At 61.8% G+C, this 42,240-nt stretch carries 37 protein-coding genes and 1 pseudogene; 16 read left to right on the plus strand and 22 right to left on the minus strand.

Annotated features, from left to right (window positions below):
- Nucleotides 1–520: 520 nt before the first annotated feature.
- Nucleotides 521–2,311, plus strand: a complete 1,791-nt coding sequence (locus AB0280_RS16430) for a hypothetical protein (RefSeq protein ID WP_366367844.1) — start codon at nucleotides 521–523, stop codon at nucleotides 2,309–2,311.
- A 522-nt stretch (nucleotides 2,312–2,833) separates the two neighbouring features.
- Nucleotides 2,834–3,118: a PspA/IM30 family protein gene (locus tag AB0280_RS16435; protein ID WP_425328620.1), complete on the plus strand. Its 285-nt coding sequence runs from the start codon at nucleotides 2,834–2,836 to the stop codon at nucleotides 3,116–3,118.
- Between the two features lie 963 nt (nucleotides 3,119–4,081).
- Here the strand turns inward: AB0280_RS16435 and AB0280_RS16440 are convergent.
- Nucleotides 4,082–4,501, minus strand: coding sequence for a hypothetical protein (locus tag AB0280_RS16440; RefSeq protein ID WP_366367845.1), 420 nt, complete (start codon nucleotides 4,499–4,501; stop codon nucleotides 4,082–4,084).
- Nucleotides 4,502–4,776: 275 nt separating this feature from the next.
- Nucleotides 4,777–5,268: a DUF4145 domain-containing protein gene (locus AB0280_RS16445; protein WP_366367846.1), complete on the minus strand. Its 492-nt coding sequence runs from the start codon at nucleotides 5,266–5,268 to the stop codon at nucleotides 4,777–4,779.
- A 786-nt stretch (nucleotides 5,269–6,054) separates the two neighbouring features.
- Here AB0280_RS16445 and AB0280_RS16450 point away from each other — a divergent pair.
- A pseudogene (locus AB0280_RS16450) lies at nucleotides 6,055–6,286 on the plus strand (PspA/IM30 family protein); the annotation flags it as partial.
- 505 nt (nucleotides 6,287–6,791) lie between these two features.
- Entirely contained in the window at nucleotides 6,792–7,109 is a 318-nt protein-coding gene (locus AB0280_RS16455; RefSeq protein WP_366367847.1) for a hypothetical protein, read from the plus strand.
- 728 nt (nucleotides 7,110–7,837) lie between these two features.
- On the opposite strand, the gene AB0280_RS16460 is transcribed toward AB0280_RS16455, so the two are convergent.
- Nucleotides 7,838–8,632, minus strand: a complete 795-nt coding sequence (locus tag AB0280_RS16460; protein WP_366367848.1) for a metallophosphoesterase family protein — start codon at nucleotides 8,630–8,632, stop codon at nucleotides 7,838–7,840.
- Between the two features lie 397 nt (nucleotides 8,633–9,029).
- Between AB0280_RS16460 and AB0280_RS16465 the strand changes: the two genes are divergently transcribed.
- The 4 genes from AB0280_RS16465 to AB0280_RS16480 all read left to right on the plus strand — a co-directional run bounded on the left by AB0280_RS16465 (nucleotide 9,030) and on the right by AB0280_RS16480 (nucleotide 14,905).
- Nucleotides 9,030–9,803 (plus strand): hypothetical protein, encoded by a 774-nt coding sequence (locus AB0280_RS16465; RefSeq protein ID WP_366367849.1) that lies wholly within the window; start codon nucleotides 9,030–9,032, stop codon nucleotides 9,801–9,803.
- Nucleotides 9,800–11,896, plus strand: coding sequence for a Mu transposase C-terminal domain-containing protein (locus tag AB0280_RS16470; protein WP_366367850.1), 2,097 nt, complete (start codon nucleotides 9,800–9,802; stop codon nucleotides 11,894–11,896). The genes AB0280_RS16465 and AB0280_RS16470 overlap by 4 nt, the downstream gene beginning before the upstream one ends.
- Nucleotides 11,893–12,942, plus strand: a complete 1,050-nt coding sequence (locus AB0280_RS16475) for a TniB family NTP-binding protein (protein ID WP_366367883.1) — start codon at nucleotides 11,893–11,895, stop codon at nucleotides 12,940–12,942. The genes AB0280_RS16470 and AB0280_RS16475 overlap by 4 nt, the downstream gene beginning before the upstream one ends.
- A gap of 1,093 nt (nucleotides 12,943–14,035) precedes the next feature.
- A complete protein-coding gene (locus AB0280_RS16480; RefSeq protein WP_366367885.1) occupies nucleotides 14,036–14,905 on the plus strand; it encodes a zinc-ribbon domain-containing protein in 870 nt (289 codons plus the stop codon).
- 108 nt (nucleotides 14,906–15,013) lie between these two features.
- Here the strand turns inward: AB0280_RS16480 and AB0280_RS16485 are convergent, their stop codons facing one another.
- From AB0280_RS16485 to AB0280_RS16510, 6 genes are all read right to left on the minus strand, one after another.
- Entirely contained in the window at nucleotides 15,014–15,616 is a 603-nt protein-coding gene (locus AB0280_RS16485) for a DUF4230 domain-containing protein (protein ID WP_366367851.1), read from the minus strand.
- Entirely contained in the window at nucleotides 15,613–16,056 is a 444-nt protein-coding gene (locus AB0280_RS16490; RefSeq protein ID WP_366367852.1) for a hypothetical protein, read from the minus strand. Before AB0280_RS16490 ends, AB0280_RS16485 begins: the two co-directional genes overlap by 4 nt.
- Nucleotides 16,057–16,184: 128 nt before the next feature.
- Nucleotides 16,185–19,373, minus strand: a complete 3,189-nt coding sequence (locus AB0280_RS16495) for a type I restriction endonuclease subunit R (protein ID WP_366367853.1) — start codon at nucleotides 19,371–19,373, stop codon at nucleotides 16,185–16,187.
- An 87-nt stretch (nucleotides 19,374–19,460) separates the two neighbouring features.
- Nucleotides 19,461–20,690, minus strand: a complete 1,230-nt coding sequence (locus tag AB0280_RS16500; RefSeq protein WP_366367855.1) for a restriction endonuclease subunit S — start codon at nucleotides 20,688–20,690, stop codon at nucleotides 19,461–19,463.
- A complete protein-coding gene (locus AB0280_RS16505; RefSeq protein WP_366367856.1) occupies nucleotides 20,687–22,315 on the minus strand; it encodes a type I restriction-modification system subunit M in 1,629 nt (542 codons plus the stop codon). The genes AB0280_RS16500 and AB0280_RS16505 overlap by 4 nt, the downstream gene beginning before the upstream one ends.
- Complete coding sequence (locus AB0280_RS16510) at nucleotides 22,315–24,372, minus strand: hypothetical protein (RefSeq protein ID WP_366367857.1); 2,058 nt, start codon at nucleotides 24,370–24,372, stop codon at nucleotides 22,315–22,317. The genes AB0280_RS16505 and AB0280_RS16510 overlap by 1 nt, the downstream gene beginning before the upstream one ends.
- Nucleotides 24,373–24,607: 235 nt before the next feature.
- On the opposite strand from AB0280_RS16510, the gene AB0280_RS16515 reads away from it, so the two are divergent.
- From AB0280_RS16515 to AB0280_RS16530, 4 genes are all read left to right on the plus strand, one after another.
- Nucleotides 24,608–25,270, plus strand: coding sequence for a hypothetical protein (locus AB0280_RS16515; RefSeq protein WP_366367859.1), 663 nt, complete (start codon nucleotides 24,608–24,610; stop codon nucleotides 25,268–25,270).
- Nucleotides 25,271–25,321: 51 nt separating this feature from the next.
- Complete coding sequence (locus tag AB0280_RS16520; protein WP_366367860.1) at nucleotides 25,322–25,981, plus strand: DUF4352 domain-containing protein; 660 nt, start codon at nucleotides 25,322–25,324, stop codon at nucleotides 25,979–25,981.
- 187 nt (nucleotides 25,982–26,168) lie between these two features.
- Entirely contained in the window at nucleotides 26,169–27,443 is a 1,275-nt protein-coding gene (locus AB0280_RS16525) for a hypothetical protein (protein WP_366367861.1), read from the plus strand.
- 132 nt (nucleotides 27,444–27,575) lie between these two features.
- Nucleotides 27,576–28,532, plus strand: a complete 957-nt coding sequence (locus tag AB0280_RS16530; protein ID WP_366367863.1) for a DUF6414 family protein — start codon at nucleotides 27,576–27,578, stop codon at nucleotides 28,530–28,532.
- Nucleotides 28,533–29,063: 531 nt separating this feature from the next.
- Here AB0280_RS16530 and AB0280_RS16535 read toward each other — a convergent pair.
- On the minus strand, nucleotides 29,064–30,593 hold the full coding sequence (locus AB0280_RS16535) for an HNH endonuclease signature motif containing protein (protein WP_224026216.1): 1,530 nt from the start codon (nucleotides 30,591–30,593) through the stop codon (nucleotides 29,064–29,066).
- A 217-nt stretch (nucleotides 30,594–30,810) separates the two neighbouring features.
- On the opposite strand from AB0280_RS16535, the gene AB0280_RS16540 reads away from it, so the two are divergent.
- The 3 genes from AB0280_RS16540 (at nucleotide 30,811) to AB0280_RS16550 (ending at nucleotide 32,840) form a co-directional block, all read left to right on the plus strand.
- Nucleotides 30,811–31,209, plus strand: coding sequence for an STAS/SEC14 domain-containing protein (locus AB0280_RS16540; protein ID WP_159631832.1), 399 nt, complete (start codon nucleotides 30,811–30,813; stop codon nucleotides 31,207–31,209).
- A gap of 301 nt (nucleotides 31,210–31,510) precedes the next feature.
- A complete protein-coding gene (locus AB0280_RS16545) occupies nucleotides 31,511–32,248 on the plus strand; it encodes a PspA/IM30 family protein (protein ID WP_366367865.1) in 738 nt (245 codons plus the stop codon).
- Between the two features lie 46 nt (nucleotides 32,249–32,294).
- Nucleotides 32,295–32,840 carry a hypothetical protein gene (locus AB0280_RS16550; RefSeq protein ID WP_366367867.1) on the plus strand — a complete coding sequence of 182 codons (546 nt, stop codon included), beginning with the start codon at nucleotides 32,295–32,297 and terminating at the stop codon, nucleotides 32,838–32,840.
- A gap of 24 nt (nucleotides 32,841–32,864) precedes the next feature.
- Here AB0280_RS16550 and AB0280_RS16555 read toward each other — a convergent pair whose 3' ends face one another.
- The 8 genes from AB0280_RS16555 to AB0280_RS16590 all read right to left on the minus strand — a co-directional run bounded on the left by AB0280_RS16555 (nucleotide 32,865) and on the right by AB0280_RS16590 (nucleotide 38,229).
- Complete coding sequence (locus AB0280_RS16555; protein WP_159631835.1) at nucleotides 32,865–33,419, minus strand: DUF3090 domain-containing protein; 555 nt, start codon at nucleotides 33,417–33,419, stop codon at nucleotides 32,865–32,867.
- A gap of 56 nt (nucleotides 33,420–33,475) precedes the next feature.
- Nucleotides 33,476–33,961 (minus strand): hypothetical protein, encoded by a 486-nt coding sequence (locus tag AB0280_RS16560; protein WP_224026214.1) that lies wholly within the window; start codon nucleotides 33,959–33,961, stop codon nucleotides 33,476–33,478.
- A gap of 42 nt (nucleotides 33,962–34,003) precedes the next feature.
- Nucleotides 34,004–34,522 (minus strand): DUF2087 domain-containing protein, encoded by a 519-nt coding sequence (locus AB0280_RS16565; protein WP_275180224.1) that lies wholly within the window; start codon nucleotides 34,520–34,522, stop codon nucleotides 34,004–34,006.
- A 179-nt stretch (nucleotides 34,523–34,701) separates the two neighbouring features.
- The gene (locus tag AB0280_RS16570) at nucleotides 34,702–35,649 is read right to left on the minus strand and encodes an alpha/beta fold hydrolase (protein ID WP_159631837.1); all 948 of its coding nucleotides are present in this window, start codon (nucleotides 35,647–35,649) and stop codon (nucleotides 34,702–34,704) included.
- Between the two features lie 23 nt (nucleotides 35,650–35,672).
- On the minus strand, nucleotides 35,673–36,542 hold the full coding sequence (locus AB0280_RS16575; protein WP_224026213.1) for an HNH endonuclease: 870 nt from the start codon (nucleotides 36,540–36,542) through the stop codon (nucleotides 35,673–35,675).
- Between the two features lie 51 nt (nucleotides 36,543–36,593).
- Complete coding sequence (locus AB0280_RS16580; RefSeq protein ID WP_159631839.1) at nucleotides 36,594–36,788, minus strand: hypothetical protein; 195 nt, start codon at nucleotides 36,786–36,788, stop codon at nucleotides 36,594–36,596.
- A complete protein-coding gene (locus AB0280_RS16585; RefSeq protein WP_224026212.1) occupies nucleotides 36,785–37,321 on the minus strand; it encodes a hypothetical protein in 537 nt (178 codons plus the stop codon). Before AB0280_RS16585 ends, AB0280_RS16580 begins: the two co-directional genes overlap by 4 nt.
- A gap of 59 nt (nucleotides 37,322–37,380) precedes the next feature.
- On the minus strand, nucleotides 37,381–38,229 hold the full coding sequence (locus AB0280_RS16590) for a universal stress protein (protein ID WP_275180221.1): 849 nt from the start codon (nucleotides 38,227–38,229) through the stop codon (nucleotides 37,381–37,383).
- Nucleotides 38,230–38,332: 103 nt separating this feature from the next.
- On the opposite strand from AB0280_RS16590, the gene AB0280_RS16595 reads away from it, so the two are divergent.
- Complete coding sequence (locus AB0280_RS16595) at nucleotides 38,333–39,790, plus strand: DUF5129 domain-containing protein (RefSeq protein ID WP_366367870.1); 1,458 nt, start codon at nucleotides 38,333–38,335, stop codon at nucleotides 39,788–39,790.
- A gap of 121 nt (nucleotides 39,791–39,911) precedes the next feature.
- Here AB0280_RS16595 and AB0280_RS16600 read toward each other — a convergent pair whose 3' ends face one another.
- From AB0280_RS16600 to AB0280_RS16615, 4 genes are all read right to left on the minus strand, one after another.
- Complete coding sequence (locus tag AB0280_RS16600; RefSeq protein WP_159631842.1) at nucleotides 39,912–40,184, minus strand: YegP family protein; 273 nt, start codon at nucleotides 40,182–40,184, stop codon at nucleotides 39,912–39,914.
- A 184-nt stretch (nucleotides 40,185–40,368) separates the two neighbouring features.
- The gene (locus AB0280_RS16605; protein WP_159631843.1) at nucleotides 40,369–41,094 is read right to left on the minus strand and encodes a DUF4386 family protein; all 726 of its coding nucleotides are present in this window, start codon (nucleotides 41,092–41,094) and stop codon (nucleotides 40,369–40,371) included.
- 46 nt (nucleotides 41,095–41,140) lie between these two features.
- Entirely contained in the window at nucleotides 41,141–41,611 is a 471-nt protein-coding gene (locus AB0280_RS16610; protein ID WP_275180218.1) for a GyrI-like domain-containing protein, read from the minus strand.
- A 58-nt stretch (nucleotides 41,612–41,669) separates the two neighbouring features.
- A partial coding sequence (locus AB0280_RS16615; protein WP_366367872.1) for an IS481 family transposase occupies nucleotides 41,670–42,240 on the minus strand: 571 nt, incomplete at its 5' end.

A 42,240-nucleotide genomic window follows, 5' to 3' on the forward strand; every position in this document is an offset into this window, starting at 1 on the left:
CATTACCGCCTTTCCGCCATGCGGCCAGAACCTGAGGCCGAGGCAAAGAATGGCAGCCCTGTCTCGGACGGCAGGGCCGCCATTCGTTGTTGGTAAGCACAGTGCGGGGGTGACTTCAGCATCTCGGCGGTCTTGTTGTAATGAAAATTTTTCAGGGCGGCCGTCCCACTGCTTCTGCAGGTTTCCATTCTTAAGGGCAGAATTCGTATTTTGATCGGATCTTCGAGTCGGAAGGTCAACCCCAAACAAATTTCCCTATAACTGCTGGGGATTGCACAAAGCATGTAGCTGGAATGGACATAGCACGTAGACGGGTTGTGCCGATAAGGGCCAGTTGTGCTCCGCGATAGTCATGTTTGAATCGGCTCGGCAACTCCCAGTGCTGCGAGCCTCTAGACCGATGACGCGACGCGTCCTACTCTGGTGATTTCGGCGCACTACCAGTATTGGGGGCACCATGGATCACCTGGCTTCAGAGCGGCTATCGGGACTCAGGATGCGTGTTTCATCAGGTCCCCATATGGGGAGCGGCGAGCTCAGCAAGCTTCTGTTCAGGCCCGAGATGCTCCAGAAGTGGATCGGTCCTGGCGTCGAGATGCATCTTCGCAAAGGGGCGCTAGCCACAGTGCCCGCGCCGGACGGCTCGCTGGCCAATGGCCTTGTTACCAGGATGACAAAGACGGATGACGGAGTGTCCATAACCGTCAAAGGCGCAAGAACATGTTTGACGATAACCCTCGCGCCCGGTCGCAGCGCAGCTTCCAGTGTCGTTCGCGTAACGGTGGCTCAAATCGAAACCGTTATGGATGTCAGGAGTAGCCTGGTGTTCTGGCAGGGGGCTCTCAATCGGCTCGGGAGGATTATCGAAGAAATCCGGCATCGACGGAATTCCCCCAAGCAAGCCCTAATAGTGATTCACGGCATAGGCGAACAGCAACCGGGACAGACTCTCATGGCCTTCGTGGATGCGGTGTTTGGTGGTGCAAAGAAGGGCAGCCGGTGGGTGAAGCAGGACACCTTGTCGGGTTCCTTTGAGATGAGAAAGGTCACGATCCCGGCTGTGGCTGGGAACCGAGGCCAGGAAGGAATGCCCACAACTCACGTCTACGAGTTGTACTGGGCGCATCTCATAGTAGACAGCACCGTAGGACAGGTGTTGGGATGGATGAGGAGTCTGGTGATGCGCCGTGATGTACCGCCATTGTTGAGCAAGTATGTGTGGATTGCGCGGATTCTCGCCTCCATTTTAGTGCTAGTCGTCCTTGGCTTGGCATTGTGGGCTGCGGTTCGAGACCCAAAGGCAGCAGCCGTTAGTGGTGGTGTGGCAGCAGCAGTAGCGGCAGTCGGTGGCGTTATATGGAAGCTTCTCAGGCCAGCCGGGATGAGGTTGTTTACGGGTTTCCTGGGTGACGCGGCACGCTACTTCCAGCCCAGGCCGGAAAATGTCGCCCATCGCCAGGAAATCCGTGAAGCCGGCGTCCGCCTTCTAGAGCGGCTGCACGAATCAGGTGAGTACCAGAGGATTGTCATCGCGGCTCACAGTCTTGGCAGCGCCATCGCATACGACATACTTACTTTCGCTTGGAACAATATTCGTTTACAGGATGCAAGGCCTGATGGCCGTTGCTATCACGCGCTCACAGCGGTCGAAGACGCGCTCCAAAAGCCAGCCAAGGACTTGCAGACCGATGACGCTCAACAGCTTCAGGTTGCCGCATGGCAGGAACTTCGGATAAACACCAAGCCATGGCTGGTAACGGATTTGGTCACCATGGGCTCACCTCTAACGCACGGACCGTACCTCATGGCGAACAGCAGGAAAGACTTCTCCGCGCTGATAGACAGCCGGTTGTTTCCGACGTGTCCGCCACAGTCCCAAGGAAATAGGGGGCGGCCCCTCAGCTACACCTTGGCAAATTCATCAACAGATGGCACCACGCGGGGCAGTTCTATTGTCCCGGATCACGGCGCTCTATTTGCCTTTACTCGCTGGACCAACCTGTATTTCCCTACACACGGTTTCATAGGAGGAGATCCGGTCGGAGGGCCGTTGCAGCCGTTCTTCGGGCGCTGGATTTCGGACCGTCCAGTACAGGCAAGGAAAGCCGGCTTTATGGGCTTTGCCCACACCTACTATTGGACGGTGGACGGCCCGTCGGGAGAGTACGTCGGCCGCCCTGGGCAGGATCACATTGACTGTCTTCGGGATTCCTTGGACCTGTACGCAGACCGCAGGCTACGTGCCCTCGCCAATGAAATACCAGCCCACACATACCTGCGAGTCGCCACGCCGGGGCCATGCGGGGAATAAGTGGAACGGGGCTGCGTCCTTAATCCCCCTTTATGGGTTAGAGACATGCTCAGACTACACACCCCGTCCACAACTGCAATGATAGCCCCGCAGCTTCACAATTCGTTAGCAAGAAGCGGGGCCAGGGTCTGACCAAGGGCATCCGTCTCTGCCGCCGTAAGCTGGCATCGCATGCATGCCTGAGGGAGCTACGGCGGTGGACTTGTCATGCCCGAAGGGAGCCATCACAAAAGCAAAAGTCCCGGTGCCACGCGGGCGGGGATACTTTCAGGCAGGTGCTATAGGGCAAGGCGGCTCTACGAATGGAGAACAATGACAACAGCATGCGTGGTATGGCAAACCACGGCTGACTGGAACAGAAGTGATGTTACGGCAGCCCGGCCGGGCACCCCGCCCAGCGGGTGTCGCCCAGACCATCGGCCACGTCAGCAAGGCCGACGAGTTCCGCGCGCCGGGAATCCCGTGGGCGCTTATAGTTGGATGGCCTGCTAAGGTCGCCCTCGGTCAGCAACTACCCGTCGAATGTACCGGGAAGGCCCAGGAACCGAACCTCGCCGCCCAGAACGAATCGTCGACAAGCTCAAGCAGGGCCTGGAGCAGATGCCGGGCAAGCTCGGTGAGTTGACGGCCAAGCGCAACCAGCTCGTCAACCGGGCCCGCGTCGCCGCCACTCAGTCCAAGGTGGACCATGCCCTCAAGGCACTGGACGCGGGAGACCCAACCTCGGCGATCGGCCGGTTCGAGGACAGGATCCGCCGCGAAGAGGCCACCGTCCGGGCCAGCAGGAACTTGCCGTTTCATCTCTAGAGGCCCAGTTCGCCTCCCTGGAAGACCTCGGAGAGCAGATGGAAGTGGAAGCCCGCCTCGCGGCCTCAAGTCCATGGACCGGAAGGCGATCGACTACTCGGACCAACCATTCTCGTATCCCTAGCGTTTCGGCACACCAAGGTTATGAGACACCTGGCTCCAGTCCGGAGATAGGTTCAAATGCACGTAAGGGGATCCCTCACTGCAACACGAGCGCAGTCGGTTCGTCTCCGGTCGGTTCCGGTCAAAGATGGCGGCGAGGGAAGAGATTTCTCGAGTCTCGTCAGAACCAATGCCCGTCTCTCATGAGCCAGACAAGGAACGCCGTAAAAGCAAAGGGCGGCAGCAGGTACAGCATCCGACGCCTGGCTCTTGCAGTCTGGCCACGGCTTCTCCGTTCCCTTCAAAATCCCTTGGTGGTAACTGAATAGGGTGGCTGGGCTTAGGACCCTGAATTGTGCCGCGTTGTCGCGGCCCAAGCATTTGTGCGGCTCGCTGTTTATTGCCTCTTTCGGGTCTTTTGAGTCAGCACCACCACGATCACCACACTTGTCGTGGAGGCAGCCAGAGCGGGCCAGAACATACTGCTGGTGGTTCCTAGGGTTAGGGCGAGAATGCCCGCGCAAACAACGGCCCCGATCAGGAGGCTGCCGAAGATAGCCAGAACCTGCGTTTTTCTCACCACGTCCTCCGGGTTTGATTGCTACGACTGTAGACCGGGCGGCTTAGGGTGGACAGCCCTAGGATTCCTTTCCAACCCAATTTGCCGTCTTGAACTTCTTGCCCTGGGCCGCTGGCCCTCAACGACATCGGCCTCCGGCACAGGGGCCGATACAGGATCCCCTTTCGTGCTGCCCTTCCTCCAAGAACTGTCCCATTGAGGGTTTAGCTAATGGGCACTGGCCAGCCGCCCGCCGGCGCCGTGCGCGTCGGGTGGTTCCAGGCATGGTCAACAGCATGCATTTACCAGTAGCGTCCGAAGATGGTCTGGATGTAGATCAGCATCAGGATGTAGCCGGCGCTGCATAGCCATACGTAGGGCCAGGGGGTGCGCGCCTGTTCCGCCTTTGGCTTGCCTCGCTTGCCCTGCGGGCGAAGCACGATCACGTAGAGGCTTAGGGGACGCCAGCGGTAGATTGCCAGTGACAGCGCCACGAAAAGCGCGGAGAGATACGACAGGATTACTATGCCTTGGAAATCCGTTAGAGGCGGCAAAGTGAGTGCTATCGCTATGGCGCATCCGTGGAGGACAAGGTTCACGGTTCCGAGGAATCCGTGGATGGGGGTGCCCGGACGAACAATCGTCGGAAGTCTGAATTGCCCTGAATAGCCAACGGCGTAAGTCACAACGAGGATGTAGGAAACGATCAGCACTCTGGTCAACGATGGCATTTTTCACGATTGGCAGAAATCGAGCCCTGCCGGAGGGTGACGGTGTCAGTCATGCGGAAAAGTCGACAACGCTTCACATCTGCCCCCACCCGAAGTCCGACGGTTTTGCCAGCATAGGCCAGGAATCGCTGTTGACGGTGGATCTCCGAAGTTCTGGTGTCCGTTCCAGGATCCTCTACCGGACACTGCCGTCATCGATCGAGGCACGATGCTTGAGGGACGCTGAGCTCTGTTGTTTGCCGCCGTCTAGGAAGCGCGGCAGCTTGCTACTCCTGGAGGAGCCCCTGATCGCGTAGCAATTGTGCCGGCATTTCATATTCGTGCCGGATGAGGTGCCGGACGAACTTGCCTAGACCCGTCGCTTCCGATTCGGTGACGTCGTCATAATCCTCCGGATGCGCTCCTTCGTTGCCCAACTGGTTGAGGTGGTCAGCCCAATCCCAGAGCGAACGGTGAAGATCCCCCTCGTTCTTCATGTGTTTGAGGGCAGACTTCAAGTGCCTCTCGGTTTTGGCTTTATCGCTGCCTTTGTCTTTGACGAACAGCGCTAGAGCAGCGCGAAACATGACGGCTGCCGCACGATATGCTCCCACGGCTAGGGAGCGCATTCCTTCGTCATATGCCGAGGCCACGCCCTCGTTGACTTGGGGGTCCAGGATGCCTGCCCCAGGCACTGGCCACCACATGAGGCCCTGTCCGAGGTTGTCTGCAACAACGGCAGTGCCTTTATTGCATCCTTGACAGGTCAGAGCAGTCACTGAGCGATCGGGAAAGCTTGCTCCCCAGGAGAGGACAACTTGTTGGCCCGCGCTAAAGCTGGAGACCCGCCCACACCATGGGCAGGGCCCCGTGGGATCGCTGGGCGTTGGAAGGGTGTCTGGATTTCTCTCGGTCATCCCCCAATGTTCGCAGTATGGCTTGGGACGCTTCGCTCTCGACACTCCAATGTCCGGGCGGATGCAGGTCAAATTTACGGCCGTTTCCGTCGCAGCGGCCACCGCTGCCAGAACGACTTCCGACACCTCGGCAAAGGAGTGACTTTTACGCGAGAAACCCGAAGTTGGACGTCGATATGTAGCACAATCCTGAGCTTAGATGCGACGTCGCATTGTCAGGAGTGAATGGCCTTGAGCACCATATCCCAATACCTCATCGGAACTACGTACGAGGCCTCGCGCCTCGTACGTGAGATCGAGCCCTGCTGATGCGCCCGTAAGCCGGTCCATCACCGCTCTACACCTGCGAACCGCTGCAGCCGGATTCCCATCAACACGGCAATGTACGTTTACCCCGTACGGTGAGCATGCACGCTGAACGGGGGCCAACTGCAACTGCCTGTCTTTGTCTCATATCCCTTGAGTATCGAGATGTCTCAAGGAGTGACTACTCTCCTCGCCTGCACAGGCACAGATTCGGTTGAATCTCGGACGCGCAATGGTAAGTGCAATTCTCGTAACTATGTCTCGTAACCTTTTGCAGGAATCGGGGTGTTCATCGATAGTTACGCGACAGGCGACGCGGCATGTGAAGGATCTCCTCGGTGCGCCCAGGTCTCCGGCGCCCTCAAGGCCCACGATGCCGGAGACCCAGACTTCCGCCACCGGCTGGTACGAGGACAGGATCCGCCGCGAGGAAGCCATCGTCCGTTGCCAGCAGGAACTCGCAGGCTCATCCCTGGAAGCCCAGCTCGCCTCCCTCGAAGACCTCGGGGAGCAGACCGAAGTGGAGGCACGGCTCACCGCCCTGAAGTCCGACCGGAAAGCCATCGACTACTAGGAGATAGGTGCCCAAGGCCCGGACCTTCATCGGACCGGGCCTGGCGGAGTGACATGCTCGTCGAGCAACCGACAGAGAACGGTGTTGTGGAGTTAGGTGCCCTATACGAGTCTCCCTACAGTGACGCTGCTCCTGCCGGAATCCACTTTGACGCTGTCGAGTTCGAAGGGCTCATCGTCCTTATCCAGCACGGCTGTCCGTGAACGAATGTTTCCGTTCTGCAGGGAGCCGTGACCGAAGTCCCCGATGCTTAGCTGGCTTCGAGCTTAGCCAGGCGTTCAGCGATGCGGCTGCCTGCCCTCTGTTCTTTCGGACAGCGGGCAAGCCATCGCTTTGCAAGGGCCTGGATGCGGGGCTGACGCACAAGGAGTCCACCTTTGAAAGGTGGAGTCAGGGGCTCGGCTGCCGCTGCCGCAAAGAAGTGTGGCAGCTCATGACGAGGCAGGGCATTCTTCAATCCCGCCGGCCCCGGAACCATGTCTCAGGCCGCGGCTACACTCTCACCATGGTGCAAGAGCTACGCAATGACGATGCGGGCCGCTATCTTATGACCACTGCGACGGGCAGCCAGTATCTGCTGGATCTGACAGCCCGGACAGTGCAGCGGGTTATGGCCGCCACCGCTCCACTCGTCGAATACTTGGATGTGGGGTTTTCGCAGCTTCGCCGCGACGGGGAGTCACTGGAGTTGCTCATGCTTGAGTCTTGCACCGTAGGTTCGCCCGCCCGATACTGGCTCCAGATCCGCGCCGACCACGTTGTTACGCTCAGAACCACCTCCCCCGTGGTGGACATCGTCGTCCTAGACCCATTGGAAGCGTGACCATTTGAGCCACGCTGATACGCCAGCTCGATGCCTCCACGCCCCACGCCAAAACCCTGTGATCTGACGTAAAATCCGGCAGCAGCTGCGGCGTATTCGTGGCGTTATCGCTACCAATGTGCAAGGGCCCTCCGGAGCGGGACATGCACGCGCAAGGTTGAATCGAGATCTCCTTTGTTACTGCCCGACCTCGACGTTCGGCTGCGCCCATTTCCGGAGTATGCCTGAAGTTATGTTGCCTGAGAATGCGTAGTGCCGAGGACAAGTGGGCTGAGTTTACTTCGAGACTGCTCCCACGCTAGTTCTGCACTACCCACTCGGCGCGGCTGAGAAAGCCTAATCCGGGATGTCTCCGCAAGCCCTTGATTCCGGCAGGAGACCCGACGATGAGGAGACCGACTGGCAAGCCCCGACCGATATGAAGTTGGTGAGCACCAATTAGAACCGGCACGGCTGGGGCTAACGGTTGGCGAACGTCCCGAAGGATTAGGAAGCCGCTTTCGCGCAGAAGTGACGGATCAGGGGCCACCTCGGGAGCGACGAGCTCATAGATCGGCCATCCGGCCTCCCCGACGACTCGTTTGGCCGTTTCTATAACTTCCCTGCTAGCAGCGGGCCCGGCACACGTCGCGATTGTCAGTAAGGAAGGTGTTCCTGGGCCAACGCGCAAGGAGTAGGCCAGTTCGTGCGCCCATTCGGCCGCGTCCATGCAGCTTACTTTAGGTCAGTTATCGCGAAGAAGCAGCTATGTGCAGGTCTCTGATTTCGAGCGTTTCCATCCGAAGCGGAGGCTTGCCAGGCCAAACGAGAACTCCGTTACCGTGACGTGAGTTTTCCATATTGAGTACGTCGACCCTTGTGACCATTCCATTGGGATGGCGCAGTTCGTGAATGCGCCGCTGATGCCAGTGACCGCAAAACAGATGAGGCACGGCCAGCGCATCGACTACTTCTCTCAGGAGCCCGCGGGTTCTGTTAGCCTTCTCAGTTAGTTCTGCGCTGAGTTGAAAGTCTCCCTTCAGCGGAACGCCCGCAGGTGCATCGTGGGTTATCAGGATGTCGACGGGGCCACCGGCGATGAGGTCTTCAGCTTCCTGACGGGTGGGTTCCTCGTTAGGCCACCAATCCTTCCCCTCGACTCTGTACTCGTAGTCGACGCTGAACGCGCCGCCCAAGCCGCCGATGACAAGGCCCTCGATGATGGTTCTGCCGCCGCGGGGTAGTACCCGGATGTTTGATCGAATAGTTGCCAAGCCGTCATCTTCGACGACGAGCTTCTCAAGCGTGTCCCAGTTGTCGTGGTTCCCACCGGAGACGACGAGCGTGATCCCCAAGTCCATCAGGTACTTGTTGAGTTTTGCCTCGTAACGCCCCCGCTTTGCGCCCGGCCAGTCGAGCCCGAAGTCTCCTACGTGCACAGCCGTGCGAACGCCTTCGCGTGCTGCTGAACGAATGGCTGTCAGAGCCCAACCGGAAGCCCCGTGCCAGTCCCCGAAGAGCGCTAGGGGATGAGTATCAGGCATATAGCCAGCATACTCAGCTGACAGGTTTCCATGCTCGGAATCTTAATACTTCTATTTCTTCTAATACTTCTATTTCCTTTACGCATAGACATCTGATTCCCAGGCAAAAATATTTCTAATGCTCTTGCAAATTGGTGCGGAAGGCGTAGCTTTATTGAAGAACCTGATTTTTGCGCTGCCTGGACCGTCAAGAGTCCTCGCTTAGTGGTTTGCAGCTATGGCCCTATTTCACGCGGGATTAGCCTAACTTCCCTTGGCCTTCGCCAAGTGTCAGCTCAATTCACATATGCCAGACGAAGCTCGTGGTCTACGACTTTGTGAAACGGCTAAATCTAAACACTGCGTCTTCCGTCCTCCGCTTAGGACAAGAAGACGGATCAAGAGAACGATCAAAAAAGTGCCGATCCTTCACAACAATCCGTACGCTGATGTCGTCAACGACACGCCCCATCCTTTGTTAATCACTAAGGGAATGGGCGGGAGGCGCAAGTGGTGGTTTCTGAATGAACCCGCCCGCGACTTGGATCCGGTCACCTTTGAACCGTGCCGAAGGAGTAGCGAGTTTCCCCACAGGCGCAACTATCCTGGGCTATATCCTTTCGGCGAAGATCGCAACATGGTCATGTTCGAGTCACTGACCGAACTCGCCTGCTTGATGGAGCTGGATCACGGGGGAGAGGTCGTGCGCGTCGCTGCGCAACCCTTCGGCCTTGTGTTCGGCGACCGGACGATTCATTACCCTGATTTCGCCGCACGGCTGCGCGATGGAACGACCTTGATTGTAGACGTCAAGCCTCTGGAATTTGCCACTCACGACAGATTCGTCCATGCCGCCGTCCTTACTGAAAAAGCCTGCGCTAGTCAGAATTGGCGATACTGCGTTATGCACGGCTGCCAAGGGTGGCAGAGGGACAACCTCGAATGGATGTGCGCTTTCCGATACGAGGAGTACATTCCGGACCCAGCTCTGGCGATTGAGCTTGCTGATTTCTTGGCGGTACCGCGGACGATGGAGGAAGCGGCGTTTCGTCTGGACCCCCGTGAGGGGCTGGGCATTGGCTACGCGCTGCTATCGAACATGATGTTCCACCGACGAGTTGTGCCGCTCGAGCAAGGCCCCTTATACCCCGGTCTCATGGTTATTGCAGGAGATGGAGAAGGTAAGAAATGAACATTTTTCGTATCGGCGATGTGGTGACGTACCTGAAACGACAGTGGGAAATCACTGACATCGCCGGAAGTGTCCTAGGCCTTTACGACGCTGACGCGGACGAAAGATTGATCGCGTCCATCGGCAGAGTGGCCCTGGAAAACCCGCCCAGCGACCGCCTAAGCCAAGGGATAACAAAGCTGAATACAGCCGCATTGGGACTTAGTCGCAACGGAAGCGAGATTCTTAAGGACATCGGCCGCAGCCTTGCCGACATCGAGGAAGTTGCTCTAGGTAAACCGGCAGGGGCAGAAGGCTACCGCGAAGGCTACGGCTTAGGTTCTTCGATTTGGTCCAGAGCTGGTGTCAAAGCGGCCGAGTTAAAAGCACTGGGCGAGCAATTGAAGTCACGCGATCCCCGGCTGGCCAAGATGGTGGCTGTTTCTCGTTCAACGCTATTCCGCCGCGCGACAGCATATTTGCAGGATGGTCCGGCTGGCCTTATTGACGGACGCAAAACAGGTAATCACAGAGTGACTGATGGAATCGCCCCGGAATTGCTGGAAGTCTGTGCACGTGTCAATAAGGAACTTGTGCACCGGCCAAGGGTGAGTAAGAAGCAGCGCGTCGATATGGTCCGGGCGCGCATCGAGAAACTGGATGAGAGAGACTTCAGCATTCCGGGGGACCGGCGATTGAAGCAGATCTTGGACGAACTCTCCCATGGGATGTATTTGGATGGCGATGCCGCAAACCGCCGCTCAGCAGCCAACGCCCCGAACTGGATGTATCGGGCCCATCCGGCGCTAATGCCAGGATCCCGCATGCAGGTCGATTCCACACGCCCTGACATAATGCTCATCTTTCCGGACGGCTCGGTTCAAAGACCCGATCTGTCCATGATGAGTGACCAGGCAACCCGAACAGTAAGCGCCTTCGCGCTGGCAAAGGATATATGCGGTGCGGATCTTGCCTTCATGATCGCCCAGGCGATGACGCCGCGTCCACGCTACGACTTGCCAGAGGAGTTAAAGAACCGGTGGGAAACGGAGCGCCGGGACCTGCCCTGGGTCCAGATGTTCGACGCCGAAGAGCGCGACCGGTTTGACGGAATGCTCCCGCTGATCCGGCCGCGGCTCATTATGACCGATAACGGACGCGACTATCGTTCCAATGTCGTAGACGCGACGTGCCGGCAGTTAGGCATCACCCTCGTCCGGGCAGCACCGTATTCCCCCACGGATAAGGGAATTGCCGAGCGCTTGTTCGGGACTCTGAAAACCATGTTCCTGGCGCATTTGCCAGGGTTCACTGGCGGTTCCATCTCAAGTGGGGGTGACAAGAAACCGAACAGGAAAGACTTGTTGACGCTAGGGGAATTTGCCTGGTTACTGGACAGGTGGCTTGTCCATTACTGGCAGAACACACCCACAGATGGGCTACGCGACCCGCGTCTGGGCGGTGGTGCTCTCTTGAGTCCCAACGCCGAATACAGGGCCATGTTTCCCTATGTCGGATTTGTACCCAAACCGCTGAGCCGGAAAGACTACGTCGGGCTCCTGCCTGTTGTTACCCGAACAATCCAAAAAGACGGCGTCCAGATTGAATACCGGATGTACGACGCTCCGGGCCTCGGCCACCTCCGGCAACGCACCTCAGGTACTGAGCTGAACGGAAAGTGGGAAGTTCACTACATGCCAGCAGATCCACGCGTTGTCTGGGTCTACGACCCAGCCGCACAGGACTACATCGCCTGCGAATGGAAAGAGGACCGGCTCGACAAGCCGTTTTCAAAAGAGGTCCGTGATCTCGCACTTCAAATTCTCGATGATGGAGGCGTGGATCCAGCACTCACTGAGGCTTCTACCACGAGGAACTTCCTTGAAGATGCGCTACAGGAGCTCAGACGGCAGCGGAAGAAGCAAACAGCCAGAGACCTCGAACGTGGAATCCAAGACGCACAGCGGGGGAGCTTGCCCAACATGGCCAGCCTACGCGGTCAGGAGGATTATGAATCCCCGGTCAATGAACACCTTCAGCAAGAGGATGACGAATCCGACGACGATGACGACGATCTCGACGGCTTCGAAGGTGTAAACGGGTGGGGCGCATGATGCAGTACCCGCTCCGAGAACGCACTGGACGGGACCTTAAGCATCACAGGGGGTTCATCGAAGAGCTTCAGGACCACGGTACGCCGACTCCTCCTATTGCCGTCAAAGAATATTTGTCCCTGCCTCTTGTTGAAAGGAGGGCTTTTGACGAGACCCGCCGGAGAATTATCACCCGTGGGGTGGTAGTTAAGAACGATTCTTACCTAAATGTGAGGGCCGTGCTATTCCGGGTCATGCGTGAACATCAATATGCCAGCGGCGGCGGCCATGGTGTCCTTATTTCGGCGGAATCATATCTGGGCAAGACGACGGTAGCCCGAATCTTGATGCTCGACCTACTCACGCAACGCTTAGACAATGACCCTGACTGCATTGGGCGAGGTGAAGTACCGGTGGCGTACGTGAACCTTCCGTCGACGGGAACGCCTTTAGGGCTGTACCGCATGATTGCCCAGTTCTACGGGTTGCCGATCGGCCGACGTGAGACTGAAGCACGGTTAGAGGGCATGGTTCAACAGGCGATCAATACATGCAGAACCGAGCTGCTCGTGATAGACGATGTGCATAATCTCAAGTACGGCGGCGCCCACTCCCGCAAGGTCAGCGCGGCGATCCGAAGACTCGGCGACGACATCGACTGCCCCATACTTCTAGCCGGAATCGAGTTGCAGAAAACCAATCTCCTCGACGGGCCGGAAGGAGCCCAAATAGCAGCGCGATACCGAGCTGCCGATATGGTCTCCTACCAGGACAAGACTTCGACGGGATGGCAAATGCTTGTCACGCGACTTGTCCGGTCAATGCCCCTGTTCGGAAACAACCAGTGCCGGCTGAAGAGCCTAAGTGCTAGTTTGCACGAGCTCACACATGGTCGAATAGGAGTCCTCAATTCCCTCATCAGCCGGGTAGCGCTGGACCTTATCGATGCCGGTAACCCGGAGGGCGAAGTGCTCACCCGCGGGATGGCGGAAGCTAAAGCGGCAGAGATCGCTGAGGAAAGCCTCTTCAAATCGACTATCCGACGTGGAGCGGTCCATGAACTTTGACATGCCAGGCAGCTTGCCGCTGGCGATGACACCGCTTCCTTTTACCGGGGAAATTGTCGCCAGCTATGCAGCCCGGATCGACGCTGCCACGGGGGCGTACCCGGGCCACCTGTGGCGTCTCGCGGTTTCAGCCTATCGGCAACGCGGAAGCCTGCCGGTCCATTGCCGTATCGACCAGGTCATTGCAGAGCGCGAAGCCTTGGCGCTCTGCAAGGAGGTGGCCGGAAGCAGAGCCGATCGCTTGCTACTACTAGGGCAGACCTCAAGAACGGTATGGTATGCCTGCCTGTCGTGCAGCCATGGCGCCATCGTGGCACTGCACCCAGACCATTCTCGACTTGTCTGTCCCATCCACCAAACGTGGACTGGACCTACTCTAATTAAGAGTCGCGAACCATTGCCGGCATGGTCCATCCCGCCGCCGGCCGAGCCGCACTCCCGAGCGGTGGACAAGCATACCGCTGAAGCAGCCGCGCGAATACATAACAGCAGCGAATCGGCTTCAATCGTCAAAGACGTACTGCGACGAGCCGCGTCGGCAGTTCGGAGGGAAGGGGGCGTTGCTCCGCAGCCGGAAGACCTTCCCACTGCCGCCGCGTTACTGGAGACAGTCATGGATGGAGAGGTTATTCGTGCAATCAGTGATCAAAAACAGCCGTACAGTGACCTCTACTTAACAGTGGCGCGCAGGATGGAGGAGGCCAAAAATCGTGCCGGAGATGCCGGAACAGACCAAGCGTGGCTCATGCTTAGATGGACAGCGGCGGGCGCAAGGCTTCGCTTCGAAGATGAATGGAACACGGAAGACCCGGGACCCCTCATCGACCCCGTGAAACCGAAATCCAGCTCCAATGGCCATCTTCAACCTTTCCACACCTTCTTGGACTGCCTCCGGACACATGACAGAAACGACCAGCAATGGTGGGACGATCGTTACCGGCATTCAGCAGCCATTACGCGTTACCTCTGCCCGGAAGGACACGTAAGTCGAAAGCACCCTCCCAAAAATGCCCTGCACGGTCCATACGAGTCAGCCTGCTCGGCCTGCTCCGGCCGCAAAGTCTTTCCAGGGTACAACTCGCTTGCGGACAAGATGCCGTGGCTCCTCGACGAATGGGACCAGCAATCACAATCTGGGCCAACGCCGTGGACAGTGTCGACGGGCAGCAATAAAGTTGGGCACTGGATTTGCCCGGAGGGGCACCGCTATGATGCAAGATTCGCTGATCGCGCCCTGCGGGGGACAGGCTGTCCCCACTGTGGATATGGCAGAGTGCTCGCGGGCACAAGCGATCTGGCCACCACACACCCCCAGCTAGCAAGTTTGTGGGATCCCGAGAGCAGCAATATAAAGACACCTCGTGAAATTACTGCGGGCAATGCGAAAGACCGTATCTCCTGGCGGTGCCCTGTAGGGCACTCCTTCGTGAGGACGCCCATTCGCCTTGTTGCCTCCGGTGGACGTTGCAACGTTTGCGAAGGCCGCGTCCTGCTGGCCGGTTTCAACGACTTGGCTACAAAGCGGCCGGATCTCGCGGCGCAATGGAACCAAGCCCGTAATGGGACACTCACCCCCGATCAGGTCCTGGCCGGGTCGGAGACGAAGGTGTGGTGGGTTTGCCCCAGTGGCCATGAATTCGAACGGCGAATTTCAAACCGCTGCAGGTACCCGAAACTGACGTGCCCTGTGGAGACGGGGAAGATCCTGCAGCATGGGGTGTCCGACCTCGCCACACGCGAGCCGGTACTAGTACGCGACTGGGATTACGATCGCAATGGCTTTGCTCCTGCGGGAGTGGTGCCAGGAACACGGAGATATAGTTGGACTTGCCCTGCTGGCCACACCCAATATGTCTCAGTCGTCAACCGGCGCAGGGCAGGCGGATGCACGAGCTGCCCGCCTGCCAGTCGGGCTATACCAAACAAGGTGCGGCAGCGCCGCTCCGACGGGTCCAGATCCTAGGCGGGGCGGGGCCATACGCCCCTCTTGGACGCATGGCGCCGCGTGCGGGCCCCGTTGCTGCCGCCTATTGAATGACCCCGCACGCCAAGACAAGCGGGGTCATTCTTTTCAGAGGAATGTAGCTTGAATTTCCAGGGAGCTGAACACCCCGGTCAACATAGACTTGGTGTTCTCCCCTGCCTGTTGGCGCAGTTTCGACTCCTCCGCGGCGGAGGCCAGCTTGGTTTCGGCAAGTTTGAAGAACTGTGCTTGTTGGGGCGCCTCCATAGCGTCGGTGATCCGGTCCAGGACGCCGCGGTCCTGGCTGAACACGTAGGATCGGTCGTGGTCCAAGTTGGGCTTGTCCAGCTGTGGCTCGGGCAACCGAACAGTCACCGACTTCCCGTCGGCTGACAGTGTCAGGTCGCTGTCCGCGAAACCGGAGAGATCGACATAGGCGTCGACCGTGCCGGCGGCAACGAACAGGGTTCGTCGTCCGGTAATGAGGGTAGGGATCCCAGCGATGTTGTCCTCGATGTCCAGCACCGTTTCAAAGTTACCTACAGCGGCGTGGTACCGGCTGATGTCTTTGATCGACTTCAGCAGCGCAGGCTGGCTCCGGTCCGTCCGTTGAGGCTGAAATAGGTTGAGGCCTGCCATATTCCATACGCCCACTCCGGCTAATCCTAAGATGATGGTGCCGACCAGCGCCATCATGATGCGCTTGATCACTGGATGTGCGTCCCTTGCGGCGTCCCGGCGTTCGCCGCCGAAAGTCGTGCACGATCCAGGCCTCGAAGGATCAGCTCGCCGGCAACTCCGAGGCCGAGCAGCGTCAGGAGGGTGCCGTTCCGGGCGGAGCTGGCGGCGATATAGGTGTTTTGCGTGGCCGTGATGGCAGCAATGTCGTTGGCGTACCAACCGTTGACCACCGATTGTTGCGGCGCTCCCTTTGTTTCCCCGTTATTGACATCGTTTTTGACGCTTGCAGCGGCGAGGTCGGACTTCCATGTGGAAGGGCTGCCGGCGTCGACGGCAGCAGGCCCGGTGCCGACCCAGGTCAAGATGAACAACAATCCGAGGACTGCGCCCAAGATGACACGGGCCAACTGGATTGGCCCTGCGGACGCTGCAAATTTCCGGATCCGGCCTTTACCTTTGCCGGTGTTCACTTGCGGAACGCTCTGTGGGGCCGGCGGAACGGCGGGGTTGCTGTAGTTTGGAGACGAATCGTAAGACGACATAGTTTTCCCATTTTCGTGATGTGTTGCTTGCTGCCCATTGGCAGAAGATGTAGGTGCTAGATGCGGGCGTCAGCGAAACGCGGGGCCATAGACTCCATCTGCTCCATGACCAGCTTGATTGCCTCCGGCTGCTTATCCGGCGGGTACCCAAATCGCACAAGAAGCCGTTTGATCGAGGAGCGGAGCTTTGCCCGCACATCGTCGCGCACGGTCCAGTCAGTACGAACATCCCGCCGCATCACCGAGACTAGTTCCCGCGCGATGTCGGCCAGGACGCCCTCGCCCTGGACCTCCACGGCTGACTCGTTCTGCGCCACCGCGTCATAGAAGGCCAGTTCGTCTGAGTTGAGCGGGGGCGTGAACTGTTCACCGCGCTTACCCTCCGCAGCAACCTCACGAGCCAGCTCGACGAGCTCGGCGATGACCTCGGCTGACGTCAGTTGCTGGTTCGTGTACTTCTTCATCAGCTCGGTGATCCGTTCCGAGAAGGCCCGTTGCCGGATCACGTTGTTCCGCGTGGAAGAGGCAGATTCATCGGCAATCAGTTTCCTCAGTGCCTCAATGGCCAGCTGTGGGTTCCGTGCCTTTTGCGTTTTGGCAATGAACTCGGGTGTCAGGTCATCCAGCGACGGCTTGGGCATACCGGCGGCCTCGTAAATGTCGAGCACTTCACCGGAGGAGGTGGCGGACGCAATCAGGTTCCCCAAGAGCCGTTGGATCTCCTCCGGCACTGGTTCGCCGCTGGCCTGCCTGTCCGCGGCGTCGTACTTCGCCATCCAGACCCGGATTTCCTCGTACACCTGTATCTCGGGGCGCAGCTCGGCCAAAGTGTCCGAGCCGGAGCACAGCGCCCATGCACGGGACAGCTGGCCGGAGAACTTCCGGTACTTGGCGGCGAGTGGCTCTTCACCATTGGAGGGCTGATTTCCGGGCGTAGCAGGATTTCGAAGGTAACTAACAGCTCCGGTTACGGCATTCAGGAAGGCCTTGGGCCCGCCCTTCATCAGGACGGACTTCCAGTCGTGGCCGGCCAGCAGAGAACGCAAAGTCTCCACCAGGGACACCGTGAGGCCCACAGCTTCCTCGATGTTCTTGCCCACCGGCTTGTTCGCCTGGTCAGACTGCGTATACTCACTCAGCGCTTTGGACAGGTTCTCCGCCAGGGGCGCGTATGCCACGAGCAGCCCGTCCTCCTTGCCGCGGAACGTGCGGTTGACCCGGGCCAGAGTCTGCATCAGCAGAGCGCCCTTGAGCGGCCGGTCCAGGTACAGAGTATGCAGCGGCGGAGAGTCATAGCCGGTGAGCATCATGTCCTTGACGATCACCAGCTCCAGCTCGTCGTCGACGTTTTTCAGCCGCTCCTTTACCTGCGCATTCAGCGAATCCCGGCGCACATGGTCCGACACCGGCGGCACATCGGTCGCGTCGCCGGAATACACCACTTTGATCTTGCCCTCGGACAGATCGTCCGAATGCCACTCCGGGCGCAGCGCCACGATGGCCGCATAGAGGTTCGCGCAAATCTCCCGTGTACCGCCAACGATCATCGCCTTGCCTGGCGCCTCAATAAACTTGAGCATCCGTCCGCGCCGGTTCTCCCAATGCGCCACCAGGTCCTCGGCCAGTGCCGCGATACGCTGTGGGGCACCATATACTGCGTTGACGACGGCGACACTCGCCTCAATGCGCGCGCGTTCAGTATCGTCGAGCCCCAGGGTTAGCTCATCCGCTGACTTGTCGAGGTCCTCTTCCGTGAATCCTTCGGACAGTCCCACTTTGATCAGCCGCGGTTCAAAGTACACGGGCACCGTGGCGCCGTCTTCCACCGCGCGCGAAAGGTCGTAGATGTCGATGTAATCGCCAAAGACTTCCTGCGTGTTCCGGTCATCAAAGGAGATCGGCGTACCCGTGAAAGCGATCAGCGTTGCGTGGGGGAGCGCATCGCGCAGGTGCCGGGCGTAGCCGTCGAGATCGTCGTAGTGCGAGCGGTGTGCCTCGTCCACCACCACGATGATGTTGCGCCGGTCCGACAGCAAGGGGTGGTCGGCGCCGGCGTCTTTCTCGGACTTGCTGCGGCCGAACTTCTGCAGAGTGGTGAAATAGATGCCGCCAGTTGTCCGGTTGCTCAGCTCATCCCGCAGCTCGGAGCGCTTCTTGATCTGCTTCGGTGACTCGGCAAGGAGCAAGCTGCGGTCGAAGCCCTCGAACAACTGCCCGTCCAGTTCGTTCCGGTCGGTAATAACCACAACGGTCGGGTTCTTAAGCTTTGGCTGCCGGGCCACCATGTTGGCATACAGTTCCATCTCCATGGACTTGCCCGACCCCTGGGTATGCCAGACGACGCCCGCCTTGCCGTTACTTTCCACCGCCTGGATGGTGCTGGCCACTGCCTTGGTAACGGCATAGTACTGGTGCGGCTTGGCGATTCGCTTGGCGAGGCCGCTTGACCCCTGGTCGAAGGCAGTGAAGTTACGGACCAGCTGCAAAAAGCGCTCTTGGTTGTAGAGCCCGTCCAACGCGGTCTCGAGGGCGGTGACGGCGTCGCCATCCACCATGAAGCCCTGCGGGACCGGCACACCGTCGTCATCCACATTCCATGGTGAGAAGTGGTTGAAGGGGGTGAACGGCGTCCCGTACTTGGCCTGTATCCCGTCGCTGGCGAGGGTGAAGACGCAGAAGCGGAACGCCATGGGGAATTCGCGAATGTAGGTCTGGAGCTGGGCGTGAGCGCCGGGGAGGTCGGCGTGCGCGCTGCCGGCCTTCTTGAGCTCGATGATGCTGACGGGCATGCCGTTGCAGTAGAGCACGACGTCCAAGCGCCGTTTGTAGTCGCCCTGCACCAAGGTGACCTGGTTGACGGCAAGCCAGTCATTCTGGTCCGGCGCCTGGCTGAGCAGCCGGATGGTCGGGTTGGCTTCGTTACCGTCGGAGTCGATGTAGGTCAGACGGTAGCCGTCGACGAGGCAGTTGTGGATCCGATGGTTCTCGGCCATCGCGTCGTTTGACGTGGGTGATGCAACTTCCGCCACGGCCTGCTGCAGATACTGCGCGGGGACGGCCGGGTTGAGGCGCTGGAGCGCGGCAAGCAGACGGGGCCGGATCAGAAGCTCGGACCAGGATTCGCGTTCCCCGTTGCCCGGTGCAATGGCCTGGCCTTCCAGGGGCTTCCAGTCCAGCTCGCCGAGCCGCTCCTTCGCCGCGCCCTCCCAATCGGCCTCTGAAAAGGCTACTGCTGGTGCTGTCACGTTGATTCCCCCAAAATCGATTTGTTGTTCAAATTATTCAGCCTCCGGACATTCAGCCCCTAGGCCTACTCCGAAATTGATGTGGACTTACACGCCTGCGTCTTCCAACACCTTTTCCGCGTATTTGACCCGAAGCTGGCCAGACATGAGTTGGGGGAGGAGCGTGTCGCGAGTGGCCGCAAGCGAGTCCATCTCATACTCGAGTGAATCGCGAAGCTGAAGCATGGGACGAGCTACCGAAGCATAAATATCCTGTATCTCCCGCGAAACCAAGGGTGCTTGGAACGACGGAATTGCGTCGGAGGCTAGATGCAGGACTGTGGTGCCGCTTGTTCTGGTCCTGCAGTGGGCCCTAAAGCGCCCCTGCAGCATAACGCCGAGCAAGAATTCGACTGGCGCGTCCTGCCTTGGACGAATGATGGCTAAGTCTAGGCTTGCGACGAGTTTCTCGTAGTCTGGAGCCCTTGGGACTCGCACTGCCCTTCCGACGACTTCCGCCGCCTGCGTCAAGTCTGTTTGGGCCACGACCAATTCACCAGGCGCGATCTGCTGAGCGGGCTTGAATGGGCCGGAATACTCCTTAAGTCCTTTGCAGGAGTAGCCCCCGTTTCTGCCGAATGACTTTAGCGTTACGAGGGCAGTCAATGAATCAGAAAGGTCTGCGCTCCGATACGAGACGCCTTTTGTGATGGTCGCTAGTTGGCCGAAGGGGATCATCTGCTCAGGATGTCCGCAGATCGAAGTAAAAGTAGCATTCAAGGTTTCACCGATTACAGAAATGAATCTGGTGTTGGCGGCGATTTTGTCGTCGAGGGCGCCCAGCACCTGCGCAATAGAGCGTTGCTCGGAGACGTCCGGCACGGTCAACTTCAGCGAACGGATGTCGGCGAGGTTGATGTAGGCGGCCATGTCGGTGTTGTTCATGCGGTCCGCAGCTTGACGCCCGAACTCCGCGCTACTGAACCAATAGCGCAAGAACGCCGGGTCGACCACGTCCGCATCCAGCACTCGAAAAAAACAGAGCTGTGGGCTGTAGACAACTTGCTCGTTCGTGTCCGGCAAGACTGCAACGCGGCCAACTGTGCCTTTCGTCGTCACGAGGATGTCGCCTGGTTTTCCTGCCTTCGTTCCGATGGCCTTGGTGTACTTCTCCGAAACAAAATCTGGACCGGTGAAGCTGACAGCGCCGTCCATGACATCGGCGACCCGAATGATCCGGTAGCCCTGCTGTGCGTGCTCACTTCGCTTGGTGCGATAGCCGTCGCCAATTTGAAGGACGCCGGCAGCGACGAGTTCTCCCATGCTGACGGAACTCACAACACCCTCCCCAACTGCTCGCGCACAACAGCCGCCAGCCGCTCGGACTCCTCAAACTGCTCAAACAGGTCCTTCGACAACCTGGCCATCTTCTCTTCGATCGGCTCGCCGTCGTCCTCCACATCCGCTGCACCGACGTACCGTCCGGGCGTCAGGGCGTAGTCCGCAGCCTTGATCTCGGCAAGAGAAGCCGAATAACAGAAGCCAGCCTCGTCGTCATACGCCAGCCCGGCCTCATTGGCTGAAGCCGTGGCGCGCCACGCGTGGTAGGTGTTGGCGATCTTGGCGATGTCGTGATCGGACAGCGCGCGTTCGGCGCGGTCAACCATGTAGCCCAGGTTCCGGGCATCGATAAAGAGCACTTGCCCGGTCCGGTCCACGGAACCGCGCGGGCCTGCGGTCTTGTCCTTCGCGAAGAACCAGGTGCACACCGGGATGCCGGTGCTGCGGAACAGCTGAGTGGGCAGCGCCACCATGCAGGATACGAGGTCGGCCTCCACGAGCTGGGCGCGGATCTCGCCCTCGCCGCCGGAGTTGGAGGACATGGAGCCGTTGGCCATGACCACGCCGGCGCTGCCGCCGGGTGCCAGCTTGGAGATGATGTGCTGGATCCAGGCGTAGTTGGCGTTGCCGGCTGGCGGGACGCCGTACTTCCAGCGCGGGTCGGACTCGGAGCGGGCCCAGTCCTTGATGTTGAATGGCGGGTTGGCCATGATGAAGTCTGCGCCGTTGCTCCCGGTGAGCTCCGGGTGCTGGTCGCGGGCGAAGGTGTCGCCCCAGCGTGAGGCGAGGTTGGCGTTAAGGCCGTGGATGGCGAGGTTCATCTTGGCCATTCGCCAGGTGCGCTCGTTGAGCTCCTGCCCGTAGACAGAGATGTCCGAGCCCTCCAGGTGGTGCGCGGCCAGGAACTTTTCCGCCTGCACGAACATGCCGCCCGAGCCGCAGCACGGGTCGTACACACGTCCGCGGTGCGGTTCGAGCACTTCCACCAGCACCCGGACTACACCGGCCGGGGTGTAGAACTCGCCGCCGCGCTTGCCCTCGGCCTTGGCGAACTTTTCCAGGAAGTATTCGTACACCTCGCCGAGCAGGTCGCGGGCTTTGCTGGCGCCCTGGCCGGTGAAGCGGGCGGAGTTGAACAGGTCCAGCAGTTCACCCAGGCGGCGCTGGTCTACGTTGTCGCGGTTGTAGATTTTGGGGAGCGTGGCGGCCAGGGACTTGTTGTCGGTCATGATGAGCTCCATTGCCTCATCAATGAGCAGCCCGATGGACTTCGGCGCTGCGCCGTCCACCGCGTCCAGGCCCTTGGCGTTCTCCGCCAGGTAGGTCCAGCGTGCCCGGGGCGATACCCAGAACACGCCGCGGCCGGTGTACTCGTCCACGTCGTCGATCAGCTGGGCGATCTGCTCCTCGTTGAGCCCGTCGGCTTCCAGCTCGTCCTGGATCTGCTCCCGCCGCTCCTCGAACGCGTCCGACACGTACTTCAGGAACACCAGCCCCAGGATCACGTCCTTGTACTGTGAGGCGTCCATCGAGCCGCGGAGCTTGTCCGCCGCCTTCCAGAGTGTGTCCTTGAGTTCCTTCATGGTGGACGGGGCGAGGTCCACCTTCACTTTCGGGGGCATTATGCAGTTCCTTCTTCTGGTCCGGCGTGGGTACTAGGGTCTGTCAGGGTGAGGCTTCCGCCCGCTACGCCGTCCGTAATCAGGGTAGCGAGTTCTTCCAGCTGTTTAAGTCGTTCCCGGGCTTGGGACTGCTCGTGTTGCAGCAGGTGCAGGGCGTCGGTGAGCGGCTGGCGTTGAGCTTCGCCTGTGCGGCGAAGCTCCCAACCCCGCCAGGTCTTGTCTGCCGGGTTGAGGTTGTTGATGTCGCGGGCGACGACGTCGGGCACCAGGCCGCCCGGGTCACCCTGGTCAATCCTCAGGATTCGTGCAGGGAAGACGACGACGGCGCCGCCCTCGGCGTCAACTATCGCGGCGGGCCGCGGGCTGGTACAGAAGACGACGTCGGCGGGCTCGGTGAGCCGTCCGGCGGGGTAGTTGGCGGCGAACTCCAGCAGGGTGATGAAGCGGGGTGGGGCATTGTCCGGGTCCAGCAGTTCCTCCCGGCCAAGGATCCTGCTTCCCGCCGACCTGTTGGTGTGTTGCTCTTTGACCCGGATGCCCTTCACATACTTCAGGTGCCCAGAGCCCATGAGTTCCCGGACCGAGGCTGGAGCGGGGGATGAGTAGGCAGGCGCGGGCTGCACGCCGACAAGCCTGTTGTCACTACCTGCCCCTATGGCCAGGGCCCGGACGAGTTCGTCGACGCGGAGCGCGGCCTCTGCGCCCGGCGCCGCCGTCGGGCTCCTCTTGGCCGGCCCGCTGACCAGGGCGCCGGCTCCCGCGAGCAGAATCCTGGTCTGTACCAGCCGGGCGAACCGGAAGGAGTGAGCGCGGATTGTGGCGCTGTTTCCCATCGACGCGACGATGTCGCTGATCAGGTCCTGGATTACGTCGACGGTCAGCGGGGAAGTGCTGAGATCTGCCACCATGGTCCAGCGGTCTGCGATGGGTACGTTGGCAAAGGACGGCCCCAGCACCCACAGCGCCTGCGGCTCGCGTGGTTTTGCCCGAAGGAGCCCGGGGGTGAGCCGGATGATGGCCCGCACGCGGCCGGACCGCAGCAGGTCGGCGCGGATGTTGTCCGCTTCACCGGCAAGTGCATCGGTCAGGACCCGGGCTGGAGCCATTACAACCGCCCGTTGGAAGTCGTCCATTTGCAGCACGATGTTCTCGATGCCGGACAGGATGCCCTTGGTGTTCAGGCCGGGTTCGCCGGGCGCGGGATATTGCGCCACATGGATTGCGGGACCGGTGACGGCGAAAGCGCCCTTGCCATCGACCTTGACGGGCCCACTGTCCCTACCGTGCACAGCCAAGCGCCGGCGCGCCAGACGCGAGGCGCCGCCGTCGTGATCCGCTGCTAAAAAGGTGACGGACTCTGACTCGCTGAATTCTTGGGCGATGCTGAGCATAACGTCGCTCCCGCCCGGTGTGGCGTCCACGAAGACGGGCCGGCTTTCCAGCGTGGCCGCAAGTTCTATGGCTGCTGCGCTGACGAGGCTGAGGGCAGCAGCCGTAAGAGCGGTGTCCGCATGCTCCCTCAGGCCCTCCTTGAAGCGGTGGGTCAGAAGTTTCTCAAACGCCGCCGGAGCGCTGTAGGCGCTGTCCACCAGCCTGTCGGCGAAGCTGGCCAGCCCAGGAAGTGCGGAGCCCAGGGCTTCCAGCTCGGAGTACAGGAACAGGTCATCAGGATCTGCCTCATCGGCCTCGTCTAGGAGACCGGATGCACTCCGGTTGCCCAGCGCCTGTCCGGTGATGACTTTCAGTGCGAGCAGCGCAGTCAGGCCGTCGAAGGTCTTGCGGCCGTCCTTTAGTGAGCCGTTGGCCGCAGGTTTCGCGTGGACGGCGACGTCGTTCCTTGCCTCAGGATTGTTGCCCCGGCCAGTTGCCTGCAACCACGCGGTGACTTCGTCGGCGTCGAAAAGTTCGACGCCGTTTACCGTTTCCGCGGGTACCGGGAATGGGAGGGGCCCCGCGCTGCTGCGCCTCCGCCACATGGAGACAACGGGACGCTGGACCTGTGCGAGGGACGCTACATCCGACAACGTCATTCGCATCGTTGTCGTCACTGTGTCCATTGCTTCCCCCTTTAGTTGGTACGCCCAGAGCCTAACGGAGCCGACAGACATTTCCGGATGGGCGCTGATAACCCCCCTTATCAGTTAGTTGGCGGTGCCGGCCAGCAAGCAGGCAATAGCTTTTTCCTGCAGCCAGGAGGTAATCCTCCGCAGCTGTGGCGGTGGCGGGAAACCGCACGTTGGGGGGAGGTATCCCGCCGCCGACCTGCAGAACTCATGAAATGGGGAGAACTAAGTGTTGAACAACGACATCGGACCGGGGGAGATCCAGGACACTGATCAGGTGTACCAAGCCGGGCATGCGACTCCTGCCCAGGTGGCCAAGCGTGGCCGGAAGAAGGCTGCCCTTCTGGCGGCGGCCGCCGTCGTGCTGTTTGCCGGCGGAACGGCGCTTGGAACGGCATTGCCGGATCCTAAGGAAAGCCTCGCGTATAAGTCCCTCGCTGCCGAGAAGTCCACAGTCGAGATCGAGCGGGACGCTGCACTTTCCAGCTACGCCTCACTGAAAGGCAAGTACGACACGCTTGAGAACGGCATGGCTTCCCGTGAATCCAAGGTCTCGGCCCGGGAAGCCGAAGTCGGCAAGGCAGATGCTGCCGTGAAGACGGCTGAGGCAGCGGTCAAGGCCCGGGAGGACGCCGTGACCGGGGCCGAAAAGGCGAAAGCGGCGCGCACGGTTGGCGACGGGACCTGGACCGTGGGCACGGACATCGAACCCGGCACGTACCGGGCAGCGGCTGCCGTCGGCTCCACCTGCTACTGGGGGATCTACCGCAGCGGCAGCAACGGCAGCGACATCATCGAAAACGACATCCCCGGCGGCGGCCGGCCCGTCGTCACCCTCTCGGCAGGGCAGGACTTCAACTCAACCCGCTGCGGCAAATGGGAAAAACAGTAGCCACAGCTACTCCGCAGCATCATCCAATCGCATCACTTGAAAGGCACCATCATGACCAACCCAGACTTTGCCCCTGTCCCGCCGGCGGCCCAGACGCCGGCAGTCCGACCGTTCTACAAGAAGAAGCGCTTCGTCGTCCCCACAGGCGTCCTCTTGGTGGGCATTCTCATGGGCTCCTGCTCTGGCGGAAGCAAGCAGGCCGCGGAGTCCAGCCCCATCGCCTCTGCCACGGCCTCCATTGAAGCGACTGCACCGGCCGCCGCCGCTACGGCCGCCCCGGCGGCGGCAGCACCGCCGTCGTCCGCTCCTGCCGCTCCCGCGGCGCCTACTGTGGGCGTTCCGTTCTCCGTGAAGATGCGCAACGGCAACGTCGCCAGGATCACTGTCGTGTCCGCGGTCCGCACCGACTCTGTCGCCACCGGCGCGTTCGCTACCCCGCCCAAGAACGGCACCTACCTGCTCCTGGACGTGCTCTGGGAAACGGAATCCGGCAAGACGAGCTCCAACCCGCTCTACTTCTCGGCAAAGGATGCCAACGGGCGTAAGGCAGACATGAGCATGTTCGCCGATAACCAACTGGGCTCAGGGGAGGTCCTGCCCGGCGATAAGGCACGGGGCAACATTGCCTTCGATATTGCACCAGGAGCTGCCACCGTCATGATCTCTGATCCGCTGCTGCAGGAGGCTGCCCGGATCCAGATTCCGGGATAAGCTCACTTCCGCCCGTGCGGTCTGACCGGCGGAGGTCCGTGCAGCGTGGCGAGCAAGATCCAGCCACATCATGCGGGACACTAATGACGGCGCGGCGGGGAGCCCTGGGCTCCTCTGCCGCGAACCGAATTGCAACGTTGATAGAAAGGCCCAGGGTTGAGCCTGTGGTTTAGAGGGGGACAACGCAATGACCGAGAGCGAAGCTGTCACGCTGGAGACCCAGTTGGATGATGAGGAAGCCAACGCAGACATCGCGAAGGCGGTCAGTGCGCGTCATTCAATCGCACGCAAGTACGTCATGCGGATTCGTCGCCGGCGTCCAGAGGCGACACCCGCGGAAGTGATCAGGTTGCTCGAACGTCACTACAGCACGTCGATTACGGCTGCAGGGGCCGCGATCACCGCCGGTTCGATCGCGGCTGAGGTGGGAATCTCATTGATTCCGGGTGGCAGCGTCGCGGCAACCGGCCTGAAGACGGCTGGGAAACAGGCGGCTAGGAAGACTGTGCAGGTAACGGCCAAAGAGGCGGCCAAAGTGGCCGCGAAGAATATGGCCATGGGGGCTGCGAAAACGGGCGCTCACCGTGTGGCCGCGCTTCTCCCTGCCGGTGATCAGCAGCTCCAGTTCGAGCTCACGGCAATCTTTGGGCTTGCCTTGGCCGACATCCATGGGAAGGCCCTGGACCAGGACCAAGCCCATGCTTTGGTCTACGGGCTCACCAACGACCGGGTGAGCCAGGAACAAATTGCCGCCATGGCCAAGGATGTGGCGGAGACTTCTCCTGAAGGTGCAGTGGGCGTTGGCCACAAATTCGCGGCCGCCAGCGGTGACTGGTCTCACTGGGCGACAACCTTGGCAGATACCCTGCCCAGCGGGGCCGCGCAGAGCCTTGTCCGGACCATCCAAACGGGTCAGCTGGACACCGTGCGGGAGACCCTGAACGGAAAACAGCAGACGGCGATTGAATATGGAGTGGGTGCACTCACTGGGGGTGTGAGTCGTTTTGTATTTGGCCGAGACGTCGTCGAGTCCGCCCGTAAAGCATTCCCCGAGGCTCCGGCGGAGTTCCCGGCGCACCTTGCCCTGCAGATCGAGTCATCAGAAGTCGACGACCGAGAGTCCGAGCCCAACCGTGCACTTGCAGCTCTGGAGGAGGCAGCGAAGTCCACAGGAAGCTGGATCTCCGGGACGGCCAGCACTGTCGGAGAAGGAGTCGCTACGGGTGCCTCCGCCGTGGGATCGGGGGTCGCGAGTGCCGCTGCTGCGGTGTCCCGCCCGTTCCGTGCCGTGGACGTTGACGGCGACGGGGTCCCCGACGAGCCGCAGGCACTCGCAGCGGTCAAGGGCCTCAGCGGTGCCCTGGCTGGAGCCACTGGCGCAGCGAGTGGAAAAGTGGCTGGTTTGTTCAAGTCCCGGAAGCGAGATGGGGCGGATGCGCAGGAGAAGGCACCTGAGGAATGAATCCGGACGCCCACAGCACGGAACTCGCCGGCGCATTCAGGATATGCAAAAGTGGCGATCGAAGTCACGACGATGATAAAGAAAATACCTCGGAGGTCACTGGGTGGCTATCCTGTGAAAGGGAATTGAACTATGCAGCCAAGTGAAATTGAAGAACCCCCGTATTTTCTTAATCATCCGCTGTACCTTGACACACCGATGATGGTGAGCTTTCTCGCGCACCTTGAAGGCGGGGTGTCCACAAGTGAGGAAACGACCACAAAAGAGGCCGGATCAAAAGAGCGTGTGTTGAAAGCGCGTGCAGGATTCAAATTCAACTTGCCCGCCATTTTGGATGCTGACGTAGGCGGAGACGGGTCCACCCAGAGTCGTGATGATGCCAGTAGCGAGGTCAAAACTAACCGCCACCACACGGCGGCTAGTCTCTTCAATGCGTTGTATCGTTACCTTCGCGAGGATGGGCAGATACTAGCAGTTGAACGTGTGTCGGACATCGACCACGTGTGCAGTGGCCAACTGATTGAGGTCAAAGGACGCTATCTCGGTAATCCCTTTGAAGATGTTCTTCTGTTTGCTGATTCCCTGCTCGGGTACCTGACAGCACAGCAGGACGCGAAGTCGGCGGGGAAGGTTCCTGCCTCCAAAGCGAACCGCTCGGGAAACCCTCAAGTGAAAGCTGCTGCTTCTAAGACATCCAACAAGGAAGATGAAGCTGGGTTGGACACTGGCACCGCGGCGCTCGTCGTGAAGATGGCTGCCGATGTTAGGGCGTCTCATGTGCACGACCTCTTACTAGAGACTTCCGATAACCTTTCCGCCGTTCTTACCGTCTCATCTGACTTTTATACGTCGGCAACCAATGAGTACCTGAAGTCCGGCGAGTTCTCTGTCATAGGTAAGGTAACGCGGGCTTTGGACGAAAATGAGACAATAAACCTGTCACGCCGCACTATCCTCGGTGTCGCTAGTCCCGAATTGGCTCAATCCGTCGTCGATGGTTTCAGTTCTATGAGACCGGAAGGTGCGGCCGCATCAGCCATAGTCAAGGGCCCTGCCATCCAGGTTCTTCCCATGGCAATCTATATATAGATTCTCGTGCTCAAGGCAGTAGTTGGACGAGTCAAGGGCCGGGAAGGAGGCAGTTGCTTCTCGGCGGGTAGAAAACTGGACCAGAAGTCGGTTTGATAGGAGCCCGCAGCTACCCTGGTTTCGACGCGCTGGCCATTCATGCTGCGAGGTCGACGCAACCGAGGACTGCGGGTGGGCACGGTGGCTAAGTGAGCACCGTTGCCTCACCCTGAACCCCTGCCGCGAATTCCATTCAGGGTGGGCCTGCACAAACTTGCAGGCCCAAATTCTCTTCCCTTTCAGGCGTGCCTACCCGCAAACTTCCAAATCAGGTGGCCAGGTTTGGCGCTCACAGGTACGTGTTTAGGCGGGAACAGGCCGTTTTCTGTTGAAAGTCTCTTCCACATGGCTATGCAACTCACACTGGTTATTTCGATACGCAGGCCGGCGGCACATTCTGTACTGTGACAGCCGGTTTCAATGGACCCCGCATGTTTTGTGCGGGGTCCATTGCGCTTCCCGGGCGGCACGAACCGACAGCACACGTTGAGCTCACCGCGCGGCGAGGTACGCAGCCAGGCAGTCCTCGCCGAGGGACCGTGGCAGGCGGAAGTAGTCCACTGTGCCTTTGCCCGCTGGCATCATTGAGTTGCTGCCTGATTGAGAGGGGATGCCAGCGCGCGCCTGCGGGCGCGAAGGCAACTTCGGTGGCTCCCAGTCCTGGTGCTCACTCTTGTATTTGCGCCCGGAGGGTGAAACCCAGCCGGGCGGCTCATCCTTTGACGCCGCCGTCGGCCGCCACTGGCTGATGTGCCGCAACCGATGGTGCTTGGGACATGGTTGTCCCAGGTTGCTGATTCCGGTGGTCCCGCCCTGGTGCCAGGCGAGCAGATGATCTGCTTCGTTGTCCAAAGAATTGTTGTTGCAGCCGGGGAAGGGACACTTGCCGTCCCGCAAACGCAGCCACGTCCGCATGGCCTTTGTGAGCCGGTAGCTGGTGCGGCCTATTTCCAGCGGGGCGCCGTCCCGGGGATCCACGAGCACGCGGTAAAACGAAGCGGCTCCGTTGGCTACGAGATCCCGTGCCATGGCAGCCGGGATGGGGCCATAACCGTCCAGCATCGCTGGTTCGTCCGTGGCACCGAGGAGGGAAAATACCGGGACGGTGACCAGGACTTCGGCGCGGGGAACGGGGATGTCAGCAAGCCCCTTCGACGCGGTACCGGCGTCGTCAGTTCCCGCGGACCCGCCGCAGCAACCGGTGCAGCCGCTGCCCCCGCGGAGGGCCGTAGCGGCGAAAAGATCCGCGCGAAGTTGGGTGAGGGTGCGCTCCTCGTTGGGTCCCTGGAAGCCCCGGGCTATAGCGGTGTAGCGGTTCCAGATGGCCGTGGCCTTGTCTGCCGGCAGGTATGCGGACAAGCGTGCCATGCCGTCCTGCTCCGGAGCGAACTCAAGGCACCTCTCCTCCACGCTCTTTGCGTGCCGTATTTCGATGCTGTCCGGATGATTGCGTTCGCGCCAGACCCGGGCCTTGCGCCGGAAGCGGTATGCGGGCATCTCCCCTGCGGGGCAACCGCGGGCAGCGTCCGGCGCGTCCGGGTCGAGGAAGTGGGCCTCCAACGCGGTCGCGGCGTCAGGGTTGAGGGTGGCGGCCTCCTCCACCATGACGCGGGCGTGCTGCCACGACATAGTTCCAGCCTTGAGTGCTTCCATAGTCCGGGGCAGCGAGGTCGTGAGCGCGTAGGACTGTGCCAGAAGTACACCGGCGGCACGGTCGCCGATGGCCAGGAGGCAGCCTACCTCCGCGGCGATGGCCATTTCCTGCGCCTGCACCGGGATGTCCGGGGGAGCGATGGACCGCGCTGACTCCGCGAACGTGGACACAGCCTCGGCCTTCAGTGCGGCGACACGGGCCTCGGTCCGAGCCAGTCCGGCCAGGATGTCCAGGCATTCGTCGGCGCCGGCGGCCAAGGGATCGTTGGCTGCGGGCGCTCCGCATGCGGCTTTGGCTACCTCGCCACGGACCACGGCAAGGGCGGCGTCGATCGCCTCAAATGCCTCTGCCACCGCGTCCCGTCCCATGTACTAACGATGAAGGGAGGGTCTGACAATTTGAGCGGGTAGTGGACTGCACCGGAAGTTTTCGCTACTACCCCCGGATAGTCGTTGCCCATAGGCTATGTGAGCAGATGAAAGGGTTGCGCACAGTGGCCCACGGCCTGTGGGTCCGTTCTGCTGCAAAGGCGACGCCGTTCAGCTACGGTCAGGAGCTGCGCTGCACTTCCACGACAGGGGACACATGAGCACAGTGGACATCAAAGGCAAGGCGACGCTGGAGTTGTCCGATGGAGTCCTTCGCTTGAGCTGGAAGCAGGGAACCTACGTAGGCATCGACGTGGCCAACGCCGCCCTCGCGGCCATCTCCTCCTTGGCCCAGGGCACCAGGTTGCCGATGCTGGTCGAAATCCACGGTGTGACCCACTCTGCGGCCGCTCGAAAAGTCTTTCCCGACGCAGCCAGCATTTCGCGTATGGCATTGCTGGGTTCCTCTCCCGTTGATCGCGTCATCGGCATGTTCCGCCTCCCCCTGGCACCGACGGGATTCCCGGTCAGGTATTTCACGTCTCGGGACAAGGCAATGGCGTGGCTGCTTGAGGACTCGGAGGAGGAAGCCACGGAACTGGGCGACACCGACTGATCGCGGTTCCCATCCAGGCAACACCCGCGAGGAATGCCCGCCGGTCCGCATCTACGGGCACGGGGCTGGCGGCGGATTGGGGGGTTGCATCCGGTCTCGGGATGCTCCGGCCGCCGGCCCTGGCTCGATGTGCAGACCCTGCCCCAGCGGCAGGATCTTGACCTCAACGATAGGACCCGTCACTGAACGGCAACCCACGATGGGCACAAGGTTCGCTCAAGAGTGGCTCTGGCATTACCACTGGTTTTTGGATGACGGCGGTCAGATAGGATGCGAATTCCATCAACGATGGAAAGACCCCGTGAAGCAGAGTATTTTCGCCCGCGTTGCCCAGCTCGCCAAGGCCAACCTGAACACCCTCCTGGACTCAGTCGAAAACCCGCAGAAGATGTTGGACCAGATGATCCGGGATTACTCGGAGAACATCCGCGAAGCCGAGGCAGCCGCGGCGCAGACAATCGGCAACCTCCGGATGGCCGAAGACGACTACACCCGGGCAGTGAACGACGCGAACACCTGGGGCAGCAAGGCCGTAGCCGCCTCACGCAAGGCCGATGAGTTCCGTGCCGCCGGCAACAACGCGGACGCCGACAAGTTTGACGCCCTGGCCAGGCTCGCCCTCAGCCGGCAAATGACCGCCGAATCAATGGCCAAGTCCCAGGCGCCCACCTTGGCCGCGCAGAACCAGGCTGTCGACCAACTGAAGAACGGCCTGGACCTGATGCGGGCCAAGCTCCGGGAACTGACCGTAAAGCGCAACGAACTCGTTAACCGTGCCCGGGTCGCCGCCACCCAGTCCCAGGTCAACGACGCCCTCAAAGCCCTGGGCGGTGGAGACCCGACATCGGCGACCGGCCGTTACGAAGACAACGTCCGGCGCCAGGAAGCCACCGTCCGCGGCCAGCAGGAACTCGCATCCTCCTCCCTTGAGGCCCAGTTCGCATCACTGGAGGACCTCGGAGAGCAGACCGAAGTGGAAGCCCGGCTGGCGGCCCTCAAAGCGGGTGACCGGAAGGCCCTCGGCTCCCGGGATGGGTGAGGATGGAGCCGTAGCTGCTGGAAGATTCTGCCCCTAGGATGGCGCCATGAGGAAGTGGGGCGAGATGCATCCCGCGCTCCGTGCCGTTCTGGTTGGCGCACTCGCTTGCGCCGTCATTCTGGCAGCAGGACTTATCGCCGGGGGAAGCCTCGACGACGCCATCGCGAACGCCGTCTTCTACGCGCTGATGGTCGGTGGCGGCGTGTTCTTCCTGACGAAGCGGTTCCCGACCACGGCGGAGAAGCTTGATGAGCACGGCGACCTGGTCGTCTTCCTGCGATTCCCCGATTCATCGCCGGGCTCGTTGAGCAGCATCTGGCAGATGGGGATTGCCAGGCCGGGAGCCAGGCGGATCGATTTCCAGCCCATCGTCGACGACACGCTGATCCCCAGTGGCCGCAGCAAGGCTCTCACCGGGCTGGGGACATCAGGCGTTCCGGTGCGGAAAGTTAACCGTCACGACAATCAACAGGGCGTGCCGTTGGACTTCCGGATCCTCACCCTGGACTCAGACGGCGGCGTCATAGAAATCGCAGCCGGCCCGGCTAACCTCCAGAAACTCGAGCACGCCGTCGAGTCCGCGTCGCCGTAGCCTGTGGCTGGCAGATCGCCGGAATCATAGCTCAGGAGGAGTACAGGCATGCCCGTCGGCGTCGATCGGGTTTCCGCAGAGCGGGCAAAGGGGCCGCCCGGCGCCCACCACTTCACGTGTGCGCTTGGTGAAGGCGCGGGCTGTCCCTACTGGCATCCGCACCAACAGCATTTCGGGAGCCTCGGCCCCGTCCTCGCCAACGGACTCGTCGTCTGGATCAACATCGGCATCGGAGAGGGGATAGGCCTCAATCACCACCTGCGCCGTCGCTGGGTCCCAGCCCAGGCCCATGGCACCGGTCCGGAACTGCTCCTCAACAGCCTCAAGCGGATCGTTGTCGACCAGCTCAATGGGCGTGCCGGTGGGGACGCTGAACGGGTTCCCTTCGAGGGTGATGAGTTGGTCGAGAATTTCATCGATCTTCTCGGCGAGCAGGGCAGATTGCTGCTTCTCCATGGCGATGCTCACCAGCTGCGCCCCCGCGCGTACCTGCAAGTAGAACGTGCGCGCACCCGGAGCTCCGACGGTGCCGATGACGACCCGATCCGGCCAGGCAAACTCGTGAACAAGTGTAGGCATGTGAGTATTTTAGGGGAGATGGCGTGCGCGGCGGGTTTGCCCTGCCGCACGGGAGTTCACGGAGCGCGCAAGTGAGCCAGCACCAGCCCGATAGGTATGCTGACGGCGATCACCACCAGCAGGGCCCGGTATCCCCACGAAAACCAACCGGACGTTGGGCCCCGGCCCTGAACGGTCCGGAACATCAATGCCAGCGAAACAACCAGCAGCGCCCCGCCGGCATCAACAACCCACGGGTTGCCGGTCAATGTCCCGCCAATGACGGCCGCAGAGGCGCCGTTCCAGGCCACCAGCTCCGCAACTGCTTTCCACCCCACAAAGCGTTGCGGGGCCAGGAAGTACTGGGCAATGCCCAAAGCACCCTGTGCCACTCCTCCGACGAGCACCAGGTACGCAGCGGCCCACGACCCATGCTCAAGACGGAGCGGACCGGTGACTGCCGCAACCAACCCGCCCGCCACAACGCACAACAGCGCGACCGCGCCGAAAGCCACGGCCCCCTTCATAGTGCCTCCCGGCATCACACGTGACGAGTCGCTCATGCGCTCCAAGCTACTGCACTGCTTCAAAGGGCACGGCGCCGGCTACTCCATCAATGAATAGGACGAGCCCGTGCGCGTGCGCTGCAAAAGGCCGAAGTCGACCAGGTAGCGGCGCAGCAGGACGACGTCGTCGGTATAGCTGAGCAGCCGCTCATTGACTTGCCGCTCCGTCAGCGTTTCGCCAGGTTCGACGATCTCGTTGGCGATCCTTGCCAGCAGGGCCCGCCGCTCGGCAACGTTCGCAGGGTATCGCTCGATCCGCCCCAGCCGCATGAACCTGTCCAGCCCAGTCCGCGGCTGCCGGCGCGGCTGCTGGGCCAGCAGGTCGCGGAAAATCGAGTCCACTGCCACCAGCCCACCCGATGTCTGCTGTTGCACCAGCCCCGACTCAGTCAGTGCTGCGAGCGCCCGCACCCGCCGCTGTTCCTTCACCCCAGGCAGGACGTCCTTGGCCGCCGCACCCAGCACAATCTGAGCGTAGGCAATCCTCGCATCGGCATTGCCCAGTGCTGCCAGCACCCGCCGCCAATGCGGGCCGTTCATTCCTGTGCCTCCGGCCACCTCGATTTTCTCCTCTTCACGTACTCACACCCAGGCATTGGAGTGTGCCGCAAAATCCTAGCCCTGGTGCCGTGGTCCCGGGAAGCGGTGGTGAGGTGGATCTGTACCGATGCCCTGTCCGCAGGGTTCGCCCCTGGCAGCACCGAAGGAGGCACCGGAGCGGGCATCCCGGAAGCGCGTTACGCGTCCCCGTCCTTGGCGTAGAGGGCCAGGAGATCGCGGCTGAACTCGTGCGGGGATGTTTCGCACGGACTGTGCCCACCGCGGTACACCCCTATCCGCGCCCGGATTGCCTGGGCGAACAGCCGGTGCAGCCGGAGCGGCCACAGGTCATGTTCACCCACCGCCACGAACTTGGGAAGCGGCGCCTCCGCCAATGCGGCCCGAAGGTCCGGGACGTTCTGCATCAGGGTGTAGATATCGCGGACGGAGGCGCGGCGGGTGAAGCGGAAGCGGTAGTTGACGAACCGTTGCCGTCCCGGCGGTACATGGGCCACCCTGCCGCTCCGGATTCCCCAGATCAGCAGGGCAGCGCCGGCGCGACCGTTCACCCAGGTGCTGAACCGGCCAATACGGCTCACGCCCCGGAAACTCTGGCCCGGTTCCGGCGGGCACCCCAGAAACGTGATGGACCGGAACAGTTCGGGCCGCTGCACGTAGGCAAGCTGGGCGATGATGCCCGCGAAGGAATAGGCCACGATGTGGGCCGGGGTGGTTGTGGTTTCCAGGACGGCCAGGAAGTCATCCACGAACAACCGGTAGTCGTAATGCTTCCGGGGCGGCACCAGGTTCTCGGGGCCGGCGCCGGCTGACTGGTATTGGCCCGCCAGGTCGTAGGTCAGCGCGTAGTAGCCGGCTTCGGTGAGGTCCGGCATCATGAGCGAGAAATCCTCTTTCGAGCCCGTGGCACCGGGTATGAGTACGACGGAGGGATCTTCCGGATTTCCCAAGGCCATGGCGGCCAGCTTTCCGCTGGGAACGTCGATCGTGAACTGCACGGCGCCCAGTGGCGGGACCGACCAATCGACGTCGCCCAACCCGGCATCCAGCAGTGCCGCTGCATCTACCTGGGCAGAACCGAACTCCTCGGGGTCAACCCCGTACTCTTTCCGGCCCGGCTCCGCCATGGTCCCAAGATAGTCCAGCAACGCTACATCTGGCCGCCCTCGAGGATCCGCCGCGCATCCTCCTGCGCCCGGAGTGCCACGTCCGTGACCACCTCACCCTTCACATGCCCGGCCGCGGAGATGATGCTCCGGAGTTCGGTTACGGTCAGGGGCGGACTGGTGCTGTGCGCCACGGCATGGCAGTTGTGGCAGAGCGGAACGAGGTCGGCAACGGGGTCAAGCTGATAAGGGCCGTCAAGCATGGATGGGGGAGCCAGGTGGTGGACGCCCATCACCCCCGTCCCCGCCCCGCTGTAGGCGGACTCGAAAGAGAAGCCGCAGGAGGCGCACGACGTGCCATGGAAGGCCAGGCAGGCCCGGCGCGCATCGGGGTCCCGCTCGTAGCGGCTCACCTGGATGGTGCTGACGGCCTCCGGCGGGAGGGTCCCGCCCGCCACCTCGGCAGGGTCCGCCGTGGATGGCCCGTGGTCCCGCCACAGCCGGCGCAGTACAGGCACGGACGACGGCGGCAGGGTCACCAGGGGCGGGCCCTTCACCCTGGCACGGAGGTCATTGGGGAGGGCCCCGCCCAGGATGCCGGGACGGATCTGCTCGCCGAGCGGCAGGAGTGAATCCAAAGCGAGCGCGAAGGACCAGCCATCGGGGACGGCATCCACACCGGCGGCAGCCTGATACGGCTCGGATGTCACGAACCCGTGGCCGATCAGGCCGCTCGCGGCGTCATTGCTGCCCTCCAGGAGGAGCCAGGCCTCGGTTCCCGGACTGACGTCAGGACGGAAGCCGGTGTGCCAGCGGTCCAGGAAGGTTCCGGACCCGGAGACCTGCGCGACGGCGGCACGGTAGTTCCAGCGGCGCAGTGTGTTGGCGTCGCAGCCGAGAATTACAGCAGCCACTGTCCACCAAACCCCGCCATGCGTCGTCGACCCCCACGCTCTGAAGGCGGGTTAGATCGGTTCCTTGGCCAGTGCCTTGGTCTTTGCGGGCGTCTCGCGCCCCAGGCGTTCATCCAGGGTGACGCGCAGCCGTGCGGCGGCAACCTGGACACGGTGCTCGGCCGGGGAGGCCTTTTTCGTGGCGGGCTTGGCAGCGCTGTTCCGGGGAGCGTGGACAAACCGGTGTTCAGGCGACGTGGCGCTCATGGTCCAACCTCCTTGGTACTGTCTTCATCCGTCGTTCCATTCTCGCCTAAGTTGCCGCGGCCGTCCACGAAGGCGGGTTCCTGCCCGGAGCCGGCGTCAGCCTCAGCCTCGTCGCCGTTATCGTCTCCGTCTCCGGACACGCTCTTCCAGGCGATGTCGAACAGCTCGAGCTCCTCGTTGCGGGCCAGTTCGCTCCGGGCCAGGACTTCCAGCGTCGCCAGCCCCAGCGCCTTGGTCCCTTCATCGGGGTCGAGTGCCCGGTCCAGCGCCCACTGGGTCCGTCGCCACCACTCGGCCCGGCTGTCCGACTCGGTCTTCTGCTGAAGGGCGTTGGCGTCGGCCTCGCGCTTCTGCTCCAGCGCTGTTTTGTCGGCGGCCGTGCGCTGCTTGAGCGTGCGCCAGTTGATGTAAAAGGCCAGCAACGCGGCGATGAGGACTGCCAGGGGTCCGAGGCCGGCCAGGATGACCCACCAGTCCGCCGGGCCGGAATGGACCACGACATCCAACGGGCCGGGGGAGGGAACAGGGGTCACCCGACCAGCTTAGGCCGCAGTGCGGCCGGCAGCCGGGTCGACACCCGCAGTCCGTTGCATCAGCCGCCGTGCCGTGAGATGAGGACAGGTCCGCGGGCGTGGTGCAAAACGGCGTGTGCGGTTGAACCGATGGTCTCCCTGAGGATGCCCCGGCCCTGGGACCCCACCACAACCATCCGGGCTTCCCCGGCGGCTTTGAGGATGGCGTGCGGGACCGACGTGTCCGCAAGTACCTCACCATCCACGCGCACAAGGGGCCCTTTGGCAGTTGCGCGGTTCAGTGCGGACGCCAGGACTTCCCGGGCTTCGGCGGCGTCCCGTCCTTCAGGCAGTTGATAGCCTGCGGGCTCGTGCCGGACGTGGACCACCTTGAGGGGTGCCTGCCATGCCGACGCCAGGGCGCATGCATCATCCAGTGCCGCCGGGGAACCCGAGGCATCGACGGCGGCGACAACCGGACCGTCCGGGTGGAGTTCCGGCCGGATCACGGCAACAGGGCAGGTGGCGGTGGCTGCCAGTTCCAGGCTCACGGAGCCCACCAGGAGGCCCAGGAAGCCGCCCAGGCCGCGGCTGCCCACCACGAGCATCCGTTCACCTGCGGAAATTTCGGCCAGAAGCTGCGCGGGCAATCCGTGCAGCAGGGTGCTCCTGACCTGGAGCCCGGGTACCTCCGCGGTGGCCACCGCCACGCCCTCCTCGAGGATGGACCTGGCCGACTGTTCCAGGCCGCTGCCCGACACGCCCGGGACCGGACCGAGGTGCCGGGTCAGCAGCGGCCACAGCGAACAGTGCACCACATGGAGGGAGGAGTCGGTGGCGTGTGCGCAGCGTGCCGCCCATCGGACGGCGGCGGCAGCCTCATCCGACCCGTCAAAGCCGGCCACAATGGACCCTGACTCCTGCGTCACGTCTCAGCGCTCCTGACCATCACGATCTTCACCGGCGGGACCTTCGGCCCTTTGGCGGGCCTGCTCGTTGGTTTCATCCTGATTCTAGGCAGTGGGGAGGGACATGGGCAGCATGGTGCGCCGGATCGTGTTGATGGTGCTCGCCCTGGCTGTCCTGCTGGTGGGGGCGGCCGCGCCAGCCACCGCTGTAGCGCCGGTGGCCGTCATTGTGGAGGACACGGCAGGGGTGCTCGACCAGAACACCCTGGTGCCCGCCGTCGAACGCATCCAGTTCTACGAGCCCACCCGCGTTGCCGTCTTCACCTACAACGGCAAGGCGGAGGACAACCTCAATGAAGAGGTCCTGAAATTTGCGCGGTCCAGGCATCCTGAGTGGATCAGCCCCGACGGCCAAAAATGGGCCGACGGACTGTTCATCTTCGCGCTCGACCCCGTGGGCCGGCATGTGGGAACGTACATGGGCGAGGACCGGAAGGTGTCGCTCGAGCAACGCAGTGACATCCAGGACGCCTCCAAGGAACTCTTCCGCGACGCCCAGTGGACGGACGGAACAGTGGCCGGCATCCGCCGCGGCGCAGAGCTCATCAACCAGCCCTGGTACCGCTCCGCGGCCTTTCTGGTCACCGCCTGGGTTACCGCGGGAACCGCGGCGCTGGGCGCAGCCGCATGGCTGATTGTCCGCGCCGTGACCAGGACCGGATGCCGAAAGCAGATAGAACGCGGGGACCGCAGCTACTCCAACGTGAGCATGGACCTGGACGTCACGGAACTGAATGCCGGAACCATACCCGAGTCATCCCGCTACGGCAGTCAGGTCCTGGAGAAACACCGCACGTTCCTTAGCCGCTATGCCACCGTTACGCAGCTTTCCAACCAGGTGCACGCACTGGGCAGGCGGGCCTTGAGCAGCCGGAAGAACCTCAAGCTTGCCCGGCAGTTCGCGGACAGCGCCGCCGAGCTGGATGCCCTGGATGACGTCATCGCGGACAGCAACGCCTTCCTGAACCGCGCCGACACTTGGCCAACGGCCTGGGACCGGCAGTTGGCCCCGTTCCGCAAGGACCTGGCCGGACTGGAGCAGCTCCTGGCCAAACGCCACGGGCAGGGGGACTCGGCAACGGCTGCCGCACTGCGGTCCTTCCGCGACGAAAGCCTGCGGGAGATCGAGCAGTGGACCGCCGAACTGGCCGACCGGCGGATTAGCCCGGAAGAGGCCCTGGACCGACTCTATACGGCGCGTTCCCGGCTGTCCGAGCTGCTGGAGAACCATGCCGAAACGGTCATTCAGGGATTCGCCAGGAACGACCGCGAAGCACGCCTCATGCGCGAACAAATGGAGACGGCCCATGAGGGCACGGACCACCGCAGGCAGCGGACTTACGAACCGAGCATCCTTGGCGCGGTGTACCCGTCCTACACGTTCTTCTCCGTGGCCACGTTCAACTCCGGCTTCAATACCGGGGTCAGCAGCGTCAATTCCGCCAGGGGCGGCGGCAGCACCACCGGTTATGGCAGCAGCGGTGGCAGCTTTTCCGGCTCCGGCAGCTCATCAGGCTTCTAGCGCAGCGGATACACAGCGCTGGCGGACACACAGTAGTGGGGCCCGTCGTTGGACGTGCCCCCACTGCCTGAATGCCTGGCCTGACCGGCGGGTTCCGCCGTCGGCTCTCTACGGCCCGGACCTAGGCGGCGCCGAGGGAGTTGAGCCTGCGGGTCCCGCGGCGGACGGTGTAGCGCGGGTGCGGCGGGGTAGCGAGGAGAACGTTTGGCGGAGGTGGCGCTACGTCCTGGATCAGGCCGGTACCTGCACACTCCCGTACTTCCTCGATGGCGGCCGCGGCCGCATGCTTGTCCGTGAACTGTCCGGAAACCGCCAGCACATGTCCATCGGGCATCACAAGCCGGAACCGAATCTGTGAATCATCATCGACAAACAGTTCGAACGTACCTGCCATAAGCCTTGTTCTCCTCAATCGTCCTGCCTCCATTGGTGAGGCTGCATGCCATGCCGGTAACGGCACGGCAATACCCAGGGCGCACTACCCCATCGTGGTGCGCCTTTCGACCTAAACCACCATCTCAGAGGCCACGCGCCGGCTTTTAGGGACCAAGGTCCCTGATCACAGGTGCCCCGGGAAGTCAGGCCGTCACCCGGGACAAACGGATCAAGGCAACTCCGGTGGCAATGAACCACGCCCACAACAAGATGCCGTACCCCCAATAGAAGCCTGGGACTGCGTGGCGAAGGACCTCGCTGGCCACCCCCAGGGCACCGGTGGCGATGCCCAGCCATGCCAGATATCGCGGGAAAGATGCCTTGCCGGGCGTAAGCATCGCCAGTCCCATCAGCAGGATCCCAAGGGCGGAGAGGACGCCAACGATGGCCGGGGTGTTGTTCTCGGCGATGATTGCTTCGGCGGCGGTGGCATAGGCCCTGCGTTCCTCCTCGGTCCCGGCGGCCACGAAGCGGTCGCTGAGATAGACCAGGTTGAGGGAGCCCCGGCTGCTGACCGGAACGGCAAGCAGCAGCGCCCACGGCAGTGCACCAAAGACCAGTGCTATCAAGGGCAGGCTTTTCCGGTAGGCCGAGAGGGCCACGTAGAGGGCTGCGAAAACAAGCACGGGGAAGATGTTGGGCAGGATCCACAGGATCTGCTCGGCCACATAGCTGGCCTTGTTCGACGCGATGAACTCAAGGGTGGCCGCTCCGCCGTAAACGGGCGGGGGAGTCATGAAATCAATCACCAGGGCAGTGATCAGCAGAAACACAAACAGGATCGACGACGCCCCCGCGACGAGGAAGAGGAGCTTCCAGCCCTGTCGGTGCCCAGCGTGGCCAGTGGCGGCGCTGGCGGGACCTGGCACTATCCCTCCACGGTTCCGGCGGATTCCGGTGCGACTAATCCGGGCCTCAGGCGACCGGCCAGACCACCCTGGTTTGCCAGGTGGCAGGATCCGGCTGCTGTTCCGGATCGGTCAAGTAGTACTCCCACATGGAGTCGGCGGGGGAGGCGCCGTCGGCTTCGATGCTCTTCCTGATCGCATCGTACGTGGTGCCCAGCGTGTCGTACGGGCCCGTGTGGATGGCTTCGAAGGCATCCGTATCGGGAAGCGTGCTGCTGGCCACCTCACCGGTGCCGTGGAAATTCCCGGCGACCGGGAACCCGGCTTCGACGTCCACCGTTTCGCCCGGCATGCCGTGATACAGCGCGAACGGCGGCCCGGCCGGGCTGGCGCCCTGCATCTGGACCGCGGCCATCACGGCACCGAAGGCCCGGCCAAAGAAACTGGTCAGTGCATCCATGGGAACACGTTCGCGGACCACGGCGACGGGTTGTTCGGTGATGTGGATCTTTTGCGGCTGCTGGCCATTCTCAGTCATGCCATCAGCCTTGCCATCCGCGCCGGGAAGTGACAGGGCCATAGGACCCTAGGTGTACTCAGTCAGTAGGTTGGTTGCACCTGCTGATAGGTGGTTTGCCTCCGAGGCTGCCGTGTGGCCGGTGGTTGTTGTAGAAGTTTAGCCAGGGCTGCAGGGCGTCGACGCGGGCTTGGTTGGATGTGAAGGGTTGGCGGTAGGCCCAGCCTTCTTGGAGGGTGCGGTTGAAGCGTTCTGCTTTGCCGTTTTGCCAGGGGTGGCGGGGTTTGATCAGGATGTGTTTGGCGCCCAGGGCAGCGAGTGCGTCCTGGAAGTCGCGGGAGAGCCGGTAGGCGAAGGCGTTGTCGGTCATGACCCGTTTCACCGGTGCTCCGTTGGCGGCCATGGCGGCGGCGGCCCGGGTGAGGAACCCGGCGCAGGTCGGGCCTTTCTCGTCGGGCAGGACCTCGGCATAGGCGAAGCGGGTGTAGTCGTCCACGGCGACGTGGACGTAGTCAAAACCGACTTTCTGAGGTGATTTGCGGTGGTTGGCGCGGCTTTGCGCCGGGTCGGTCCGCCAACCGCCGCCGTCCGGGATCCGGCCTAGTTTCTTGACGTCGATGTGGATCATGTCGCCTGGGGCGTCGCGTTCG

Origin of the sequence: Pseudarthrobacter sp. 902506025 (genome assembly GCF_040702325.1) — a bacterium.
In the GTDB taxonomy this organism is placed as follows: domain Bacteria; phylum Actinomycetota; class Actinomycetes; order Actinomycetales; family Micrococcaceae; genus Arthrobacter.

What these genes read in the sequence shown, in the direction of transcription:
- AB0280_RS16525 (WP_366367861.1), top strand. Translation starts at nt 26,169, where the DNA reads ATGACCGAGAGCGAAGCTGTCACGCTGGAGACCCAGTTGGATGATGAG.
- AB0280_RS16600 (WP_159631842.1), bottom strand. Translation starts at nt 40,184, where the DNA reads ATGGCAGGTACGTTCGAACTGTTTGTCGATGATGATTCACAGATTCGG.
- AB0280_RS16550 (WP_366367867.1), top strand. Translation starts at nt 32,295, where the DNA reads ATGAGGAAGTGGGGCGAGATGCATCCCGCGCTCCGTGCCGTTCTGGTT.
- AB0280_RS16480 (WP_366367885.1), top strand. Translation starts at nt 14,036, where the DNA reads ATGCCGTGGCTCCTCGACGAATGGGACCAGCAATCACAATCTGGGCCA.
- AB0280_RS16530 (WP_366367863.1), top strand. Translation starts at nt 27,576, where the DNA reads ATGCAGCCAAGTGAAATTGAAGAACCCCCGTATTTTCTTAATCATCCG.
- AB0280_RS16455 (WP_366367847.1), top strand. Translation starts at nt 6,792, where the DNA reads ATGGTGCAAGAGCTACGCAATGACGATGCGGGCCGCTATCTTATGACC.
- AB0280_RS16460 (WP_366367848.1), bottom strand. Translation starts at nt 8,632, where the DNA reads ATGCCTGATACTCATCCCCTAGCGCTCTTCGGGGACTGGCACGGGGCT.
- AB0280_RS16520 (WP_366367860.1), top strand. Translation starts at nt 25,322, where the DNA reads ATGACCAACCCAGACTTTGCCCCTGTCCCGCCGGCGGCCCAGACGCCG.
- AB0280_RS16535 (WP_224026216.1), bottom strand. Translation starts at nt 30,593, where the DNA reads ATGGGACGGGACGCGGTGGCAGAGGCATTTGAGGCGATCGACGCCGCC.
- AB0280_RS16555 (WP_159631835.1), bottom strand. Translation starts at nt 33,419, where the DNA reads ATGCCTACACTTGTTCACGAGTTTGCCTGGCCGGATCGGGTCGTCATC.
- AB0280_RS16470 (WP_366367850.1), top strand. Translation starts at nt 9,800, where the DNA reads ATGAACATTTTTCGTATCGGCGATGTGGTGACGTACCTGAAACGACAG.
- AB0280_RS16430 (WP_366367844.1), top strand. Translation starts at nt 521, where the DNA reads ATGGGGAGCGGCGAGCTCAGCAAGCTTCTGTTCAGGCCCGAGATGCTC.
- AB0280_RS16560 (WP_224026214.1), bottom strand. Translation starts at nt 33,961, where the DNA reads ATGAGCGACTCGTCACGTGTGATGCCGGGAGGCACTATGAAGGGGGCC.
- AB0280_RS16510 (WP_366367857.1), bottom strand. Translation starts at nt 24,372, where the DNA reads ATGGACACAGTGACGACAACGATGCGAATGACGTTGTCGGATGTAGCG.
- AB0280_RS16505 (WP_366367856.1), bottom strand. Translation starts at nt 22,315, where the DNA reads ATGCCCCCGAAAGTGAAGGTGGACCTCGCCCCGTCCACCATGAAGGAA.
- AB0280_RS16475 (WP_366367883.1), top strand. Translation starts at nt 11,893, where the DNA reads ATGATGCAGTACCCGCTCCGAGAACGCACTGGACGGGACCTTAAGCAT.
- AB0280_RS16540 (WP_159631832.1), top strand. Translation starts at nt 30,811, where the DNA reads ATGAGCACAGTGGACATCAAAGGCAAGGCGACGCTGGAGTTGTCCGAT.
- AB0280_RS16610 (WP_275180218.1), bottom strand. Translation starts at nt 41,611, where the DNA reads ATGACTGAGAATGGCCAGCAGCCGCAAAAGATCCACATCACCGAACAA.
- AB0280_RS16570 (WP_159631837.1), bottom strand. Translation starts at nt 35,649, where the DNA reads ATGGCGGAGCCGGGCCGGAAAGAGTACGGGGTTGACCCCGAGGAGTTC.
- AB0280_RS16580 (WP_159631839.1), bottom strand. Translation starts at nt 36,788, where the DNA reads ATGAGCGCCACGTCGCCTGAACACCGGTTTGTCCACGCTCCCCGGAAC.
- AB0280_RS16435 (WP_425328620.1), top strand. Translation starts at nt 2,834, where the DNA reads ATGTACCGGGAAGGCCCAGGAACCGAACCTCGCCGCCCAGAACGAATC.
- AB0280_RS16595 (WP_366367870.1), top strand. Translation starts at nt 38,333, where the DNA reads ATGGGCAGCATGGTGCGCCGGATCGTGTTGATGGTGCTCGCCCTGGCT.